Here is a 54,298-nt window from a genome sequence, read left to right as displayed (position 1 = left end):
GTTTGGTTGGCACCGTCGAATCTACGAGGAAGAGCCCCTTGGTCACCGAGGGTTGAGCGGGTCGGGGCCCGCCTCACGGCGGGCGAGGGCGAAGCGTCCCGGCGCGTCCTCGGTCAGCCAGCCCCGCTCCACCAGCCGCTTGAGCTTGGCCCGTGTGCCCTCGATCTTCCCGGCGGTCGGGGACAGTCCAATCCGCGGCACGATCTGCTTGGCCTGCAACGGGCCCGGCGCGTCCGCCAGCACTTCCATGATGTCCCGGTACACATCCGGCAACATTGTCGCCGCGAGGCCCTCCCGCCACGGCGGGACCATCACCACACCCGTCCCGTGCGGGTGGGGCTTCGGATCCGGCTCCACCGGCACATCCGCATCGCTGTCCGGCTCCGCGGCCGACAGCTCGGCCAGCACCTTCGTGGCCGTCTCTCGCGTGATCTCCCACCGCGACAGATCCTTCTGAGCCGCCTCCAGCCTCTGCGTCAACTCCACGACCTGGGCGCGTAGTTCCTCCACACGGCGCCGCGCCGCGGCCTCCCGCGCCTCGAGCTCCTCCGGCAAAGACACCATGGCGCCCCACCTCCACCCCAACACGGTAGAAGCAAGCCCCCCGCCCCGACACCACCGATCAGCGTCTTCCCAGGTCAGTCATCCCCCGAGAGGATCCACGCCCAAGGACTTTTACGTAGGACCGCTCGGGCCCGCCTCAGGCTCGGCTTCCTCGTCCTGCGCGGATTGTTCGTTCGGCTCTTCCGTCGGCACGAGCCGGTCTGTGTCCGAGAGCTCCAGTGCTCGGTGGATGCCGTCGATGGGCGGGGAGTCGTTGTCGGTGACGATGATCTGTAGACGGTCGACGCGCTCGGTGGCGGTTGCCAGCAGGGTCGTGTACATCTTGCGCAGCCGCTCCAGATCGGTGCCCTCGTGACCGACGTTGCTGCTGATGCCGTCGATGATCAGAAGGTTGGGCAGAGGCACGGCGTCGTCGTGGAGCGCAACGAGCTGGTGCGCGAGGACGTGAGCCACGTTAACGAGAACCTCGACGCCCTGGGATTGCAGGTCGGCGAAGGAGCGTCCATCGACGACGGGCATGTAGGTCTCGCGGTTGATGCGGGAGCCGGGCTGGTTGTCGAAGCGAGGCGCGTCGAAGCTGCGCAGGGCGTTCTCGAAGGCGTGGTCGAGTTGGTCCAGGCGGGCGTGGACATCAGGATTGCTGTGCCAGGAGGCAGCGATGCGGTTGTTGAGGTCTTCTTGTTCCCGTTCCAGCTCCGCGATCCGTTCGCTCTGCCCTCGAAGCCGGTCGTGCAGGGCGAGGGCGTCGTCGATGCGGGCCAGGTGTTCTTCCAGCCGGGCCTGTTCCGCGGCGATGGCGCGGATGCGGTCGGTGTGGTCCGTGACGTAGGTGGCCGTGGCGCGGTCGAGCTTGTCGCCGAGGTCGGTGCGGCGGCGCGTTTGAGCGGATCGGGCGGTCTCGAGTTCGTCCAGGCGGCCTTGGCTGCGCTTGATGAGTTCCTCGGTCTCGGTGACCTGCTCGATGACGCGGTCCTGCTCGGCGGCGAGCGTGGAGGGGGCCGGATCCTGCGGTGGGACCTGCAGGCAGAGCCGGCAGGTGTCTTCATCGCCCCGTTCGGGAACGCCGGCACCGCAGCGCGGGCAGGTGTGGAATTCGAAGTCGTTCAGCAGTCGCTCCGCGACCAGGGCGCGGGTGAGACGGCGGCTTTGAGCGATGAGCTGGTCGCGTAACTCTTGGAGCCGGGATACGGAAACGGCTTCGGCGGCGGCCGCGTCCGAGATGCGGGCGAGTTCCGCCTCCGCTTCCGCGATCTGCTCACGCAGCGAGACAGTGACGGGATGGGTGAGCTGGCGGGCCAGGACCTGGTCGGTCTGACGGGCCTGGGCCAGCTGTTGCTCGGTCTCCTGCCGCTGGACTTCGAGCTGCGCCCGGGAGGCGAACGCGGTGGTCCCCAGGATGCGTTCCAGGGTCGTCGCATCTGCCGTCAGGGCGTTGAGCTCGGTGGTGACGGCGCGAAGACGCTCGCGCAATCCTGCCGCTTCGGGGTCGTAGAGGCCGTAGAGGATCTCGAAGACGTACTTGCGCTTGATGTTCTTCTGCGCATTGTCCGGCGTGCCGAAGACGGAGGTGTCAATCTCCTTCTGCCGAAGGACGCAGTACATCAGGTAGTCGCTGATGGTGACCGGGATGAGCGGGCTGGTCTCGTCCGTGGGGGCCCGGGGGACGCGTATACGCGGCAGGCCGAGCATGGTCAGCCACCAGTCGCGGAAGGTCTGGTCGTAGCCAGCCTGCACCTGGCTGGCGGGCAGGCGCCACACCTCCCGCTCGCCGCCGATCTCGGCGATGTCGACCTTGGCGGTGGAGGTGCTGACCAGCTGGCGCACGATGCGGAAGCGTCGCGCGCCGATCAGCACGGTCCCGGAGATGGTCCGCCCTCGCAGCTCGGGCACGACGTTCACCTCGGCGCCCAGCAGGGCTCGCAGGCAGCTGACGGTGGCGGTCTTCCCGCCGCTCATGGAGCCCACGATGGCGTTCATGCCGGGCTCGAAGCGTACGGTGCGGCTGGTGCCGGCCAGGGTCAGCTCTTCGATGCGCAGTCTCATAGGTGAGTCCCCCAGTCCGCCTCGACGATGTCGGGGAACGTCTCGTAGATGAGGTCCTTCAACGTGGTGCCGCTCAGGTTGAAGTGGCGGCGCAGCAGCAGGGCCCGCTCCCGTACGGGGCGCCAGCTCTCGGTCTCGGCGAGGGCGCGCGCGACGCCGTGCCCGGCCGGGGTGGTGCGATAGGTGGCGACGGCGTCCTGATGCTTGGGCTCGATCAAGCCCTTGCCCGTGAGGGCGCCGAGCAGGGCGTAGTAGGCGGGGTCCCACGGCCCGTACCGGTACCGGATCATGCTCTGTTCAATGGCACCGGTCAGCCAGGGGTCCTCGCCGGTGTCGGCACCGGGCCGCCGGACGGCCATGAGCTTGCGAAAGTGCCCGGGGTAGCGCAGCAGGAAGTCCAGTTTGGCGAGCTTCATCCGCCCTTCGACACCCTTGGCTGCCTTGGTCTCGGAGAAGACGTCGATGAGCAGCAGCAGGCGCGCCTGGGCGTCGGCGGAGGGCGGCCGGCCGTCGGCGGGGCGATCCGCCGGGGTGGGGGTGGTGAGGTCAGGAGGCGTCACGTGCGTCCCCCCAGTCGAAACGGCATTCGTCGGACACGGCACACGCCCGGCCCATGAGTAGCACGCCGTCCTGTGCGTACAGCGGCGCGCGGTCGTAGGCGCCCGGGTTGTTCTGCAGTTCGACCTGCAGGGCATCGAAGATGGCGTTCGCCGGCCGGGAGTCTTCTTCGTGGGTACGTCCAACGCGGCGTGCGAGGAACAGCAGCCGCTGGTCGAGATCTGCCTCCACGGCCGGGTCCCCGGGCCAGGTACCGAGCGCCACTTCGCGGAACCGGTGGTAGTCGGCGTTGGCCCGCATCAACTGCGCGTCCTCGATGACCCCCTTGGACGCGGCTCCCTTCTGCAGTTTGCGCACCAGGCTGGTCTCGGAGCCGGTCAGCTGCTGAGAAAGGTCTTGCAGCAGCACATGGCCGGGCCGCGTGAGCCGCTGCCGCACGTCGGCGATGACCGCCGCGGACACGCGCTTGCTCAGCACGGCGGCCGGTGGGTCGTCGACGGCCAGCAGCTCGGTCCAGCGCGCCACTGGACGCCCCATCATGGCTTCCCGGGTGCGGCGCAGCAGCTCCGTGTAGAGGGCGTCGATGGTGGCCATCGGCAGCCCTGGCCCCAAGTCGGCGAGCACCCGGGTGCTGTGAGCTTCGACGCTCTCGCGGCGGACGAAGGGCCGTACCCGGACGAGGCCCAGGAACTCGCTCAGCTGATCGTCGTCGGGGACTTTCAGATGGGCGGCGACCCGCTTCCGGCACGGTTCATGGCCACCGCCCTGTCCGCGCGACAACGCGGTCACAAGCGCGTCGGCCGGATCGAGGTGCCCTTCGACGCCAGCGGTCAGCTGATAGACCTGCCCAGTCCCCCGTACCGTCGTATGGGTCCGCCACAGGCTCTTCAACGGCTTCTTCGAGATCACATCTGTCAGCGTCCAAGGCTCCACCGCGTCGCGGGTCTTGATCTGCTGGTAGTCCCAGAACAGCTCACCGTCGGCGCACCGGGGATGGCCCCGGCGTGCGACGACGATGTCCTCGATGTGCTCGCACGTGACGTGCGCGACCGCGTCGCCCGCCAACATCTCCAGAACCGCTTGCACAGCGATGTGGACCTGATACTCATACCTGCGCAAAGTGGGTGAACCCGTATCGTCCGGTGCTTCCACCTCAATCGGATCGGTCATTCGCCCCCCAGCTCGTTCCTCCCCGAGCACGCAGCGTAAAGCCCATGCGATCTTTAGTCGACGGGAAGGGAGAAACGAGCCGAGATCGCGTGCTGCACTGTGGGAAGTGCTTGGGGCGGCGGCCGCGGTGCCGGTGTACGACCACCTGGTCGACGAAGTTCACCACGTGAAGGGTGATGCGAGGGCTGGGCGTCTTGTCGCCTTCACACCACCATTCCGGACCTTACCCACCTTCCGCGGTGGGGGGGCGACGGCCAGACAGATTTCCGCTAGTCGGTCTCGACGTGCCGGGTAGGGCTGTCCTGGACGACTGTGGCCTCGACAAGGTGCAAATCGACTCGATACTCCTCCATTAGGTCCCGCCCGGACTCGACGGTGGCGCCGAAGCGGCAAGCAGCTGTGCCGTCAGCGCCCACACGGCAAGATCGTCGTGACCGTTGACACGCGAGGATACGGGCACGGCTGAGCGCAGACAGGGGCGGTGCCGGGGCCGCTCCCCGTGCTACTGACGAGGCAACGTCATCTCCATGTCGTTCCCAAACAGTCTGTGGGGTGGTGCCATGCCTCAATGAGTAATGACGGCCTCGACAGCGCGCCCGCATTCGAGCTCCGCTGCGGCGGATTACGTGTGACTATCCAGCGCATTCCCGGATGGCTAGTAGCAGCTTTTAGTACCGCTACGGGAAGCGGACTCGCAGCGTGGCTTGCGGCGCGGTGAGCCGAAACAGACGTCACAGCTCCCGCTGCGCATAAGGGGCGTGAAGGAACGTGTCGTGCCTGACGGCTCTGCCCGCAGTGGCGGCGCGGCGGCGTACCGGCGGCGGTGCCAGCGCCCAGCACGTCCCGGCGCGTCGGCCAGACTGTCGCCGCCTCCCAGCCGGTCGGCGCCGCGCGAGAGCCGGTCGTCGCGTGTACGTCGGCCGCACGGGCACAAGACTCAACGGATCAGATGACCTCTTGCTGTCCTTGATGGGGCTGCTCGAGTTGTTGCTCGCGCTTGCGTTGTTCGACGCGGAGTGTCTCGATGTTCTCGGCCAACCGCTCGAGGTTGGCCGCCTCGTCCGCTTGGTTGTACGGGGGGATGGCGAGGTCGTAGGCGGTGACGTGCTGTTCGATGGCGTCGGCGGTCTGCTGGAGGTTGAAGGCCCGCTCGCGGTACTTGAAGTAGCCGGTGACCGCGGTGGTGAAGGAAACGAAGGCGCCCAGGGCGATCAGGAGCGCCTTACCGGGCTGCGGCGGATCGTAGAGCGCTGCCGTCACCGACATCGTCACGGACGCGACGAACAGGGACCACTGAAAGAAGTTGTGCACGGTGCGATAGCGCCGTGTCTCCCGGCGGAGACGGTCGATCTCCTGCGGGATGGTTTCCCGGTAGGAATGTTGGCGGTCGCGTGACGAGCGGGCACCGGCCGAGGCCTCCAGGATGCGCCGCTCCTCCAGCAGTTCCAGTTCCAATTGCAGCGCAGAAAGCGACTTCGGTTCGGTCCCCTCGGGCTGCCCCGTCTTCATGCGGCGTCCCGCTCGGCGCGCGAGCAGCAGCAGGAGCAGGAGCGCGACGCAGGACGCGTTGTAGGAAAGCAGGACCTCTGGGCGCCGGACGATCGCGTTCACTGTGGCCGTTGCGCAGAGCAGAAGAAAAGCCGTCAGCGACGAACCCGCGACGAGGAGGCGGGACTGACGGGCCAGGCGTATCTGATCGATGAGAGCGGCGGCCCGGCGGCGGTGATCCAAGGTGCGTTCCACATAGTCGCTCCTGCCGTCACCGCTCCCGACCGGTCTTCCACCCGATCCTTGTCCTTCTCCTTCCTCATTTAAGGAAGAAGTGGGCTGCACGCTGCTGAGAGGGCCGTTGGCGCCTTCGCACACGGCTTCTTCGGCCAGGACCTCCTGGGGCGGCTGCGGAGCGGGCTCACCCGCGGGCTGGTATTCCACCTCCGCCGTCGTCCGCAACTCCTCCAGCCCGCTCATGCAGGCTTCAATGGCCTGCCCCCACGTCATCGGGTGCCCGCTGTCCGGGACGACCCCGGGCGCCAAGAGGTCGGCCACGGCGACGGCGGGCCACAATGCTCCGGATCCGCTGTAGTCACGGCGCCAGACGAGAGCCTGGGTGGGCTCGTTGTGGGAGGGGAAGACGGTCCATGTCAGCAGATGCGCCACGTCGGCTTCGGACGCGGCGTCCAGGAAGGCCTTGACGTGTGTCCAGTCGAGGCTGCCGGGGAAGGGCAGCTCTGCGTCGTCCGCCTTGAGCCCGTGCCCGGCATGCTCAAGGCACACCAGGATCTCGTACACCCACGTGGGGTGGGCGGAGTCCAGCTCCGCCAAAGCGTAGGGCTCACTGCTGCTGCGGGCTATCACCCGCAGGGCGACCGGCTCTCCACATACGTTGGGCCGGTTGGTTTGCGGGTCCAACGCGTTGCTCTCCTCGGTCTCCATGGCGTCCGTGCCTACGACGGGGGCGGGCTCGGGGACCGCTACGGGGCCACGGGGTGATCGGCGCATATCGGGAACCGTGCGATAGAGCGCTGACAGGCGTGCCAGCACATGGAAGACGACATCCCCCCAGGTCGAGCCAGGAGCCAGGGGATTCATCTCCCGAATATGCACGGCCTTCCAGACGCTCTCTCCCCCGTCATTGTGCTCGTATCGCACCAGGGCCCTGGTCGAATCCCGTCCGTCAGGCTGCACGAGCCATGCAGCCAGCGGCTCCAGGCCGACAGCGGTTGCAGCAGTGACGAGCGGCTCAATATCCGCCCACTGCAGAGCAGGTGCTGGAAAGCGCTCGTAGGCATCCTGACGGTCGGACCGCTGCCCCTGCCGCCCAACATCGCGCAGCAGATCGAACACCCAAGGCGCGTATGCCTCCCCGCCCTGTGGCCGCCGACCCGCGGGCGGGGTGGGATCAGACATTGCGACGCGTCTCCCTTCGCTTCAGCGTCAGCAGTACCCGGCATGGCTTGGCAGGCTGCCCATGGGACCTATTCCGTCTCTGGCGGCACAACGCCTGTGTGGAGATCATAAGTTGGCCACTGGCTGCCTGTCCGGGCTGCGACGGAGGCCTGGCGGACGACGGTCGGGCACGGGACCGGCGCACCCGACGATCCCTGGTAGTGAGTCGGTGATCGCATCACGCTGTCCGCTCCCGTCCGGCTCGACAGTGCCGGTGCTGGTCCGTCGAATGCTCAGGAGCAGCGCGTGCGGTTTCGCCGCACGTGCGGGTGGTCGCCGGATGCCCGGAAAGAGGCTTGGCCATGGTGCGGGATGGGTGGGACGCTGCGGTGATCGAGGTAGGGAAAGGGGCGGCTGGCGGGCCTACCGCAGCGCCCGCAAGCAATCACACAATTGAGATGCGAGGGACCCTTAGCGTCAGCGAGCAGCGTCAATGCCCGCCGACTCCGCTTCGCGAATACGGGATGTTTCCAACTCCGGGTGAAGTCGTTGAGGCAATGACGCGTTCGCACACAAGGAGCCCATATGCCTCAATCATCTCCGTCAGCAACCACCGTCCGAGTCCCGAATGATGCTTCTGCGGTCCGCCTGCGGACCGCGCACCGTGGTGATGGATGCGAGGTTAGGCGTCTCGCCGACATCTCCACGGGCGGACCGGTCGAGTTGCGTGAGAACAGAGTGCCGGTAGATCACGCAGTCAATGCCTTTGGCGGGCAGTTTCCGGTAGAGCCCGTCGGCATGGCTCGCATCGTGGTGGCCGAGCGCCAGACGGAGGGGACGGTGTGCGGCCTTGTGTCGATCGTGCCGCCCATGCGCCTCATGGAGCAGTACAAAACGGAAGGCAAACGGGCCGTACACGAACTCGCTGCCACCATGGCGGAGATCGACAGCCTCGCAGTCGATGCGGATGTACGCGGTCAAGGTGTGGGGGCAGCCCTGCTCGCCGAGGCCGAGCAGTGGCTAGCGGACCGCGGCGTCCGTATCGCCACAGCAAAGGTCGCCCGCGGGAACCTGCCACTCATGCGCTGGTATCGCCGCCGCGGCTACCTCATCGCACTCCAGCAGGAACCGATCTGGCTTCCTCTGCGCACGTTCGAACTCTCCTGCAACGATGGCGACGACGGCTACCAGCTTGCTGTAAAGGGGCTGGGCGGCGTCGAAATGTGCCGCGTGCGAGACGGGCAGGAGTCCGTCGTGACCGCCCGACACCTGCACTCGCGATGATCGGAAGCTGCGCGGTTCTGCCGTTCGGCTCCGTCAGCTGTTCACCTGCTCCGCGATGCCAACCCTGAGGTTCAGCCCCTCCAGCCACTGCCTGTGTGTACGTAACCCTTCTGAGCTGCGGCGATAAGTGAGGGGCTGACGGCTGGCTACGCGCCTGCGGACGCTATAGCCCGCCCCTGGGAGCGCTCGGTCTTCTCGCCGACCTGGCAGATGTCGACGGTCTGCGGGTCGACGGCCTCGCCGGGTGAACCGGTGCGGTAGTCGCCGTCGGGCTCGCTGTCGCGGTCGTGCGGGACGAGGTAGAAGACGCGGCGGTGGAAGAGGCTGGTCTGGGGGTCGCGTTCCACGGAGGGCGCGAGTTCTGCGTAGCCGACCAGGCGGCCCAGGCCGTCGAAGTTGGGCTTGCCCTTGCGGTAGGGGGTGCCGTGGACGGCCTGGCGCACGTACTCCAACCCGGCGATGTCCTCGAGCCAGACGATTCTGGCTTCCCCGATGACGTCGGTGTCGGCGAGTAGCGAGCTCATGGTGGCCGCTCCCCTTCCTTTCATGGTTCTGAGGACTTGTCCGGTGCGGCGGTGGTGTGCTCGCGCCGGTCTGTCTTCTTTTTGAGTCTAGAGCGGTGGGTGGGTGCTGCGCAGTGGTGCCGCCGGCCGCTCTTGGTGGTGTCTGTGGCTGTCTGTACCCGGGTTACTCGTCGTCGAGCAGTCCGAGGCCGGGGTAGTAGCGGGTGCCGTTGGATTTGATCATTTCGTCGGGGGACTTGAGGCCGAGCTCGTTACGGATGCGGGTGGCGAAGCTGCGCGAGCCGGTGGGGCGGACGCCTTCGTCCTGGCACCAGCGGCCGTAGACCTGGTAGAGGGCGGTCTGCTGGACCTTCATGCCGTCCTGGCGCTGGCACATGTCGGTGAGGAAGCGGCCGACGTGGTCTTCGGTGGCGGCGTAGTTGGTGGTGGCCATGCGGACGCGGGCGGGGCCGGCGAGGTTGTCGCGGTTGCTGCTGGGGTCGCGGGTGGCGAGGAAGCGGCGGGCGCCTTCGATCAGCCAGGCGAGGATGCCGGGGCCTTCCTCGGCGACCAGGATGCGTGCCAGGTTGTCGATCTTCCTGGCGTCGGGGATCTTCCGTTCGAAGGGGATCAGGCGCAGGCGGCGCCAGAAGGCGTGGCCGCCGGTGGCGACTTCGGGGTGGTGGTTGCCCAGCAGCCACAGGTGGTGGGTGGGGGCGAAGCTGAAGAAGTCCTGCCGCATTCTTCGGGCGGTGACCTTGTCGCCGCCGGTGAGGAGTTTGACGCGGACCTCGTCGAACTTGTCGGTGGGCTTGAGCTCGCTGCACACCACCAGCCGGCGCCCGTACAGCTCGGTGAGTTCGGTGGAGTGCTCGGTGTAGCCGCCGCGGTCCATGAGGAAGCCGGGCGGGGCGGCGTGGGCGTAGTCGCCGAGGATCTGGACGGTGGTGTCGAGCAGGACGCTCTTGCCGTTGGCGCCGTCGCCGTAGCAGAAGGGGAGGATCTGCGCGCCGACGTCGCCGGTGATGGAGTAGCCGAGCAGGAGGTGGAGGTACTCGATCATCTCCTTGCCGTCGCCGTCGTCGCCGAAGGTGTCGGTGAGGAAGCGGAAGAAGCGCGGGGTGGGCATGGCCTGCGGGCTGATGCTGGTGCAGCAGGAGTTGAAGTCGCGCAGCGGGTCGGCCGCGCGGACGTCGCCGGTGCGCAGGTCGACGATCCCGTCCGGGGTGCACAGGGTGTAGGGGTCACCGTCGAGTTCTTCGGCGTCGAGGGAGAGGGCGGGGGCGGCCTTGGCTTGGTGCAGCATCGCCTTCACTCCGGCCGTGGAGGAGGAGTAGCGGCGGTGGCGGGTGAGGTCTGGCTGGGAGAAGGTGCCGGTGGGGTCCTGAGTGGGCATCTGGTCGGCCATGTCGCCGGCGGCCCAGGTGGCGGCGGCTTCTCCGCCGCGCAGTTTCCACCGGCCGGAGTCCCAGGTGTACCAGCCGTTGCCTTCGACGTAGCGGAACTTGCCTCCGTACAGGGAGGCGAAGAGTTCGGCGTTGGCGCGGTCGGTGAGGTCGCGGGGAAGACGCCCGGCCAGCGGGGCACTTGGGGCCCCGGGCGCGGGCTCGCTGTTCTGCGGGGCGGCCTTCTGGGCGGGCAAGGTGGTCTCGGACGCATCGAGGGACGGCTCGGCGTTGAAGGCGAGCATCTGCTGCGCCGCGCGGTGGGGGTCAAAGGCCGCGGCGGGGCGGTCGGAGGTGCTCATGAGCGTCCTTTGAAGTGGAGCGGGCGGCGGGCTCCCGCACTACGTGCGTCGCGAAGGGTCCGGAGATCCGGGGTGGTTCGGCAAGGGCGGGCCGGTTGTGCTGCCCAGGCCGGCCGGTCGAGAGGGCCGTAGCACCGCCGACGGTTGGCAGCTGGTGTTCTCGAGCCGTGGGCCGCACGGTGCCTCGGCCAGCCCCTGTGTGCGCCCTGGGGCGCCGCAGCCGCCGCGGCGAGCGGCCAGGATGCGGGGCGGGGTGCAAAGGGGCGGGACACGCTGCGGGGTCCTTGGTCAGGGTGCGGGCGATGCGCACCTGAAGGTGGAAGTGCGCAGGTCACGGGCGGGCTGCTCGACATTCAGGGGCTGTAGGGGCTGGAGTTCCCCGTTGGACGAAGCGAGCCTAGCGCAGGGTGGGGGCATGCCACGCGCGCCGGGCGCGTGTTCGTACGCGTGCTTGGTTTTCAGCCCCTTGCCGTCGTGGGAACGGCCGGGTGGTGGCCCTGCCTGCCGCGCCTCTCGCGTGCTGTGCAGTTCGGAGTGGCCTCATTAAGCGTTTGCTGGCCTGCCGGACGGGTGCCCTTTGCGTCGATGCAGGCGGTCTCGCGCTCTCATCGGCCTGCTCGGCGTTGTGTCGTCCCTGCGCTTGAGCCCCTCCTGCCCCTGCCGTAGGTGCCCCGCCCTCGCGGGGCTCTGTCTCCGGTGCCTGCAAGGCGCCACGGCAGTCCCGGCGCGCGGTGGAGTGGCTGGAGAGGGGCGGAAGGGCTGGGGCGGGGGCGGGGGCGCCGTGCCGCACTGCACTGGATAACGCGTTTTCCCAGGTCAAAGGCGGTCGACGGTGCAGGTACAGGGGCGGGAGGGGCTGAAGTTCCCAGTTATCGCTGTGCGGAGAAGTTTTGTATAAGGTTCTACTGATAGTGGTTCTCACGCGCGCCCGCATACCCCCGCACGCAACGCAGTTGGTAAGTCGAGATCTCAGCCCCTCCCGCCCCTGCCTGAGCCAGAAAGCCGCTCTGACCTGGTAGTTCTCTGAGGGGCTGACGGGGCGGGCCGATCCCTCTCCCGGCCCTCCCCGCCCCGGGTCCTGGTAGTCCACGGGGTGTTGGCTACGCCCACTACTCCCCGGGAGGCCCATCCTGGGCTTGTACAGCGTCTATCTGCGGGGCGATGGAGCCCGCCGCCGTGCCGACGGCCGACTCCTTTCCGTCAGGCGTCGCTGCCCCCGCGCCCGATGACCAGGACGAGGGCCAGGACGGCGACGAGTGCGCTGAACGTCGCGATGCCGACCGTGACCGGGTCGCTGAGCGAGGGGTGGCTGTAGACCGTGTAGGCCACCGCGCCGACGGTGAGGGCGACGACTACGGCGAGCAGCACGATGATCAGCAGTTTGAGCGTCGACACGCGTTTTCCCTTTCAGATCAGAGCACTTGGACGGCCCGGGTGCGGTGGGGCGGCGGAGAGTGGGCTCTCCATGCCCTTGCGTCTTGGAGATCTCCCGGACAGGGCGCAGGGTGCCTCGCGCGGGGGTAAGCCGAGCAACTCCTCGCTGACCAGTCCGTTTACCGGAGAATGCCGGGACGTTCGTCCCCTCGGGAGGGAGGCGTACTGGGGGGACGTGTTCTGCGTTCTGATCGGTGCGCTGTGCTCCGCGCCTCAGGGAGTGCCAGAGGAACTGCCCTGTCCAGCGGATGTCGGCACCGGTGCGGACGACGGCGCGGGCAGTGTGGGCAGTTGCCCGGTCCGCCGGTACTCCTTGACAGCGCAGTCCATCTGCGCGCGCACAGCGCGAGGGTAGCTCCACAGCGGCTTCAGATATCCGAACTGCTTTGCCATGGTCTGGGCGAAAGCTCGCACAATGCCCTCCGTCAGGAGGAGAGCGATAGCACCGGTGACCATGTAGAAGGACGTGCGCGCAAGGTGCGGGTCGGGGTCGTCCCCGGCCGCCGCGGTCCACTTCAGGATCCGCACTTGCTGAATCCCGAGGATGATCACAACCGTGGTCCACACCAGACCTGCGATGTAGGGAGCGATCCCTCTGCGGAACATCAGGAGGGGTGTCCAGGACGTACGGCCCGCTACCCGCAAATCCTCCTCCGTCGGCTGCGTACCGTGGTGAAGGGCATCGGTGACGCGGACGCGGGCCTCCGCGAGCTCGCGTATCTGCTCCGACTGAGCGTCACCCCAGCGCTTCATCAACGAGTAGGTCTGGATCGTGCCGACGGCGAAAACGGCCACGATCAGCGTCGTCAGCAACGACGCATAGTCGTCGCTCATGGCCCACTTCATGATCCCCCCACGGCGGGTCTTGTCTAAGCGATCGGAATGTACTGCGTCGCCGCTCACCCTCGCCATCCCTGAAGGGACTGCTGAGCCGCGTCGAACATGGCCACCGCCCGCAGCGAGGCCTGCTCAGCGAATCACTGAGGCGTTGTCACCGATCACCCGGTCCGGCGATGATGGTGCTGCCGCTTCGCGCGGCCGGGCCGACTCCGCCTGCAACGTATCCCCGTGAAGGCGGAGCCGGGCCCCCGTCGATTCCCAGCCATACACGCGCAGTTGACCCGTGATCGGACCTGTTCGCATGACGCGTGTAGAGCGGCGCGGTTACCGTCGGTTCATGGACGGGCAGCAGTGGCTGGCCGCTTGCCACCCCGACCCACGGCAGGCGCAGCAGGAGTGGGAACAGCCGCCGTATCTGGCGGTGTTTCCGTGTGGGTCGCATTTCGATGTCGTCTGCCTGCCACAGCCGCTTGCCCTGAATCTGCTGTGGGAGCTGGGTGACGAGGCGTTGTCGGTGCCGGTGCTGGAGTACCACCTGGCGCGGCGCCCCGTCTTCTACCTGCTGGCCGAGGTCGGAATCACCGCATACCTGCAGCCGCTGGACGAGGAAGCCGCCGTGCTCACGGCCGGAGACGTCCTTCCCGCGCCTTCCCCCCAGGCACAGACCAGCGGCGTGCAGCATCACTCCCGGATGTGGCGCACCGCCCCCGACGGCAGCGGGCGCCTCGCCACTGCCGGCAGCCTGCACAGCGCCTACCGGCGTGCGTGCGACAAGGAGCGGCAAGCGGCACGCGTCCGCTCCGCCCGCACCGTGTTCTGGGGCGCCCGCCACACCCGCCCCGGACGCGGCGGCTGAGCACCGGTGGTGGTCCGGCCGTGACTGGAGGAGGCCGGACCACGACCGATTTGCCGTGACGGTGCGAGGGTGAGTCGGCTGCCACGACGCATCCAAGGCTGCTGCACACGCGGAGTCCGCCTGGGCAGGCACGCCGATGCGTCGAAGGCGCCACACTCGAACGGTGCCCGGTGCGGCCCGTGCGCTGCGCTCAGAGGAGCGTGAAGGTGTGCACGGCGCCGATGCTGGAGACGGCTCCGCCGAGCAAGGTGCAGTTGGTGATCTGCAGTGACGGTGCGGTCATCGTCTCGATGAAGCTGTGGCCGGCCAGGTAGCCGCTGGTGACGGTGCCGGTGAAGTCGTTGGTGAAGACCGCTCCGGCAAGGTTGGAGACACGCTGTGCGGTGACGGTGCTGCTCTGTCCGTTGCTCCAAGTGATGGTCCAGGACACGGTGGCCGTGGACAGCAGTTGCAGGCAGGAGCGACTGGTGGTGTTGGAGGAGGTGTGCGTGCCGCCGGTGATGCCCGCGGCGGCGCCGGTGCCGACGCAGGGCCCGTAGGTCTGGCTGATCGTGCGGGTGCTGGTGGCCGGGGTGGTGGTGATCGGCGGGTCGTAGGTGGTGGTGGAGGTGCTGGAGCACGTGAGGGTGTCCAGGGTGTCGTCCGCGCTGGCTGGAGCGGCGGGCAGGGTGAGCGCGAGGGTGGATATCGCGGCGGTGAGGAGAGCGGCGGCGATGCTCCTGGCTGATCTGCGCATGGGTGCGATCCTCTCGTCTCGTTCCAGGAGTTCCCGGAACGCTGCGACGGGCCGGCCTCCGGCAGCCCACACTACGTGTGATGGCGGTGGAGCCCCTGGGGCGGCAGGGTCCTCAGAGTGCCCGCTTGCCGTAGCGCGCGCTATGACCCGTTCGGGGCCATGTGATGCGCAAAGCGGGTCAGCGTGCGCTGTCGCGATCCCGTGTGCGCTATCGCGATCCCGTGTGCGCTGCGGGTGGAGCAAGTGGTTACGGCCACGAATGACCCGCACAGCGCGCAGATACCGGATCTGGTCACGGAGTGGCGTGAAGTTCACTAAACGGGAAATACGTGCCGCACGGCCCACCGGTCCCTTCGGACAAGCAGGGGACTGTCGGCCCGGGCCGGGCCCGTTGCCCTTGGCCGGCCCGGGCGGCGGATTCCTGCCTGACCGGCACCTCACACGGACAGGAACCCGCCGCCCACCAGAGCGCCAGCGCGGCTTCCGATCAGGCCGCACCCGGTCACATCCGACACCCGCTTCCCTGGTTCAGCTTCGGACGGCGGCAGCGGTGCGGAGCGTGTCGTGGAAGGTGAAGACCGAGGCAGTACCAGTGGCCTTCAGCAACCGCCGCGTCTGCGGCGTGACCCCCACCAGCAGCACAGGACGCTCACGGCGCGCGTGCAGGAGACAGTTCAGCAGCGAGGAGTCGCAGAATGACACCCGGCTCAGGTCGAAGGCGAGCGGCCCCGTCGTGCAGCGGAGCGCCTCGGCGACGGTGTCGGTGAGCTCGTTGGTCTCCGTGCAGTCGACCTCCCCGCTCACCTCGATCACCCACAGACCTCCCGCACATCCCAAAGACGCCACCCCAGCCACAACCGCCTCCACACCATCGCCTGAACCGTCCCTGCACCGTCTCCCCCACGCTCCGCCAGGAACACGCCCTCTCACCCGCCACACCCCGATACCGGTCAAAGATTCGAGGGAAACCGCCGTGCGCCCCACCCAACCGGTGACACAACACCCGCCGCCACGGCCTGGATCCCACACACATGACCGGTGCTTCACCTAGACGTGTAGCCACAAAGTGCTGTGACGGGGGCATGCGTAGATCACCTGAAGATGCGGCGTGACGATGAGAATCGACCCGCTCATCGTCAGCCGGTCGGGCGACGCCACTGGAGAAGGCACAGGGGAAGCCGGAGGGAACGGCGCCGCCCGACCAACCACCCCAAGAGAAGTGATCGACGCTACAAGCGGCCCCTGGAACACAGCCTGTGATGCGCTTTCCTGCCGCATGCACTGCGAGTGGAAGTCCTGCTGTCGACCACTGACGTGGCCCCGGCTCTGGTGACAGAACAGGCAGCGGTCGCCGGGGCGCCGCACGCCGGGCCCAACCAGAGCTGCGTACAGCACCCGGCGCCTGCCAGGCGAGCGGTTCAACGCGACGGTCGGCCCCTGTCCGCACCACGGGGTCTGCAGCAGGTCTCCTGGTCCAGCTCCCCAGGCCGCTGCGCCGCCCTGCCGCGGGCCCGGCCCGAGCCCGGCAGTGTGGGCCGGGGGCCCGGCCGGGGTACAGCAACGGCGCACAGCGGCGCCTGTCAGCAGCTTGGTGTCCGGACTCCAGCAGGCCGTTCCCCTGTCCTCAAGGTATTGGCGGATGCCGGACTCGACGAGTTCGTTGGCTGGACAGCGTCGCGCAGCGCTGTTCGCGGTCGGTGCTGCCCCGGCCGCGTGTATGCCCGATCCTGAAGCGACGACAAGCGTGCTCTGCGGGCCCAGAAGGAATCCGTCGTGGCCCGTGGCACGGTGAAGTGGTTCAACTCCGAGCGGGGGTGCGGCTTCATCGTCCTGGAGAGCAACGACACCGACGTCTTCGCCGCCGCTGAAGCCGTCCCGGACAGGTTGCCCCTCATAGAGGGCGAAGCGGTCACCTTCAATATCGCTGACGGGGGCCGGTGGGCGAGGACGTCATGCGCCTGGATCAGGAAGCCGGGCCAGCGCCCGGGCAGTGAGCAGCATCGTCTCGTGGCCCCGGGGCGCTGTTCTGGTGTGCTCGGAGGTCAGGCTCCGCGGGGGTGACGCATGGCTTGGCGGGCAACCCATTCGATGTTGCTGGTCAGCGCTTCATCCGGGGTTTGCAGTGGAAGCGTTTCCGAGATGGTGGCGAGGAGTTGGGCCACGGCTGCCAGGACGTCGGTGTCGATGTCCAGGTTGTGTGTGTCAGCTGCTGCAGTGAGGAGGCCAGGCAGCGCCGTCAGAGAGTCGGCAAGCGCCGGCTTGCGGATCACCTGCGGTGGATCTTGTGGCAGCGTGCCACGGGCATCGTCGTACGCTCCTACGAGGTCGACCACGATGTTGGCGCTGGCAGCAACTCGGCCCAGCGGGAAGGCCGGGGCATCGGCGTTCTTCCAGAAAATGAGGTCGAAGATGCCGACGGCGACGAGGAGGGGTCCGAGTTCGGCAAGCTGGTCGCTGCCGGCCAGAAGTACGGAGCTTTGTCCGGCCGGGCGTTCTGTCCTGCGCAGTGCGTTCAGGACTTGCGCTGCCACAGTGACCGCTCGCAGGTTGTCGTCGGTGACGACCAGCAGATTCTCGTCGTGCAGGACCTGGCGCAGGGCTTCAGGGCAGCCTGGGCTGGTGTGCAGGAGGAGGCAGGCGAGCGGACCGCGTGGTGCGGCGGCCCGCACCGCCGCGGGCGCTTCAGCGAGGTTGCCGGGGCTCAGGGATACAGCAACGGCGTCGATCCCGGCGATGTCTCGCAGCCAATGCACGCAGTCCTTGAGTGGCTCAGCTGCTTCGTTGTGGTCGTCGTTGCTGATCACGGCGACTGTGCCCGCGAACGGGGAGCCGGTCGCGTCAGCCGCCGGATCGGTCATGAGTTACTCCGTGAAGAAAAGGGGGTGTGCGGCTGCAGTCCGGCGGTCTAGTCGAGGAGTCCCTGGCTGGCAACCCGGTTGACGGTGCCTTCGGTGAGTCGGTAGGAGAGGCCCACGACGGCGCAGCGCCCCTCTGCCACTTGCCGGGCCAGCGGTACGGAGCGTTGCACGAGACCGTCGACGGAGCGGCGGATGTGCTCGTCGACGAACTGGTCGACCTCGGTGGCTCCTGTGGCACGAGCCGCGAGGACGCTGGGCATGACGCGCTCGACCACGTCGCCCACGTAGCCGGACGGCTCGACGCCGTTGCGCTGCGCTTCGGCGGCGGCGGTGACGGCGCCGCAGGAGTCGTGGCCGAGGACCACGACGAGGGGGGCGCCGAGAACGGTGACGCCGTACTCGATGCTTCCCAGGACCTCGGGGCCCGCCACGTGACCGGCCGTGCGCACTACGAACAGGTCACCGAGACCGCGGTCGAAGATGATCTCTGCGGCCAGCCGGGAGTCCGAGCAGCCGAACAGCACCGCGAAGGGGCGCTGCTGGGCGTATTCGGAACGCCGTTCCGCGCCCTGGTTGGGGTGCAGGAGGTCTCCCCGGACGAACCGATCATTTCCCTCCAGCAGAGCGGCGAACGCTTCAGCAGGCGATGACGATGCGACGTTAGGCATGTTTGACAACCTACCGGACCTGCAGAAAGGAGCGGTTGACGCCCCGTGACGGGCGACGTGCGGCACGTCACTGAAGGACGGCATGCTCGACACTCTGCTGGCCTTGATCGAGTCCGGCGCGGTCAGCCACGCCCAGACCAGGGACGCGCTCCTGCACGCAGTCTCGGCGATCCTCGACGCAGGCCGCAGATCAGGAGACCTTCGGCCCGACGTCACCGCCGAAGAAGTTGCAGCCGGCTTGATCGGAATCTTCACCGTCGCGCACCAGTCCGGTAACGCGGTCCCGGCAGACCGCCTCCTGGACATCCTCCTGGACGGACTTCGCCCTCAGACGCGGACGTGAGGCCGGTGAGGTGCGGAGCCGTTGGAACACAGTGTGCTGCCGTGTCTTGCTTGGAAAGGAGCCGGCGGTCTCCCTGGCAGGACACGAAGCAAGTCCGATGCTTATGCATGCGGCCTGTGGCCGGCCGGGAGTTCCGGAAGCGGCCGATGGTTTGCATGCCCTGGCGCCGTAACCGAATGCGGCAGGGGGATACGGATGGCGAGGAGGGCGACGTCGTCGTCATTGTCACGGGGCCGGGCGCGCTCCAGGAGCGTGTCGGTGAAGGACTCCAGCGGCCGGTGAGCGAGGGAAGCGGCATGCCGGCGCAGCTGCTCGAGTCCCGCATCGAAACTGTGGCGGCGTGATTCGATCAGTCCGTCGGTGTAAAAGACGAGGGTGGATCCCTGTGGCAGCGTGATCCGGGCGTCGGGGCGTGGCCGGGTGGAGGCTGTCCCCAGCAGGATGCCGCTGCCCTCCTGGAGGTAGCGGGTCTGGCCGTCGTGGTCTACGAGCAGAGGTGGCGGGTGGCCTGCGTTGGTCCAGCGCAGGCTCCACTGTCCGTCTGCTTCGTGCTTGAGCTGGGCGAGGATGAGGGTGGCCATTCGCACGTCGGTGACGTGGCCCATGGCCTGGTCCACGAGCTGCACGGTGTGGTGGGGCGGCTGGTTGTGGGACCAGGCGTAGGCGCGGAGCAGGTTGCGCAGCTGGGCCATGCCGGCGGCGGCCTTCAGGTCGTGTCCGGCCACGTCGCCGATGGCCAGGAGGGTGTCCTGGTTGGGCAGGGTGAGCGCGTCGTACCAGTCGCCGCCCACGTGTGAGGCGTCGGAGGCGGGAAGGTAGCGCGTGGTCATCTGTGCGCCCGTCAACGCGGGCAGTTGCGGCAGCAGATAACGCTGCATGGTTTCGGTGACCTGAGCTTGGCGCTGGTAGCGGCGCGCGTTTTCCAGGGCGATACCGATGCGCCGGGCGATGTCTTCCACCATTGCCAGGTCGCAGGGCGTGAAAGGCTCTTCGCGGCTGGTACGGCCCAGAGTCAGGGCGCCGAGGATCTCGTGGGGCCCACGGATGGGGGCGATGGCCGCGGTCTGGATGCCGGCCGCTTTGAAGAGCTTCGCCTGTTCAGCAGCGAGCCCGGTGCCGGGCGGGTTCGCATACGTCTCCGGTCCGGTCAGCGAGGCGGCCACGCCGCGCAAGGCCCTCGCCAACGGCATGGGCGAGGTGGCGGGGATCGGCGGCATCGGGCCTTGCAGGCCCTCATGGGTGCACAAGACACCGTCCTTGGCGGAGACCACCACAGAGCGGACGACTTCGTCACCCTCGGAGATCAGATCGATGACGGCCCAGTCCGCGACGCGCGGCAGCAGGAGAGCCACGACCCGCCGCAAAGACCCGTGGACATCGAGGTTGTAGATCAGCTGAGCGGTGGTGTCGGCAAGCAACTCCAAGCGCTCCCCCTCGGAGAGGCCTCGGGCCGTGGAAGCAGGTCGTTCACCACCATGCCGCGAAGTCTGGGCCCGCTGGAACACGATCAGGGCGGCTACGGCCGGCGCTTGCGGCGGGCACGGCAGCGTGAACCACTGGACGGCCATCAGCGTGCCGTCCGCATGAGGAAACCAGGCATGTCGGGAGATCAGGGCATCCGGCCTGGACAGTTTCCGGCTGCGCTCACACAGCTCACGGGGAATGGGCTGCCCGCCGACATCACAGTGCAGCAGGTCGTGGGCGCTATGGCCGACCATCTGCTCTGTCGTGCGGCCCAACAACTCCAACGCCCGGTCACTGACCCACGCGATGTGCCCGCGCTCGTCAACTGCGTAGATGCCGACATCGGCGCACTCCAGCATCTCCTCCACGCCGGCCGCACTGACAGGCGGTATCTCCGGACGGTCCATGATCGGGCTCCTCAGTCGGCAGGAACGTCACCCGCGCCAAGAGCCCGGACGGCGGTGAGCACCATGCGGCGCTCGATATATGGCTGCCCTGCAAGCTCGATGCAGGGCCGGCGGCCAGATCGGCAGTCAGGGATTCCGGCCCGGCGACCCCAGCCAGGCAGGCGAGCGCCGCCAGGGTGGCCGGGCGGCGCTGGGTGACCGCACAGCGCGCCGTCGACGCCGGGACGGTAGTTCAGGGACGTGGGCGGGAGGCGGTTTCCAGGTAGAAGGTGTCGATGCTCTGCACGGCCTGCTCGAATTCGCCCAGGTTGACGGGCTTGGTCACATAAGCGTTGGCGTGGCTGTTGTAGGCGCCGTTGACGTCGTCGGGGGCGTTGGAGGTGGTGAGGACGACCACCGGAATGGTCTGCAGTTCGTCGTCGGTCTTGAGAATCTTCAACAGCTCGCGGCCGTTCATGCGTGGCATGTTGAGGTCCAGCACGATCAGGTCAGGCCTCGGAGTGCCCGGGGTGCGCAGGTGTTCCAGTGCGGCGAGCCCGTCGGTGACCTGGACGAGGTTGCGGGCACCGCGCGCGGTGAGGGCTTCCTCGATCAGCATCGCGTCTGCCACGTCGTCTTCGACCAGGAGGACGTCGAAGGGGCGGGTGGGGGTGGTCATCACTGGGTTCTCCGTGGGTCTTTCAGCTGAGTGGTTGAAGAGTCCGGGCCAGCGCCGGCGGGCGCCCTGGCGGGTCATGTCGCAGGCTGCACCGAGCTGCGGGTATCCGGCACCCGCCCGGGCCGCCTCCGCGGCCGCCTCCTGCTGCAGCCTTTCGGCGGCCAGCTGGATCCGGTGCAGCACGCGGAGCCTGTTCAGCGGCCGTCCGGCTGCGCTGCCGTCCGCCGGCGAGGGGACGTGTGGATCTTCGTGCGTCAGCCGCAGGGCCAGCCGGGCCACCGCGTCTTCAATGACGGAATCCGTCTCCTGCTCCGCAGCCTGCAACCCTCGCCCGTCCAACATGCCCAGACTGTAGATCCCAAGAGGCCAATTCGACAACATTTGTTGTCACAGGTGCTCTCCGAGACGGACCACGCCTCCGCCCACCCTCTGCCCGAAAGCCGGAGTGCTGGTACGAACGCCGTCGCCCAGGCGCTGGTCCTGATGGAACGCTTCGGTTCACCGGCCCAGATCCGCGAGCCGCAAAGCGGCGAGAGTTGGCCCCTGTCAAAGGTCGCCGGGCCTCGGGTGATAGGGGTCGCAGTCCGTCGAGATTGAGATCGATGAGGCGTCAGGCCGGATCGCGCTGTCGGGTTCGGCCGAGGTGCGGGCGATGCCGGTGAGTGCGGCGACCATGTCGGCCGGGCTGACGTCGGAACGGATCGCGCCGGTCGCCGTACCGGCCTGTATGAGGGAGGCAAGAGCGGTCTGGATCATGTGGTGGCTCTCGTTGTACGGGTTGGTGCCGGTGGCGACGACGGCTTGCAGGGCGCCGGCCATGCCGGACTTTGGGAGCCTCGTAAGCGGGCGCGAGCAGAGCGGGAGCCTGAGCGGCCGTCGTCTAGTCGAGCAGGGTGCGGGCGAGGTTGTGGGCGTGCTGGAGCATGGGGATGTCCTGCTTGTCCCAGGTGTTGGCCACGTAGTTGAGCAGGTCCGCTACCGCACGCTCCTGGGCGCTGGCCGTGCCGTGCAGGAGGCGGCCGGCGGCGAGGGCGATCTCCTCGCGCGGCTCGGAGTGGAAGTCCTCGGCATCGGCGTCCGGTGCGGGCTCGATCTCCAGCCGGTAGATGGCGCCGCCCGTCGCTTGCACGGTGAGGGCGCACGCGGCCGTGTCAGGGGTGGCGGCCCGGAAGCCGGGGTGGTTGAGGATCGCGGCGGCAAGAGTCTCCGGCAGCGTCGGCCTGTCGGGCCCTTCCTCAAGGACGGGGGCCCGCAGGGTCAGGGCGAAGCCGCTCCCTGCCGGGGTGGTGAACAGGACCGCGGGGTCCAGGTTCGCGGCATCGTGGCGGACATCGGCAATGTGCGGGCTGTGACGCAGCGCGTCCGCGATGGAGAGGGTGTGCCCGTGCGCGTCGTAGTCGCTTCCGGCAGTCATGCATCCATACCTGTTTCCGGATTGAGGAGCTTCCTCATGCAATGGGCTGAACGCCCGCCGAGACAATCCCGCACGGTGTTCAACATGACAGAAAAATGGGTTGCATCTAATTCTTTGGCGAGTATGCGGCACTTTACGCAGACGGTGAGATGGACGTTGAGACGTGTGCGGAGCCCGCCCGGCGCCTTCGAGTGCCCGCTGCCGCAGCACCGCTACCTGGCGGCGCAGATCAGGACCGGCCTGCCGGTGTCGCACGCCGGCGGCAGCCGTCAATCGCCCATCACCTTGGGGGCTGTGGGATGCCGGCCACCGCTCCAGGAGGAGCGGGACGGAGTCCGTCAGGACCACCAGCCTGGCGCCTGGGCCGTACGGCGTACCGCAGCGGCGCGTCTGCTCGCCGTCAAAGGGGGTCCTGCCGGAATGTTGGAGCCGTCGCGGCAGCCTTTCCACGCTCGGGCTCGTCGCTTCCACCCGGCGGGCCGGGCCGGAGACATACCATGCCCGGCCCGCCCTCCGCACGCGAGCTGGCCTGGGGCCTGTTGCCCGGCCGGCCCCGGGGTTCGAGGACCGGGGCCGGCCGGAGTCGGCGTGCACCCGCCGTTCATCACATCAACGACGCATACGCTGCCCGGTCACGATGCAAGCAGCATGCGGTTGGTGTTTCGGGAACGCTCTTTGCCAGGGCCGGATGGGGTCTGCTTCCTGGCCTGCGTGCCCCGGGTGCGTGCCCCGGTCAGTGGGCGGCTTGCCCGGCGCGGACGATGTTGTCGGCCTGGGGGCCCTTCTGGCCCTGCGTGATGTCGAAGGTGACCTTCTCTCCCTCGAGGAGCTCGCGGTAGCCGTTGCCGGAGATGGCGGAGTAGTGGGCGAAGACGTCCGGGCCTCCCCCGTCCTGCTCGATGAAGCCGAAGCCCTTCTCACTGTTGAACCACTTCACGGTGCCGCTGGCCATACCTGCATCCTTCACATCAGCCGGAGCTGCCCACATCCGGGCAGCGGGAACCCAGCATCCAAAGAGGGCTCCGGACGGAGCACTTCGCCGCCATCCTGCCCCAACCGGTCCGCCCCTGCTTCGTCCGACGGCCCGGTTCGACAGCTTGGTCATGTCACGGACGGAGGCTTGGGAGCTCGTCGTTGCTGCCGGGGTACGGAGCGGGTGCGGTGACGCGAGCGGGTCTGGCGCGGGGGGCGGCTCAGGGTGATCTGGCGCATGAGCTGCTGGAAACAGGCCAGGGCCGCAACGGCGGGCAGGGCGGCGGTGGCGGCGTCCAGCGGATGGGGTGCGGCCTGGGTGATGCACAGCGCCATCGCGACGAGTGAGAACAGCAGCACCACTGCCCAGGAGTGGGCTGCGCGGCGCCGGTGCAGGCCGGCTCTCAGCACGGACAGGGAGGCGACGGTCCAGGGCCCGTAGACCAGCAGCGGCCAGGCGTCGGTCGAGAACGGGTCCGTGTGATGCACGGCCACTTCGCGCAGAGGCTGGTAGCTGACGACGCCACTGAAGATGCACACCCCGCAGACAAGAGCGGCTGCGGCTGCGGCGATCAGCAAGCTGGTCAGCCGCAGCAGCCCTCCCGGCAGGCGGTAGCGCGGGCGACGGCGCCGCGGACGAGTCCGGCGAGGTAACCCAACCTGCCGCACGGGGCTGAGGTCAGCGGCGTTGACGCCTCCGGCCGCGGCTTCTTCGCCGTCGGCGCCACTGCCAGCATGGTCCGCGAGTTCGGGGGATGTGTTTGCGGCATCCGGAATGGGCTCGACCTGCTCTGGCGGGTCCAAGAGCGCGTGGGTCTCCTCGATGGCCTCGCCCAGCAGGTGGGCCAGTTCCTCGGTCGGATCCCAGTACACGGCCGGCGGTTCCAGAGCGGACACCGCCTGGCCCCATGGCGTGGACGGCCGGGCCGGTTCCGCCCTGGTACTGGCGGGGCTGGGGATGAAGGACCGGCGGTGGCGGCCAGGCAGGTCATGCACGCCGTGCCCACGCCGCCGGCACAGCAGCAGGGCGCTCGTACCGTTCGCCGTAGGCACTCTCCAAGTCAGTGAGCCGGGCCAGGAGTTCGAGCAGCGGGCCGGCAGAGTGCCGCACGTCAACAACGCGTCCGCCAGGTTGCGACATCACCGGCGCGGCATCGGGGCTTGGCGGTGTAAAAAACCAGACACCCATGCGAATCGGAGCAGTCCGACTGAAGAATGCATCCACGGCGACACCTTCCGCAGAATCACTCTTTTGCGCAGTTTTCATGCTGCACCCAACCGGACCCCGGGGCAGAAAGGTGCGCGGCATTCGAGTGGCTGTCAATACATACAGGCAGCCCTTCACTTCAATGGCGTGGGGCTGCAGGCGGGCTCCGCGTCGATTCCCGGCCATATACAGCAAGTTGAGGGGTGGCTTGTCACGTTCGTATGACGCGTGTAGAGCGGCGGGGTTAGCGTCGGTCCATGGACGGGCAGCAATGGCTGGCCGCCTGCCACCCCAGCCCCCGGCAGGCGCAGGAACAGTGGGAACATCCGCCGTATCTAACGGTGTTCCCGTGCGGGGCGCGCTTCGATGTCGTGTGCCTGACCCAGCCGCTCGCGCTGAACCTGCTGTGGGAGCTGGGCGATGAAGCCCGGGCAGTGCCGGTTGTGGAGTTCACCTGGTGCCACGCCCGGTCTTCTACCTGCTGGCCGAGGTAGGGATCACCGCGTATCTGCAGCCCCTGGAGGAAGCCGCTGTGCTCACGGCGGGAGACGTCTTCCCCGCGCCCTCCCCCGCGGCAGGATCCAGCGGCCTGCACCATCATTCCCGGATCTGGCGCACCACCCCCGACGGCAGCGGTCGCCTGGCCACGGCGGACAGTCTGCAGGCCGCCTACCAGCACGCCTGTGACAAGGAACGCCAGGAAGCACGCGTCCGCTCCGCCCGCACCGTGTTCTGGGGCACCCGCCAGGCGCGTCCCAAGCGCTGACCGCCTGACCCGCTGAGACCTGCGTGAAGGACCCACAGCCCGTCACGAGAGTCGCTCTTGATGCCAAGGCGCCCCTTGGGAATGACCGACACCCTCTGCAACACCCACGGGGACGTCACATGACGCCGAATTCATGAGGGGGCCGGCCACGCCACTGCACCCACTCCGGATCATCCAGAACAGCCTCGGGATCCGCGACGCCTGCACCCTCGAGAAAGACGACCAGGTCGTGATCGCTGTAGGCGGTGCCAAGGACCTGGTCCCACCCGTCGCTGCGCACCGTGACCCGCCGGCCGCCCGAGGAGGACGGCCAGTGCACGACGAACAGCGATTCCCTCACATCCCCAGCTTCACCCGGTCTGCTGCGGCACGCGAGCCGCAGCAGACCGGGGCGAGGGCCGCGGCACCGCTGCCTGGCGGCGAAGATCAGGGCTGGCCCAGACTGCCGGTGTCGCACACCAGGCGGGCGACCTCTCGGAGTTTGATGTTCTTCTCCTGCGAGTAGCGGCGCAGGACGTCGAAGGCCTGGTCCTCGGTGACGTGGTGGCGGGCCATGAGGATCCCCATGGCTTCGCCGATGTGGTGGCGGGTGGTGATGGCCTGTTCCATCTGGGCGTGGGTGCGGGCGCTGGCGAGGGCGACCGCGGCGTGAGAGGCCAGGAGCCAGCCGGCGGCCTCGCCGACGTCGGTGAAGGCGCCGGGCCGGCGGGAGTAGAAGTTGAGGGCGCCGTAGTCCTCGTCGTCGGTGTACAGCAGGAAGCCCATCATGCTGCCGATCCCCAGGCGGGAGGCCTGAGGGACGAAGTGGGGCCAGCACGGCTCTTCACCGAGGTCGCGGATGCGGTAGACGCGCTCGCCATCGGTTCGCCGGGCCGCGTCGAAGCAGGGGCCCTCGCCGAGCTGGGCCTGGAGCCGGTCGCACTCCACCACGCGCGCTTCGGTGGGGGCCAGGGTGCGGGCCTGCTTGTTCTCCAGAAGGAGGATGCCGGCCGCATCGCAGCCTCCGACCAGGTCGTGGGCGGACTCGGTGATCTGTTTCAGGGTGGCATCCACCGTCGGCTGAGCCAGCAGCGTGCGGGCCATCGACGCCATCTGCTCGGCAAACCCCTGCCAGTCCATCTCGCTCCTCCCAGCAGCACCCCTTGCTACTGGTCAGCTACGGGCGGACCAGACGGGGCAGTCCCCCGCGTGCAGGGTGGTGACCACGACGGTACTGCCGAAGAATCCGTGAACCTGCTCGACGGTGCAGCACGTGTGCGGCCGCGGCAGCGCGGGGCGCGACCGCACCACCTCAGGCACCACCTCGGCAACGGTGAAGGACGGCTCCGCGGGATGCGGCCGGCGCCCGCGGCGCCGCCGCCGCGCCCGGCCGACCGCCACTCTCGTGTACTGAGCCACATCCACAAGGCCTCCCCACTCGCCGAGGACCACGTGCGGGTCCACACAGCAGAGCCCACACCATGGCACACCAGCTATCCCCAAAGGTGACAACCGCGTGGTTCCGGGTAGTTTTCGATTGTGGATCGCATCCGGCGCCGACACTGGAGCGGTCCACCCGCTCCCAGGGCACCCGCCGTCCTCCCGCTGGCCGGGCGCTCGTGGTCGAGGCGGGCAGGCCGCGCCATCTCGGGGATAACGGACGGCGCGGCCAGCCTGCCCTCAAGTGGGAGTTCGAGGGATTGTTGGGCCTGGCGTGGACTTGGAGCGCCGGCTCACGCGCAGATCAGGACCAGGCGCAGGGTGGGGATCTGGTCCCATCCCTGGCTGGCGCACCGTTCAGCGAGGGCGAGGTCCGGTGCGGCCTTGAGGTACAGAGTTTGTGGCGGGCGGAGGCCGCCGGCCAGGGCGACGAGGGTGTGCAGGATGCCGTCGGAGAGAGAGGCGAGGCGGCGGCAGTCGATGGTGACCTCGTCGGCGGCGCGCATGCAGGCGTTCACCGCCTCAGTGAGCGGTTCGTGGTGAGCGAGGCGTGGCTCACCCTCCAGGCGCAGACGTACCCCGTCGGTGTCGCGGAGCGGGGTGATCGTTAAGTGGTCGTCGATGAAGAAGCCGGGCAGCACAACAGCCTCCAAGCAGAGCCGGAACGGTGCGGTGCACCGTCGCATGCCAAGTGGGTGCGGGAGGCGGAGGGTGGGGCGGGGGTTCCTGCTGCCTCCCGCGACAGCAGGAACCCCCGCCAGGTCACGCCTCGTGCAGGCGCAGGGAGGGCAGTTGGTCCCAGCCGCGCTCCCGCAGGCGCTCGGGCAGACGCAGTTCGGGTCCGGCCTGCAGGCACAGGAATTGGGGCGGGCGCAGGGCGCGGGCCAGACCGACCAGGGTGGCCAGAGCACTGTTGGACAGGTAAGTCACCTGGACGAGGTCGACCGTGACCTCCGCGGCCTGCTTCGCGCAGTCGGCCACCGCGGTGGCCAGCGGCACTTGGTGCGCCCCGACCACCTCACCGAACAGGCGCACCCCCTGCTCGTGCCGCAGGGGTGTGATCAGGCACAGGTCGTCGACGAAGAAGGTGGCGCGCACGGCCGGATCCCCGCTCTCGCGGACAGGGCACCACTGCGCGGGCGAGTGACGGGAGGCCTGCAGACACGCGGGAAGGGCGACTGCGGGTTCACGGCAGACGGGCGATGCGGTGCGTATGAAGCGGGCGACAGGGTCCCGCACGGCAGCCGCTGGCGCAGGGGACCCGTCCACGGGCCCGAGAGATCGCCGAAAAAGCCTGCGCCGCGCTAACGGCGAGGCATATTCACGGACTGCTCAGCACGCTACTCCCCCACGCGTACGGCCCGAAAGGCCGCCCGGGGGTGCAGAACCAGCCCTTCGCCAAGCACCAGACGGCACCGCTGCCGCTAGCCCCTGCAACGAGCACGGCACCGTGGACGAGCCGAAAAACGACCGCGTTTTCCGGATAAGGCGCCCTGGTGATCTCCGGACCGTTTTAGGTAGAAAGAACGCTGCAACACCGCAGAGACCACACAACCCTGCACGTTGTCCACGCCGCCCCACCCGCACCGGTGCCGCGGAAGGGACGCCGAGCCCAGCCCCCGCCCCGGCGTGCCGCCCACACCCGCGTCCCTCCCGCCGTTCGAGCACGTCCAGGAGGCCGCGCGCCGCTCGGCATACGAGCAATCGCGCAGGTCCCTGCCGGCAATGCCGGAGCCTCGAACGCGGCATACGAGGTGGGGTAGCGGCGCATCAAGTCGGCCAGGCGCCGACCGCGGGCCGCAGCGCGCGCACTCACCGTGCCGAAGTCAGTCGCACCGTCACGCCATGACCAGTTCGCCATCGAGGACACTGTCAGACGGGAGCTCCACCGCGGCCGGTCAGCTTCGCACGCGTGCGCTGCGCCTCGGCCAGGGGTGGCGCAGAAGAACCATGCCCTTCCTGGCCGAAGCCGTCCCTCTCCCAGGACCGCGTGGGCTCACTTGCCCTTGGCGGCCTCCTTGAGCTTTGAGCCGGCGGAGACCTTGACGCTGTAACCGGCCGGGATCGTCATGGCCTCGCCCGAAGCAGGGTTGCGGCCTTCCCGGGCGGCGCGGTGCGTGCGCTCGAAGGACAAGAAACCGGGGATGGTCACCTTCTCCTCCCCCTTGCCGACAACCTCACCCACCGTTTCGGCGAAGGCCGCCAGAACAGCATCGGCATCCTTACGGCTCACCTGGGCTCGCTCAGCCAGAGCAGCAACCAATTCAGTACGGGTCATCTCAAAACTCCACAGGACTCAAGGGAAGAAGCCCCGGCCCCTGGACGGGGGCGGGATCAAAGTCCCTATACTGCCAGCCGCCACCGACGAACCCGCTCCTGACCGGCTCACCTGCCACGCATCGCGTCAGCCCACGCCGATAGCAACTCGATGTACTCCCGGCGCTGCTCCTCACTGAGAGGGCCGCCTCTGTGCATCATCAGCGCGCGGATGCGCGCGTTTAAATCTCCCGCCGACCGGTCCCCCGCCGGTTCCTGCTGTGTCACCGACATCCGCTGACAATAGCGCCCCGCAGGGAAGCTTTGGGCAAAGCTCCACCTGCAATTAGATCGGCCCCACGGAGGTTCCCATGGGTCCCAACCGCCCCTTTCGACACAGCGGTAGCGTCCGGGGAGACAACGGTGAGAGCGCGGTTCCTTGTGCTTCCCCGCCCGGGAATGCTCGCTAGAGGGCGCGCAGGACGGTGACGACTTTGCCGACGATCTGCGCATCGTCTCCGGCCAGGGGCCTGTAATTTCGGTTCCGGGGGACAAGCCAGGCGTGGCCCGCCGCGTCCCGCTGGAACTGCTTCACCGTGGCCTCGCCGTCCAGCAAGGCAGCGACGATGTCGCCGGGCTCAGCCGTCTGCTGACGGCGGACCACGACCGTGTCACCGTCACAGATGGCTGCTTCCACCATGCTCTGACCGAGCACCTTCAGCGCGATGAGGTCGCCCTCGCCGACGAGGAGCCGGGGCAACGGGTAGGTGTCCTCGACCATCTCCTCGGCGAGGATCGGCACGCCGGCCGCGATCCGGCCGACCACCGGCACCGCCACCGTCTCAGCAACGGAATCGACCAACTCGCGAGCGGGGCCGTGCTCGGGAGCGGCTTCCTGGCCAGCGAGGCAGTACGCGCGGGGCCGGTAGGGATCCTTCCGCAGCACCCCCTTGAGCTCCAGCGCACGGAGCTGGTGCGCGACGCTGGACGTACTGGACAGGCCGACCTCCAGCCCGATCTCCCGCATCGACGGGGGATATCCCCGGCGCTCCACCGATTCGGCGATGCAGGCGACCACGGCCCGCTGGCGGCCGGTCAGCCCGTCAGAACCCGTGCGGACGCCGGGAGGCCGTCCCGGCAGGGCGTGGGTGGTGCTCATCGTGTCCCCCTTGCGATCTTGCGTAAAGGGACCGTAACCCCACCAACCACCAAACGGAACACCATTTCGACTCACGGTCGGCCAAAGGTGCTCACACCGCTTTACCGCCAGCGTTCACGCAAGCGGTGGGGCCCCTGCACGTGCGGGCCCTTCTCGAAGGCTTGTCTCGGCGCTGTCAGCCTGCCTCTGAAGTCTTACGTGGTGACTGGGACTTCTGCCGCTGTCGGACCGTGCTGCCGGCGCGGGCGATTCCCCCGATCCACTTGCGGTCATAGGGGGTGTGAGCGGACAGCTCCTCCGGGCTCACGCCCGCTGCGTAGTGCCTGATGATCTCCGCGTGGATGAGCGGGCGCGTTTCGTCGATCGCGGCGCTGGCCCTCTGCAAGTCCCGTGTGAGCCGGTCGAGTTCGGCGAGGGCTGCTGCCTGCTCGGCCGGCTTGTAGATGGGTGCCGGTCCGATTCCCGCCCGTCCCCCGGCGCCGCGCGAAGGCGCCCGGGGCGTTCCGCCTACCATTCCGCCATGGCCGCTGCACCCGACTTCCCCGCCGACCTCGTTGCCGATCAGCGCGAGCTCCACCAGGTACAGGCCGAGCTGCACGCCCTGCAGCAGCGCCTCAGCTGGTCTTGCGAACCGAGCGGCGCAGTGAAGATCGACGGGTGGCGGCCCTTCGAGCGGCCCGCCACCGACGGCTGGACTGCGGACGAGGCTGCCGCCTACGACGAGCTGCAGAAGCGAGAACGCGACCTGGCCACCCGGATCGTCTGCCACCCGCACTGGGAGCAGTACGAAGGCCCAGAACTCGTACGAAAGCGCAGCGAACTCAAGCATCTTCCTGACACTCAGCCCGCTGTCCCGTTTCCCGGTGAGACCAGGGGCGACGTAACCGAAGCGGCCTGACCGGAGCGCTGAACCCGCACTCTGCGGTCAGTTCTCCGAGGGGATGCGTGCGGTGATCTCGCGGGCGAACCACTCGGCCTCCCTCGACAGCTCCTCCTCGCCCTCAGCGGCGATCAGCTGCAGAAGCCGCAGCAGATCATGGGCCTCTTCGAGGGTCAGCAGCTCCAACCGGTGCGTGAGGGAGTCCTGTGCAGGAATCAGCGAAGTGACAGCAGTGGGCTCATATGCATCCATGGCCGCTACAACGCTCCGGAGCCGAATGGGGTGCGCCTGATACGGCTGAACGTGCGTGAACCAGGATCCCCGGACTGACCTTGCCCTCCGTTTCCTGGCAAGGCGACGCGGCGCACGAACGCCCTTCGGCCGGCCGCGCACATTCAATGCTGCGCACATCTCCTTGAGAAGCTGTGCGAGAACCTGAGACTCGAAGGTCCAAGTCAGCTGTCCCAGACGACTCCCTGGGCTTTCATCTCGGTGATCGCGGCGGCGACAGCCGCCTGGGCAATATGGTGTCGATCCTTCTCAACGCCGAGGCGGAAGCCCTGGTCTGAAGCCTCCTGAAGGAGATCTGCGACCGTCGCAATGACGTTGAGGAGGGCGCGGCGCTCCAGCGAAACCGCCGCGGCATCAACCGGCTCGGTGCCGTCCCTACGAGGGTCGAACGGGTCCATTAGCAGCTCTGTCATGGAGCCATGCTCCACACAATCGATGGTGTGCGAGCAGGCTTTACCGATATCCCGAGGTTCTCGCACAGCTTCTGAAAGAAGGGCAGGCGCTGGGCGCTGCTGCGCCCCGCTCCTCCCCCGCCCCTGCTCACCGGTCGCGGAGGCCCCGCCGACGCGGCCGGGAACGGCACCGCACCCCGACCCCGGGCGCGCGCCGCCGTCCCTGCCTGCTGCCTGCTTCCTTCTCTTCTTCCAGGTGCTCAGGGCGGTCGGGGGTGCGTATACGGGGTTGTCAGGGTCGCACCGGTCCCGAAAAGGGTGTCTGACCTGCGGTAATGGACGCTTCGCGGGAGCTGGGCACTGACAGATAGTGGTACAGATCTTTGTACTGATCTCTGTACAGATAGCAGTACGGATAGCGTGACGGATCTTGTGCTGGGTGCGGAAGGCGCTGTAGCGCGTCCAGACGGCGCCATGGCCGCGCGCCTGGCCGTCTCCCGACCTGGCAGTGCCCGGCCCGCTCCGCCGGGCCGCGTCGGGCGCGGAGGCGGCGCCGACGCGCAACAGAGAACCGCCCCCGCGGCCTGGTTCGCACCCCGAGCGCGCGCCCGCCGGCCACCTGCCCAGTCCTGCCCTGCCCTTCCTCCTCCCGCCTGCCTGCCGTTGGCCGGTGGGGGCGCACGAGGGGTTATCGGGGCCACTGGTACGCCCACCAAATGCGCACCGGTAGGCCGTGACCTGCGCATTCACTGGGGTACCGGGACGTTCCCAAAACCGGTGACGGTAGTGGGTTTGGTACCCCCTGTGGCACCCCCGATTGCACCCCCTGTGGCTCCCCCTGTGGCAGGGGGTTGGTGCGGCGACGACGCCTGACGAAGGCGTGAGGCAGGGCGCGAGACCACATCACGGATGGTTGGGGGCGACCTGCGGGTGTCCTGGTGCGCCGCGAGAAACCGCGCACCAGTGTGCGCACCAAAAGGCGCACCACTGCGCGCACCAGTCGGGTGTGACCTGCGCTTTTACTGTGGGTCGGGGTGGGGTCGCGCTGCGCATGGTCCAGGCGGTGAAGGGCGCGGACCGCCGAGGGACGCGCGGGCCACCGAGGGGCGGGGTCCGGGTCCCTCGGGTGCACGAGGTTCCGCGTTCCGCGTGCTGGCCGCCGCGCCGGGTCGGAGCGCGACGGAGGCGAGTCTCCTCGCCCCACCCGGCATATGCCAGAGCGTGAGCCGGGAACGGCCTGAAGCCGCCCGTGCGGGTGAATCCGGGCCTTGTGTACGCGAGCGGGTACTTAGCTACAAATGCCCAACTAGCCCTGCAAACACAGGTCTTGACAGGTTTTATGGTGGTCTGTCACGGTCTCGTCTCGTCACGCCGAACCGGCCCGGTTCGGCGGATCAGGAGAGGAGCACCGCCATGCCGGAATCGCCGCTCAGCCGGGCCCAGGACGCCAAGCGCCGCCGCGACCTTGCGGGGGAGATCGCTGCCGTGACGGGCGGGCACAACCGGCTGACCCGGGCGCCCTGGTATCCCGCGCAGGCCGGGGACCAACTCGCCATCACGATGGAAGCGACAAAGACGCTGCCGCAGTGGACCGAGGTCTACGAAGTCACCGACGACGGGCGCGAGCTGCGGCTGCTCAGCGCGGACGCGCCCGAGGGAATCGGGGGTGGCTGGTACGCGGGAGCGCCCGAGCTGTATGACGCGGACCCGTTCGAGACGCCGTGGATGGAGGCCGGCCCCGACCGCATCGCCATCACGCGGCGCGGGTCCGTCGTCCACCAGGGCCGCCACGCCGCCGTACCCGACGCCACGCCCGACAAGCCACCGCTCGTCCAGGGCCTCGCGTTCACCTCCTGCCAGTTCCTCCCCCTTAACGAACACGGCCAGCAGCAGCGCGAGGCGGCCCTGAACCTGTCCGTGCACGGCAGGGTGCTCTACCTGCCCGAACCTGCCGCACCGAGCGGTGAGCGCTTCGAGCTCCGCCTCGATGTCGACGGCGCCCTGGTTCTGCCCGCCACCAGCAGCCACGGCCACGACGTACTGCTGTGGACCCATACGCCCGTCTTCCCGGGCCGCACGGAAGTGTGGCTGCACCGGATGCACTTCGAGGCGGCACAACGCGGCACCCAGGGCGGGGAAGGGTGGGCGGAGATCAGTGGCACGGGCCGCGGGCGGTCTCTGCACCGCGTCGCTGAGACCGACGTTCCTGTCGCCGCCGCGGCGTTGCCCGTTCCGGTCTGGTGTGAGGGGAGCAGGCGATGAGCGTCAGCGACGCTCACACAGGCGGGGCCTGCGCTGAGGGCGCCTCCGTAAGTCATTTAAGGCGGGTCACGGTCACTACCGGATGTCGTGTGGTGCCCGATGCGACTTCGACGAGCGAGCCGTGTGCCACGGTGGTGTAGCTGTCGCCCGACGCGGTGCGTGCGTGCAGGGTCGGGCCGTCGGGGGCAGGCAGGTAGGCACCGACCTGCGAGGCGAGCGCCGGGGGCAGAGTCTGTGTGAGGGCGCATCGGCCGTCAGGCAGGCGTACAGCCAGGTTCGTGGGGCGTCTTCGGGGGCCGGTGTAGCCGATGACAACGGCGTCGACCGGCTCACTGTGCCGTACTTTTCGCCAAGATCAGTCCGGCCTGTAGGGGGTTGTCGCGCGCTTGGCGACGACGCCCTCCACGCCCTGCTCGGGCAGCACGTCGAACCACACGCGCGCGACCTCGATGTCATCGGTCGCGGGGACGGCCTGCAAGGGCGGCCCGAGCGGTTCCAGGACGTCCAGGAGTGCTGCGCGTCTTTCCCGGTAGGAGCGGCCGCGAAGGTCGCGGCCCGCGATCATGAGGCAGTCGAACGCGGCGTAGGAGGCGGGGTAGCGGCGCATCAGGTCGGCCAGGCGCCGGCCGCGAGCCGCAGCGCGCGAGCGGACCGCGCCGAAGTCGGTTTTCCCATCGCGCCAGATGACCAGTTCGCCATCGAGGACAGTATCGGGCGGGAGCTCCATCGCGGCCGTGGCGACGTCGAGCCATTGCGCGGTGGCGTCCCGGCCTGAGCGGGTCTGAACGCGGACGGTCTCCCGCCGCCAGATCACTCCACGGTCGCCGTCCAGCTTCGGCTCGTACCACCACCCCGGCCCTTGGGGCAGGGCGGGAACCTGCTGGGCCAGCGCCACGTCGACCGGGTACTCCACACGCCCCACCCTCTCCCCCGCCCCGCATGACCGCGCGCGGGGCTACTCCGCCACCAGTGGTTCCTCCCGATACCATGTTCGAACAAAGGTTCGGTTCAGTCCAGAGGGAAGGAGGTGCCAGGTGACCAGCACTGATGCCGAAGCAGCCACGGGTTCTGCGCAAGTTTCCGACCGGCTCGAGTTGCTGCTGTTCCTCGAGCGCGTCCAGGAGCAGGACCTGGCCCGCACACGGCGCTGGATCGAGGACGAAAAGCGCCGCCGTGCCGAGCACGCGCGCGGCCTGGCCGCCCGGCCCGAGCCGCCCGACTGGCTGCTGGAGGTGGGGCTGACCGGGCGCTCTGCCGTCTACGTCCACGCGGGTACCTGTCACATGGCAGGCAAGCGCTCCCGGCCCATCAACGCCGACCAAGCGCGTGACGCGCTGCATCATGGGCCGGTGCCGCCCTGCCCGCACTGCCGCCCCGACACCGCCCTGGGTCTGACGTGACCTCCGCCCACCACCTGTCAGCGCCTGGTGCACCCTCCCCGGATCGCTACCACGTGGTGCTGTGCGTCGGCGGCCGCGAGGTCCTGACCGGCTGGTGGGCCGACCCCGATGTCGCCGAGGCCAAGTACGACAGCTACGTCGAGGAGTTCAGGGACCAACCCGGCACGACCGTGCGTCTGACGGAGGCGGACGAGCAGGGCCGGGAATGGGAGCTCGGCCGCTGGCCCGATGCGTCGCGTTCTCGGTCCGGTCAGCTGCGGTCCTCGCGGGGTTCGAGCAGCGCGAAGTAGGTTGCGCGCTGCTGCTCGGTCAGCTTGCCGTCCAGCGCGAGGGCCCGGCGCAGCGCGCGGAGAGAGTCGGCGGCGGACATGCCCCACCGCTTGTGGGCGGCGCGTTGGATGTCGCCGATGCAGGCGGAGGCCTCGCTGGGGAAGCAACGCACGTACCAGTCGAGCATCTTGCCGACGGGGACCGTCAGAGTGAGGTGGTAGTCCTTGACCTCCGGTTCGTCGGCGAACAGCTCGGCCGACTCGATCCAGTCGAAGAGCACCGCGGCCCGTACCACCCGGTGCAGGTGGTCGGTGGGCACGATGCGGTCCAGGCTGGCGGCCACGGTCCAGGCGAGTTCGTCGGCGACCTCACCGACAGCCTCCGGATTGCGTTGGCGCAGGACCCACCGCTTGCGGACGTCGGGGCGGTCCCACAGGGTGTTGCGGAAATTGGCGGCGAAGCGGTCGCGGACTTCGGCCGCGCCCGGGGAGAGGTGGTGGCGGTCGCCGGCCGACATCGCTTCGCCGATGCTGGTGTAGGAGCGCTCGCGGGATTCCACCCAGTCCTCGGCCACCGCGCGGGCCCACCGGTCGCGGCCGCTCACGGTGGCCTGCGGCAACGGGACATCGCTGTTGTCGCGAGAGATGTATGCGCGGAGCGTGGAGGCGGTGATGCCGCCGAGCTCGGCCATCTCCGGGACACCGATCAGCTGGTTCGCGGTGAGTTCGGGGCTGGAGAGGTCGACGATGCACTGCTGAAGCGGCAGCGCGTTGTCCTGTGTGGTGCGGAGCTCGGCCCACAGCGCGAGGTGGTCGAGCCAGTTGTCCGGCTTGGGGGCGTCGGGGTCGAAGGTGGCGACTTTGCCGACGTGGGCTCGGGACGGGTCGGCGCGGCCGTCGAGCATGTCGGCGGCGGTGACGGTGACGGCCAGGCGCGCCTTGCGGTGCTCGTAGTCCTGGGTGATGGGGTCCCAGACCTGGCCGGGTCGGTACCAGGTGGTGCCGTCGAACCAGTAGTCGCCGGCGCGGAACAACAGGGCCTCGTAGGCCCACTTCAGGTGCCACGAGGACATGTCCCCGTCACGCATGAGCAGGACGCTGCGGCCGTGCTCGGGGTGCCAGCGCACCGACCAGCCCAGGGTGTGCTGCCTGGGGTCGGTGGTGAAGGCATACCAGCTGTCGGTCGTGCGGTTGCGGTCGAAGCGGCCCCACATACCGCTGGCCTCGTGGCGGCCGACGGCCTCGATGGCCTCAGGGCCCTCATCGAGCGGGATGTGGGAGTCGTCGACGAAGGGCAGGCCCGGTACCGGGTGATCGGTGCGCAGACCGTTGGCGAGCGGAAGAACGTGACTTAAGGCTGATTCCTCGTTTCACTTTCAGTGCTGCACCCTTATGCAGCACTCCATGTCTTCTCTTATACAGCGAACCCAAACACCTTCGTGCAGCGCCTTTCGGCCAACCTTCTGGACACGCGGCGCTGTCTTCAGTGCTCGCTGATGCTGAGGACCCGTCGGACGCCCAGCTGAGGGCGGGACAACGCCGGCGGCTCGCCGGACAGCCGCGGCCTCTGCACGCCTGGTGGAGCGCCGTCACGGGAGCGGCGACAAGCGAAACCGCTGCCACGTCGCCCACAGCAGGAAGGAAAGTTGCCCACCGGAAAGTTCGGGAGTCGGGGCCATCCCGACCGGCCTGTCCCCTCCAGCCAAGGCACACCCAGGAACCTCACACCGCTACGGACCTGCCTCGACACCGGCCCGCGACCTCAGCCGACGAACGGAACCCCCGATACGGGCAACTGTCAGGACGGCGGGCGGAGGTAGGTGAGCTGGTCGGCCCCCAGGGCCGGACAGCGGAGCCACCCGCCCGCCTCAGCCACGCCTGCTGATGCTTGTCCGTCACGGCCTGCACCGCCCGAGACTCAGAGCCGCTGGTGCCGCCCACGACCCGCGGTCTTCGACGAAAGCCGCGCGCGAAGCCGCCTCAGCCATCCCCGGGACCACGGGACAGCCGGGAACGGTGTTATGTGAGCGTACAGAGGGGCTGAGGATCCCTGCAGGTCAGACGGTTTTGCAATGGCGAAAAGCGTCATTGCGATGGCGGAAACAGCCACTGCTATTGCCTATAGGCAACAGTCACAGCGGGACACACAGGCGGTTCGCGGCCAGGATGCTTTGCCTCTGGGCAACTGCTGGGTACCGTCATGACGTCTCTGTTGCCTATAGGCAAAGGTGGACGAGAGCATGGGCTACGCGGGCGGTGAGCCGCGCAAGCAGCTCGCCGTGGACGAGGAGACCGGCGAGGTCTTCCAGCTCACGATCATGGGTGAGGAAGAGCCGCTGGCCCCGAGGCGGCCGAAGAAGAGGGCGCGGTTCGACTGGCGTCCCTATCCGGGGCGGCACGCGAACGTCGGCAAGGAACTGATGGCCCTGGTCTGGCAGAAGGGCTCGGGATACGACCAGAACGACCGTGACGTGTACGCGTTCTTCATCGCGCACTCGCCCGAGGGCGATGATCCTCTGCGGATGACGTCGAAGGAGATCGGCACCGAGCTGGGGATCCGTCCGCAGACGGTCGGGAAGTCGATCACCAAGCTGAACCAGGGCGGTCTGCTGCTGAAGGCCGAGACGGTAGGCAGAATGAACTTCTACCGGGTGAACCCCCGGGCCGCCTACGACGGCTCGGCCGTCGACCAACTCGAGGCGACCAAGACCGCACGGCATCCGATGGTGCCTGCCTCGGGAACACGGGCAGAGAAGGCAGAGACGAAGACAGCGGCCGGCGCGCCGCGCACTCGAAGGAGGACAGCGTGAGCACTCCCGCGCACGACCAGGGTCACCCTGAGCTGACGGCCGGGCTGCTGCACGAGGTCCTGCTGCGTACGGCCGGCGCCCAGGGCGCCGACTTCCGCGTCCTGTCGTTCTACATGACCGCGGCCCCGCTCGGGCAGATCGTGCGGGTGCCCGCGAAGGACGTCGCCGCGGCCCTGAAGCTGACCGGGCCGAGCGTCTCCAAGAGCGTCAAGCGCCTGCGCGAGGCCGGCTGGCTCAAGACCGCGTACCGAATCGGGAACGTCTCCTTCTACCGCGTCGGCCCCAAGGTCCTCTCCCTCGCTGCAGCCGAGCACGACCCGGCCGAACAGGAACAGCCGCTGGCCACGGTCACCGCCCTGCCGACCGCCTCCCCCTACACCGACTGATCTGGGGCCGGTGGCCCCGAACGGTGGGTTACCAGCCACACGGGGCGGCGCCCCCGGACCGTGGGGTTCGGGGGCGCCGCCCCGTGTGCTGCTCTACGGCGACTGAGGCGGATCGGGCATAACTTGCATAAGGTTGGAAAAGTCGGGAGGCTCGGCGATGCTCAGTCCGACGGGCAACGGCTCGAAGAGTCCGCGAGTAATCTGGACGGTGTCTGCCTCGAGAGTGATTTGCCCCCCGTCGAGGAGCACGTCCTTCAGGTTGACGCGTCCGGCCACGCGCCCATGACGGTCCTCGCTAGGGAAGCGGATGTGAACCTGGCCATCGGTGAACGCGGCCGTCTCAAAGGTCACGACGCCACCGTCGTCCAAATCGCCATCAAAGACAGCGTAAGATCCGCCGAAGTCGGCCTCCCGGAACGACATAGAGGCGTCAGCCAGGGAAGCGCCTCGAAAGTCGAGCATGCCGCCGGAAAAGCGGGCGCTGGTGAAATCCAATGCTGAGAGCTCTCGCAGCGTGATGTGCTCAAAGTCGGCTCCATCGGGGAAGACTGCGTTCTCGAAGTCGAAGACGGTGCCGTTATCCAGATCGATCCCGCTGAGGGATGGGTTGTGAAGCGTCGCGCCCTTGAGGTTGAAGTAGAGACCGTGCCAGCTGCTGGCCGAGGCGGTCAGGTAGTCGAGCGGGCTGCGTAAATGGCTGCGAATCTGGTCCAGGATGGTGTCGCGCACCTGTCGCTCAGCCGTTCCTTCAGAGGATTGGTCAGGCATGCGGAGGTAGGCGCACAGAACGTCAACGCATGTCTGCCGCAGAGGAATTGTGGGCGCGTCGTCTGCGAGAGCGCTCAGCGCGTGGACGCCGCCCAGACGTACCGCAGCCGAGCTGTCCCCGAGTTGCCCTACCGCACTCCCGAATCGCTCCGTGTGAAGGCGCGTCGCATCGCGTGTTGCGGCGTCCTCATCGACACGCTGACGCCGGTAGGCGACAACCAGAGCGACAAGGGCGCCAGCGCCGGCAACGACTCCGAAGGAGAGTTTCACCAGCTCGAAGAGGGTCTTGGAGTCGATGGTGGTCTCAGACTTCACGGTGCGGGCGCCGATGATGTCCCACCCTGCGTAGAAGGCTCCGCCAGCGACGCTGATGGCGACGAAGAAGATCAGGGGAAGGACAATCCAGACATGCCACATGCGTGGTCCGGAACGCCCAACTCGGAACTTGCGTAACGGCCTTGAGGTCACCGAGCAACTAGAACACAGTGCCGCTGTCGGTGCTCTGGTGAACGCGCTCGCCTTCGCGCCTGGTGCAGCTGTCGCGTGGCCACCCCCGGGCAAGCCTGCCCGGTTCACCGAGCGAGGATGACGCCGACCAGCGCGGCCATGACGGTCACGGCGCCGAACGCGGCGGTGAGCGGCTGGGCCCATGATGGGTGGCGGCGGACGAGGTAGGCGGCGGCGCCCGCGACCAGCGTCACGACGGCGACCAGGAGCAGCAGGACAAGCAGAGCGAGCGTGGACATGGGTTCCCCTCGAGTTCGGCACGGCCGGGACGACAGCGTGCGTTTTCGGGCGGCGGGAAGATGCCGCCCCTATGGCTCTTGGCGTGCCGACGTCATGCCCTCGCCGGCGCGGCTCAGAGTCGCTGACGCCGGGGCAAGCCGCGCAACCCCCTCCAACTAGCCCGCCGCAGCGCCTACGTCGCTGATCAGTCCGGATACTGGGGGGTGGAATGGCGGCCAGCCGCCAGGCGAGCTCGAAGGCGGTGGGGGTCGCCCCCTGTGCGGCACCGGAGACATACGAGGCGAGTGCGAACACACGCCCGGTTCGCTATGCACCATGGCCAGGAAGGCGCTGTTGCAGACGGCCGCTTGCGGGAAGTTGGCTCAGCTCCGCTTCCCGCAGCCGGTACGGTGCCCCGGGACAGCGACTGGCAGGAACGGGGGGAACGTGACGGCAGACTCCGTTCGACGGCGGCGCCCAGAGGTGCTCGGCTTCGGCCTCGCGGCGGTGCTCTATCTCCCCGGGGTCGCCTACCTCGGGATCACCAACGGCCACCGCTTCATCCCCAACAGCTTCTTCGCCTCCATGTACTGCCTGGCCGGCGTCGGCTTCGCGGCCGTCCCGCTGCTGACCTGGCGCCCGGGCAGCGGCCGGTACACGGAGCCACAGCTCCTACGCTCCGCCTGGTTCCCGTGGGCATACACGACCCTGCAGGGCGTCGCCTACAGCTCCCTGCGCAGCGACGCGAACGTCTTCACGCTGTTTCTCGGCTGGGGCATGTTCATCTTCCCGGGAACCATCGCGTTGTACTTCCTCGGCTCCGCGCTGTGGGGCAGCGACGGCCTTCGCGCTGTCGGCAACGTCGGCGGCGCAGAGCCCGCGGCTTCCTTGGGTGGCCTCCTGCCACCGCAGTCGGCTGACACCTTCGCCGCCGACGCGCGGACCGCGGCCCCGGTCCGCGTACCATCCGCGCACAGCACCGGGCCTTCCCTGCCCCCGCCCAACACGGCACCCGCCTGCTACGAAGCCTGGCGTCAGCAGATCATCGACAATCTTGATCAAGCGGTCCCCGACCGGGGGGAGCAGAAGGCGTGGCAGCTGCCCTGGCCGACGAAGTACGGGCCGCCTACCCAGGGGTACACCTCAGCCTCTCGATGAGCGGTGAGTTTCTCCTGCTGTACCTGATGATCATCCCGGCGGACCAGCGCGGCACCGGACTGGGCACACGCGTCATGCAGCACCTCGTGTTGGCCGCCGACCAGCGCGGCGTAGGCATGACCCTCAGCCCGTCCGACGCGCTCGGCGCGGACCTGGACCGGCTGCAGGACTTCTACCGCCGCTTCGGCTTCATCACCAACACGTGGCATGGCGTGTTCTGCGGCTCCGCGGAAGGCATGGTCCGCGTACCGCGCAACTCCGTGACCGCCACCGCCGACCCGGCCTGCACCGGCAACTGCTGCAACGACGACCAGGCCGTACCCGCCACCAGCGAGGACACGGCGCGACCGGAGATCAGCTCCTGACCCTGCCCCATTCGCACCCTGGCTGCACGTACAGCCAGCACAGGCAGCTAGCGGCGCCAGCACTCGGGAGCGCCCGCCGTGCTAGCCGAGCCACGTGATGGTCAGCACGGACAGGCGGCGCAGCGGCCGGTTGATCCAGTAGGTGAGGGAGAGCTCGCCGACGGAGGCGTGGCGCACGTCCTCACCGTCGGGATCCTCGGTGTTCCACTGCCGAAAGCCCCACGGATCGGCCGCGGCGGCGTCCAGGACGTCCCAGACGGTGTCCTCGGCATGCTCGGGCAGAGAGTCCAGGACCTTGGCGGCCGCGGCGGAGAAACGGACCGCGTACGGCTGCGAGTTGCTCACCCGCGCCTGCCGCGGAGCGCCGTCGCGTCGACGAAGTCGCTGTCGTCGTAGCCGGAGGCGACGAACGCGTCGACGGCCGGGGCGGCGGCGATGCGGCCCTGCCATTCCTGCACGACCTCATACAGGGCGGTCAGGGAGAAGGTGCGCCGGGATTCCTCGAGGGCGGCCGCGTACGCGCGCTCGAACGCCGGCACCCACGTGTTCGCGCGCTGGTCGGCGCGCAGCTGGGCAAGGAGTTCGGCCGGCGCCCCTGGCGCGGGGGCGTAGTGGGGTTGCGCGCTCATCGTGTCCTCCCGGCAGGTCTCCCTCTCACCGTACGCGCGCGAGCAGGCCGCATGCATGGGTCCGGACAGGTTCTGTGCCTTCGGGCCCGTCCATCGCCCTGGTGGATCGCTCCGGTGGTGCGGCTTATCCGGAGCGGCGCCGAACCGTCGGGAGCGCCTTGAGGGCGGCAAAATCCGGCCCTTCAGTTCCTCGGCCAACCTCGTGTTATCTCGGCCAGTCTCACTCATCCTCACTGATGCTCACTAACCCTGACTGGCCTGAAGCGGGACAGAGGAGAAGCAAGGCATACGACAGTACGTTCACCAGCTGGGAACGCAGCATTGAGGCGTAAGCGCTGTGCTTGCCGAGAAAAGTGACGAGCGTCACTCGATTTGAATTCTGACGTGCATCTTTGTGGTCTACAGGGGTGCACGACGTATGGAGAAGGGGGGCTTGTAGGCGACCCGATACCTCGTCAAGCGCTGTGCACCGGACGTGAGTTACAACGCCGTGGCCGCGTCTCTATAGAATCGAAGAACGAGAAAGGAGCCCTGCTTCCCAACGGGTTTCCAGGCCACTGAGTTGGGAGGGCTCCTTCACGTGGTGCCGCAACGCAAAGAACGCAACTACACCGACATGGAGCCTACCGTGAATCCACAAAATAAACATCCACGACCGGCAGCCAGATGGCTTTCGTCCACGCGCACTTACCTGCGTAGATGGAGCGGAGTCGGCGAAGACAGTCTTCATCACCACTTTCTGCAGGGCGTCGCCTACAAAGCGGGCAGTGGCGCCGTCTCGGTGTTGATTCTGTGGTGGGAGACGTTCCGCTGAATTTCCTGGTGGGAAGGGGCCGCATCTGCTGCCCTCCTCCCCACAGCATGTGTGAACCCCCGCGCAGTTCCCGGCGGGATCCGCCTCCACTACGGCGGAAGGGTTGACGCTGGCTACTGAGGTTGAACTCGTGGTGTCGTTGCCCTGTCGCGAGAAGGCGGAGGAGCGTTCTCGCCGAAGATTGACTGCTGCGGTGCGGTCACAACGAAGCTTGATCGAGATGTCCGGCTGGGAGTCTGGTGCCGTGGAAGACTTCACAGAGCAAGAGCTTCGCCACTCGATTGCCGAAGCCGACTCTCCGGCCTGGCGCGTCAGGGCAGCTGCAGGGCGACGGCTGGCGGCGGCGCCTCGGATCGAGAGCGTTGCCGGTGTCCTGCACCGTCTCCTCCTGGATGCTCAGGACACCGGAGTGACCTCCGAGACTGCTGCGGCTCTGTTGGCTCGGAGGGATCTGGCCGGCCTGCGTGCCGTGCTCGCGGCCCGTGCGGTGGCGTCTGACGAAGGGACGGCTGATCAGCTCGCTGCGGAACTCGACTGTGACCCACGCTGGGCGACCGGAGAGGGTGGCTTCGAGCTGATCACGCAACTGCGAACGTTGACGTCGGATTCAGACCCAGAGGTCCGCAAAGAGGCCCTGTTGCGACTTTCGCGCCTGCGCTGATCAGGCGGGTGGCCAGTGGCCCATCTTGGTCGTTCAGATGGACAGGACCGTCGTGTCGTTGCTCATCTGGGTCGGATGGTCAGGCCCGTCTCTGCGAGGCAGCCGTCTATGAGGTCGCTGCGGTACTGGATGTGCCGTAAGCCGCGTCGAATGCGCTGGACGAGGTGTTCGGGGGTGCTGAAGGCGACGTTGGAGAGCCAGCCGCGTCGCAGGAGGGACCAGATCCCTTCGACGGGGTTGAGGTCGGGTGCGTAGGGTGGCAGATAGTAGATCGTCAGCCAGTCCCGGGAGGCGGCGAACTCCCGCAGGCCGGCGGCTTTGTGGACGTTCAGGTTGTCCCAGACGAGCACGATAGGGCCGCCAAGCTGCTGGTGGGCGGCGATCAGCAGGTCCCGGTAGTCGTGCCAGGAGCAGCTCTTGCGTCCGTCGCGCCGGCGGTTGGCCGCTCGATCGAGACGCTCGGGGATCATGACGGCGATGCCGCGGCGCCACAGCAGGCGCCGGATCGCCCGGCTGGAGTAGGCCTTGTCGCCCAGGACTCGGGTCGGTGTTCTGCGCGGGCGGCCAGTGCCCACTCTCGGAACGCGGATCCCGTCGAGGACCTGACCGAAGGCGGTGGCGTCGTTGACGTTCCCGGGCGTGAGCACGATGGACAGGGGCAGGCCACGTCCGTCGACGGCGAGGTGGACCTTGGTGGTCAGCCCGCCTCGGGACCGGCCGAGAGCCTGGTGCGTCTGCGAGCGGCCCGGATCTTCCAGTTCGTCCTCGTCTGCGGCCCCTTTTTGCGAGCGCCGGCGGAGTGCTGATGGGCACGGTTGACCGTGGAGTCGACTGCGACGGTCCACTCCACCCGGCCCACCGCGTCGTCGCGGACCTGGACATATTCCAGCAGCTTCGCCCAGGTCTCATTCGCTTCCCAGCGGGCGAACCGCTCGTAGACGGTCTGCCAGGGTCCATACCGCTCGGGCAGATCGCGCCACGGTGCCCCGGTCCGCAGCCGCCACAGCACCCCGTTGACCACCTGCCGGCGATCACGCCAAGGACGACCACGCCCATCCACCCGCGGCAGCAGGGGCTCTATTCGTTCCCACGCCGCATCCGTCAACTCACCTCGACCAGCCACAAGATCAATGATCAGAGTGCCCGTGCTCGGACTCACGCACGGGGTCCGTCACGAAACGGCTCAGACGGTAGGTGGTCGGCAGCCCCAGGCGCCCGCACAGCGTGTCGATTCGGATCATCTCCCGGCTGACTCCGGTCTCCCGAAGACGGCGCAACCTCGTACGCATCTCCGCCCGGTCCGGAGTCTCAACGACCACTTCCCACTGTCCCGCGTCCGGCGCGGGGCGAGCAGCAAGCCGCTGCCTCGCGTCCTCTTGCCGCCGCCTTCTTTTCCCCTGCCCTGGCACCTGCCCAGAATCACTGGTCGGCGTCAGGACGGCAAGGCAATTGGACCGAACACGCACACGCTCGGTGATCATTTGTCAAACACCCCCTAGGACCGGGGCTGGTACGCGAGGTAGACGCGATCCGAGTGTCCCGGCCACGACAAAGAAAGGCGCCAGCAACCGGCCTGAGGAAGGTCCACCACGGAGGAGCCGAGCGATACGACGCGAGTGACCCGCGCGGCCGTGCTGTCGAGGGTGGCCCTGATGGTCAGTTGGGCGCTGCCTGGAGAGTCGTCACGGGGCACCCATCGGATCTTGTTGGCCTTGGCGCCACCGGAGGGAGCGTGGTACGGGTATCCGAACAGCGCCGCAACTATCTGATTGTGCTCACCGAGCAGGTATTGCGGCATGCTCCGGGGGCCGAAACGGTCCTCGGTCCACTCCGGCAGTTTCCCCGATCTGAGCTGCCGACTGCATGACGTTCCTGCACGGCTGGTGGGTGTCGATGACTTCGGTCCGGCCTCGTCGGGCCCCTTCGATGCAGTGCCCGCCGGTGTACACGCCGCCACCGAGAGAGCAAGCAGCAAGCTCAGCACCTGGATGCGTCCGGGCGCAGGCTGTTTGCCGTCGCTGCGGGCAAGGGTGATCAAGTTCTACCCCCAAACCTTCGTGATCCGTCAACGTCGCACGATAGCGCCCCTAGGCGCGCACCGGCAGACGCTTCGGGCGCAGTCATCGCGCCCGGCACCAGCAGTCAGAGGGCCCGGCCCGTCCATAGAGAACGCACGAGGGCGCGCCCCGACTGCACCGGCACAGGTGAAGGGACATCCGCTGGAACAATGACTCGCCTTGACGTCTGGGCCGTCTTAGCCTGCTCCTCTCGCGTTCTCGGGGCTGACCACGTGGAGGTTCGTCATGCCCCGCCCCGTGTGGACCGGCGCCATCTCGTTCGGTCTCGTCACCATCCCGATCCGGGTGGTGACGGCCACCGAGGACCACAGCATCCGCTTCCACCAGTACCACCTGGAGGACCTGGGCCGGGTCCGCACCCGTAAGGTGTGCGAGCTGGAGGACCGTGAGGTCACCCAGGACGAGATCGGCAAGGGCTACGAGCTCAGCAAGGACCAGGTGGTGCCGGTCTCGGACGAGGAGCTGCGCGAGATCCCGTTGCCCACCGCGAAGGCGATCGAGATCGTTGCGTTCGTGCCGTACGAGTCCATCGACCCGATCCAGATCGGCGAGGGCTACTACCTGGAGACCGAAGGCCAGATTGCCGCCAAGCCCTACGAGCTGCTGCGCAGGGCGCTGGAGCGCAACGAGCGGGCCGCCATCGCCAAGTTCGCCTGGCACGGCCGCGAGCGCCTCGGCCTGCTGCGGGTCAAGGACTCCGTGATCGCGCTGCACGCCCTGAAGTAGCCGGACGAGGTGCGCTCGCCCAGCGAGCTGGCACCCGAGCCCGTCGATCTGGCCGACTCCGAGATCGAGGAGGCTCTGCTGCTCATCGAGTCGATGACGCGCCAGGAACCCATCGAGGACGCGGAGTGGGCCAGCGACCGCTACACCGCCGCCCTTGAGGACGTCATCTGCGCGAAGGCCGCCGGGAGGCGGCCGCCCAAGGCAGAAGAGGCCGAAGCACCCATAGCACGGGTCGTTGACCTGATAGCCGCGCTCGAACAGTCGGTGGCACAGGCGCGCAAGTCTCGCGGCGACGGCGGCGACGCCACGGTGCACGAGATGCCGAAGAAGGCGTCCGCGAAGAAGACCGCAGCGAAGAAGACGAACACGAAGAAAACCGCTGCGAAGAAAGCGACCGCGAAAAAGACCCGTAAGTCCGCTTAGCCGCGGAGGCGGATCAGCGTCACGGCCGCATGCCGCGTGGTGCCGGAGGCGACCTCGGCGACCGGGCCGTCTGTGACGGCCGCGTAGGCCTCCCCCGCATCGGTGCGTGCGGGCCCGCCGAAGCCGCCCACGAGCAGGTACGGCGCCACCTGGGCAGCCAGGGGCGCGGGGAGTGCCTGGGTCACCGCGGCGCGGCCGTCGGGCAGCCTGACCACCGCTTGCCGCGGGTGGGAAGGAGTCCCGGTGTAACCGATGATCTCTGCGTCGGTGACTTCGGAGTGTCTGATCTTGCGCCAGGCGGAGCGGTCCGGCCGGTACAGACTCCCGGCGCGTTTGGCCACGATCCCCTCGACTCCCTGCTCGGGCAGGACCTCGAACCAGGTACGGGCGACGTCGACGTCGTCGCTGCTCGGGACCGCCTGCAGGGGAGGCCCCAGCGGCTCCAGCACCTCCAGCAGGGCCGCGCGTCGCTCCGTGTAGGGGCGTCCACGAAGGTCACGGCCCTCGAGTACGAGGCAGTCGAACGCCGCGTAGGAAGCGGGGTGGCGGGCGACGAGGTCGGCGAGCCGGCGGCCACGAGCCGAAGCGCGTGAGCGCACAGCTCCGAAACTGGTCCGGCCCTCACGCCAGATCACCGCCTCGCCATCCAGCACCGTGTTGGTCGGCAGGTCCATGGCGGCCGTGGCGAGATCGATCCACTGGGCGGTCGTGTCGCGGCCGGAGCGGGACTGGATCCGCACCGTCTCGCGCCGCCAGATGACGGCCCGGTCCCCGTCCAGTTTGGGCTCGTACCACCAGTCCGGGCCTTCGGGCAGGGAGGGAACCTGCTGGGCCAGCGCTACCTGCACCGGATACTCCATTCGCTCAGCCTCTCCCCCGCCGTGCCCAACCGCGCGCGGTGCTGCTCCGTCACGTGGTTCCTGCTCATATGGCATGTTCGAATACATGTTCGGTAATGTCCAGGGCTAGGAGGTGGCAGGGTGAAGATCACGACTGACGCCGCCGTGGTCGAACTGCGCGGGGCGCTGCGCTATCACGGGGTACCCGCGCTGCGGCTCGCCGAGCGGGTCCGGGTCCGTGCCCTGGCCCGGCTCTCGGTCGACCTGCGGATCGGGCTCGCCCTGCTGCCTGTGCACGCGCTGCATGGGTATCGATCTCGTCCAGGCCACGGCGCTCACCGACTACGGCATCCGCACCGCCGGCATGCTCGCCGCGCTCCCCCTCGCCACCATCCAGCGGGGGCTGGGCGGGCCGGCCGGACGCCTCGCCCATGACCGCGCCCGGGTCCTCGCCCCTGTCCCGACACCCCGAGGGTGCTCCCGATGTCGGCCGCGGTGCGCCACCGCTTCGAGCGCCAGGAGCTCGACGGCACCGCCGGCCGCGCCCGCCTACTGAACTGGGTCGTCCAGCTGGCCGCCGCCCTGCGCAGCCGGAATCAGGTGGCGCGCGGCCTCACCTTGCAGCTCGACTTCGCCGCCGGTGCCCGCTGGGCGAAGACTTTGCGGCTGCCCGAGGCCTCTGCCCACGATGAGGACCTGCGCACACCCGCCTACCGGCTCATGGACCGCGCGGGTCTCCAGCGTGGCCGCCTCACCGGGGTGCTCCTCCGGCTGAAGACCTGCGAGGCGCTCGAGAAGCGTCTACGCAGATGACCTTTGACCGCGCCCGCGAGATGCGTCTGCGCACCTAACATGCCGTCGACCGTTCCACCGCCCGCTTCGGCCGCTGCTCGGTGGCCCCGGCTGCCCTGCTGCACCGGGCGGCCTGACGGTCGTGAGCTCGGAGCAGCTCCCACTCGACCGGCTCGCGCAGCTGACCTTCCTCCAGCGTGCCCAGGAACGGGCACGGATGCAGCGCTCGATCGAGGACGAACAGCGGCGCCGCGCAGAGCGTGCCTGCGGCCTGGTGACGCGGCCCGAGCCGCCGGACTGGCTCCTGAAGGCACGCCGCCTCCCCTCAGTGGGCAGTGACAGCGTCGTGCTGGTCGCCCGGGCCGGCGCCGGGTCATAGACGCCAGGTACGGATCCGGTCTGCGGCCGCGAAGGCATCCGTCTAAAGCCTCGGTCTGCGTCGCGGGCCTCTTCCGTCCCGAACGGCCCGGGCTACCCTGTCGGGCGACATTCCATGAGCAGGTGGCGCCCTTCTCGCGCCAGGGGGGAAGCCGGTTTTCTCCCATGCCCGGACAGCCCGCAGGTTGCTCGCCACGGGATCAACGGTCACGCGCCGCCATCCCCGCTCCGAGCACAGGTACGTGACCAGTGCATGAGCCGCGTCAGATCCCAGGCCCTGTCCCTGTGCGTCAGGGGTGAGCACCATGTCGATGCCACCCTCGGTCGCATTTGCGTGCCAGTACTGGGCGTAGCCCACCGCCGTGCCGTGTGCGAGCACCAGGTAGGACCCCACGTGCGGGCGGCGCCGCCCCAGGTACTTCTCGGCGACCTGCTGGCTGGACAGGGGCATCCCGCCCCAGTTCTCCACGAAGTCGGGATCGGCGAACCATGACGCCAGCAACTCGAGGTCGTCCTCGGTGGTCGGGACGAGCTGGGTCAGCACACCGTCGAGAGCAACGTCACCGGTCATTGGACAGCCTGCCGCGCGGGTTTCAACCGAACCATCGCTGCGCTGCGGTGGCGAGGTCAGCGCGTGGGCGTTCGATCACACTGTCAGTGCTGTGTTGGGTGGCGGTGCGGATGGCGGATTTACCTTGCGGCCTCAAGGGCAGGGGGGTGGCGGTGCGGTCGGGCGGCGGTGTGGTCGGGCGTGTGAGCCGGGTGTGGCGGCAGCTGAGGGCGTGGATGTGGGAGGTGAAGGTGGTTTCGGGCAGGGGCAGTTCGAGGTCGTCGTCGACGTAGGACACCGCGTGGGTGATGTAGTCGATGGTGTCCTGTTCGAGCGGGGGTGGGGGCGGGGTGTGGCGGGAGCGGTGGAGTTTGAGCTGGCGCAGGATGCGCAGGGTGGTGGGCAGGCTGGTGTCGTCAGGTGTGGGCGTAGGGGGGGCCTCGCGCGGGGCTGCGCTGGGGGTCTGGGCTTGCCACCAGGCGGCGGGGGCGGTTTCTTCCATGGATAGGTGTTGGAGGTAGAGGCAGTAGGCGGCGGTATGGTCGCCGGCTCCGGCGGCGAACTGCCACCAGAAGCGGGCTCCGTCGTGGGCGTGGCCGAGGTGGAGGTAACAGCCGAGGGTGCGGGCGCTGTCGGGTTCGGGGACGAGGCTGGGGTTGAGGAATGCGGTGAGGTGGTCGAGGCCGGCCTGGGTGATGGCGGTTTCGCACAGGGTGGTCAGGTCGCGGCGGGCGCTGGTTGCCACTGCGCGGCGGGAGCGGCGCTCGGGGTCGGCAGGGGCGGGGGCGGGGGTGGCCGGGGGCGGGCCGGCCACCGGGTCCGGGTCCGGTGAGGGCGCGGGGGTGGGCAGGTAGTGGTAGGCGAAGTCGTCGTCGCGCAGGCGTGCGCGCGCAAGGACCTCGTCAATCAGTGAGGTCATCAAGGTGTCCTTCCTCGGTGGAGGGGTCGGGGAAGTGCTCGGCGAGGGTGCGGCGGGCGTGCATGACGGCTGAGCGGATGTCTGGCAGGGACAGTCCCATGAGGTCCTGAACGGTGTCCTCGTCCAGGTCGTGGATGAAGCGCAGAACCATGACGTCGAGCTGTTTGGGTGGGAGGCGGCGGATGCCGTCGTACAGGCGCAGTGTCTCTTTGAGCTGGTGGACGCGGTCGGCGTGGGTGCTGTGCAGGCGCAGGGCCTGGCTGGCGTAGGCGGTTTCGTCCAGGGCGGGGTGGCCGTCGTGGTGGGGGGCGCGTTCAAGGACGGTGCCGCGCAGTATCTGCCAGGTGAATGCGGGGGCGTTGGCGCTGGCGAGGGCCTCGTCCCAGACGATGAGGAGGAGGTTGAGGACGTCCTGGACGGCGCGGCGGGCCTGGGCGGGGCGGCGCAGGAAGGTGGCGGCGTAGGCGTGGTAGTGGCCCTGCTGGCGGTCCTGGAAGACGGTGTATTCCAGGGGTGGCGGGCTCAGGTCGTTGGTGGAGATGCAGCGGCTGATCCAGCCGGGGCGTTTGCGGGCTTCCTGGGCTGCGCGGATCCAGAGGTTGCGCAGTTGCAGGATGGCGCTGTTGGGCCAGCCCAGCGCGGTGAGCAGGGCGTGGATGGGTTCCCAGCGGGGGTAGCGGCCGGCGGCGCGTAGCAGTTCGCTGATCTTGGATCGTGGCCAGGTGGTGGCCCGTTCGAGCTCGAGGAGGGTTTTTCCGCTGGCTTCGTAGGCGTCGCGGACCTGCTGCAGCCAGGCGCGGTGGGTGGGCCCGGCTGTGGGGGCGATGGGGCCGAGCCGGCGTCCGGGCCTGCCGATGCCGGAGGGGGACGCGGGTGGGGGGTTCACCGCTCGGGCTCCTGCTCGGTCGGTGCGGGCGGGGGCGGCTGGCGGGAGTTGGGGTGGTAGGCGGCCAGGATCTGCTGCACGCACAGTCCGATGGACGAGATGAGAGCGATCACGGCCGCGGTCGTCTGTCCGAGTGCGGTGAGTGCGATACACAGGCCGGTCAGCGCTATCAGCGCGGACACGGCCACCACGGTCTTGCTGGACATCAGGATGGTTTGTTCCTTATCTGACGGGCTGTCAACAGGCTTCTACTGTCCGCGCGTTGTGCACCTGTGGACGTTTGCCGCGTCCAGGGTCAGGGCTCGCACCAGCATGAATACAGCGCTGCTCGCCCAGGCGTGAAATCACCGATCCGGGAACAAAAACCGCGCCCCACGGCACACCAGTTCCAGCAGTACGCCCCACCAGCACAGTTGCCCGGCAACCGGGTGAAGTTCCCGGTTTCGGTTGCATCCGGTGCCGGGCGCTGAGCGAAATAGACGACAGGACCTCGCGTCCTGCTGCGGACCTGTCCGCAGGCTTCCCTGTCCGGGATACCCGCCCCCTCGCTTTGCCACGAGGGGGCACTCCCGTGCAACGCGGGGTGCTTTCGGTCCCTTGCCGGGCCCTACCCCGGCGCCGTTCAGCACCAGGTAGGCGAGGGGTCAGGCATCGGCGGGCGGCCCCGCGCCGGGCCGTGGGCTCTTCCCGTCGGCAACCGGCTGGATCGCGCCCCTCGTCGTCGAGCCGTGCCCCGCGTGATCTTTCAGGCAAATACTCATCCCGGCCGACGGTGGCGGATGCTGCGTGCTGGGCCACCTGTTGCGCGTTCACGCCGTGCGGCACTCTGGTACTCGAGGGGGTACCTGCCGTGCGCGTGTCCTACCGCATCAGCTTCACCGACTTCATCGCCGATCCCGACGACGAGGACTGTCGGCGCCGAGCCGTCACCATCCCGGCCGACCGCATCACGTTCGCAGACGGCCAACTGTTCTGCTGGACCGGCGCCACCGAGCGCGTTCGCTTCCCCCTGGAGGCGATCACCTCTGTAGAGGTTGTACAGGCCCCGGGCATCAAGCAGCACGAGGATCCGGACCAACTGCGCGCCCGCTATCCGCACATGGGCAAGCCCTGGAGCACAGCCGACGACGACAAGCTCCTCGCGCTCTACCGGGCCGGTCAGAAGGACCACGAGATTCTCGCTGGTGAACTTGGCCGGCAGCCCGGGGCCATCCGCTCCCGCCTCGCCAAGCTCGGACTGGAACGCTTGTGACCGGGGTGCAGCACCAGGCCACGGTCCGCGCCCTGGTGCAGGCCACTGACCAGGTGCACTGGGTGCGGGAGTGGCCGAAGACACCGACGTGGCGGGATCATCTCCATCGACTGCTTGCCCCTGATGCCTACCTTTTCGACCAGGATGCCGCTCCCCCGCTCCCGTGGGTGGACCGGCCGGCCGGCGCCTTCGAGAGAAGCGGGTGGCGCATCCGGGCCGCCTACCTGCAGCGCGACGTGGCCTTCGAGGTCGAGTACACGGTGTGCCAGGCATGCTCGCTCGGCTGGGTGGAGTGGCCCTACTCCCGACCCGGCTATGAGCGGCACGGCCTCGCCTCCAGCGCCCTCGAGGCCCTACGCCGCACCTACCCGGGGCTCGCCTGGCACACGGCCGGAGGTCACATCAACAACTCCGAACCGTTCTGGACCCGAGCAGGACAAGGCGTTCCCGGCGGCTACGCCCAACAAGACACATGCGAACACGCAGATCCCTGAAGCTGCTCGCAGCGCTGCCCTCGGTTACAGCGGGAGGGTTATGCCGAGTTCTTCCATGGCGGTGGAGGGCGGTCCGCCTTCGGAGCGTTCAGTCTTGTAGCCCTTGATGCGGGGTTCGAGGCTGCGGGGGTCGACGGCTTCGGCGGGGGCGCCGGTGGCGTACAGCCCGTCGGGCTGGCTGTCGCGGTCATGCGGAAGCAGCCAGAAGACGCGGCGGCGAAAAGTCCCAGACGCGCGGGAAGCCTTGGCGGTGGGGCCGAGGACCGCGTAGCCGATCATGCGTCCGTCGCGGTGGTAGGCGGGTTTGGCTTTGCGGGTGGGCAGCCGGTCCAGGCTCTGGCGGACGTAGTCGAGGTCGGAGATGTCCTCGAGCCAGACCAGGTCGGTTTCGTGGCTGATCTCGTCCTCAGTGATCAGGGAGCTCATTTGGTGGGATCCCCTTCCTGGTCAGTGAGCAGTCCGATGCCGGGGTAGTGCTTGCGCTGGTTGGACAGGATCATCTCCTTGGGCGAGGCCAGGCCGACGAGTTCGCGGGTGCGGGCGGCGAAGGCTCGTGAGGACATGGCCGGTGCGCCCTCATTTTGGCACCAGCTCTTGTAGGTGGCGTAGAGGGAGGTCTGCTCGGCGCGCAGTTCGGGGGCGAGGACGCATGTTTCCTCGTAGAAGCGGCCGGTGTGGTCTTCGGTTTCGGCGTAGGCGGAGGTGGCGATGCGGACGCGTTGGGGGCCGGTGAGGTCGCGGTCGCCGGCGAGGTAGCGGCGGGCGCCGTCGATGAGCCAGCCGAGGATGCCGGGGCCTTCTTCGGTGGCGAGGATGTCGGCGAGGTTGTCGATCTTGCGGTCGTCGGAGACGACGCGTTCGAAGGGGATCAGGCGCATGCGGCGCCAGAAGGCGAAGCCGCCGGTGCCGACTTCGGGGCGGTGGTTGCCGAGCAGCCA

General features: G+C 68.4%; 59 protein-coding genes and 4 pseudogenes (1 of these 63 cut by a window edge). 20 read left to right on the top strand and 43 right to left on the bottom strand.

Going from position 1 to position 54,298, the window contains the following annotated elements:
* Window positions 1–42 precede the first annotated feature (42 nt).
* The 5 genes from C1N81_RS05615 to C1N81_RS05595 form a co-directional block, all read right to left on the bottom strand.
* Window positions 43–564 (bottom strand): hypothetical protein, encoded by a 522-nt coding sequence (locus C1N81_RS05615; RefSeq protein WP_394427394.1) that lies wholly within the window; start codon window positions 562–564, stop codon window positions 43–45.
* 111 nt (window positions 565–675) lie between these two features.
* Window positions 676–2,607: a hypothetical protein gene (locus C1N81_RS05610; RefSeq protein ID WP_394427391.1), complete on the bottom strand. Its 1,932-nt coding sequence runs from the start codon at window positions 2,605–2,607 to the stop codon at window positions 676–678.
* The gene (locus C1N81_RS05605) at window positions 2,604–3,167 is read right to left on the bottom strand and encodes a hypothetical protein (protein WP_394427389.1); all 564 of its coding nucleotides are present in this window, start codon (window positions 3,165–3,167) and stop codon (window positions 2,604–2,606) included. Before C1N81_RS05605 ends, C1N81_RS05610 begins: the two co-directional genes overlap by 4 nt.
* Window positions 3,154–4,335, bottom strand: coding sequence for a dsDNA nuclease domain-containing protein (locus tag C1N81_RS05600; RefSeq protein ID WP_394427387.1), 1,182 nt, complete (start codon window positions 4,333–4,335; stop codon window positions 3,154–3,156). The genes C1N81_RS05605 and C1N81_RS05600 overlap by 14 nt, the downstream gene beginning before the upstream one ends.
* A 945-nt stretch (window positions 4,336–5,280) precedes the next feature.
* Entirely contained in the window at window positions 5,281–7,179 is a 1,899-nt protein-coding gene (locus C1N81_RS05595) for a DUF4231 domain-containing protein (RefSeq protein WP_394427386.1), read from the bottom strand.
* Window positions 7,180–8,019: 840 nt separating this feature from the next.
* Between C1N81_RS05595 and C1N81_RS05590 the strand changes: the two genes are divergently transcribed.
* Complete coding sequence (locus C1N81_RS05590) at window positions 8,020–8,505, top strand: GNAT family N-acetyltransferase (protein WP_394427383.1); 486 nt, start codon at window positions 8,020–8,022, stop codon at window positions 8,503–8,505.
* A gap of 146 nt (window positions 8,506–8,651) precedes the next feature.
* On the opposite strand, the gene C1N81_RS05585 is transcribed toward C1N81_RS05590, so the two are convergent.
* The 4 genes from C1N81_RS05585 to C1N81_RS05570 all read right to left on the bottom strand — a co-directional run bounded on the left by C1N81_RS05585 (window position 8,652) and on the right by C1N81_RS05570 (window position 13,023).
* A complete protein-coding gene (locus C1N81_RS05585) occupies window positions 8,652–9,029 on the bottom strand; it encodes a DUF6009 family protein (protein WP_394427381.1) in 378 nt (125 codons plus the stop codon).
* Window positions 9,030–9,192: 163 nt separating this feature from the next.
* Window positions 9,193–10,755: a DNA primase family protein gene (locus C1N81_RS05580; protein WP_394427379.1), complete on the bottom strand. Its 1,563-nt coding sequence runs from the start codon at window positions 10,753–10,755 to the stop codon at window positions 9,193–9,195.
* A 1,200-nt stretch (window positions 10,756–11,955) separates the two neighbouring features.
* On the bottom strand, window positions 11,956–12,150 hold the full coding sequence (locus C1N81_RS05575) for a hypothetical protein (RefSeq protein WP_394427378.1): 195 nt from the start codon (window positions 12,148–12,150) through the stop codon (window positions 11,956–11,958).
* 252 nt (window positions 12,151–12,402) lie between these two features.
* Window positions 12,403–13,023, bottom strand: a complete 621-nt coding sequence (locus C1N81_RS05570; protein WP_394427375.1) for a hypothetical protein — start codon at window positions 13,021–13,023, stop codon at window positions 12,403–12,405.
* A 343-nt stretch (window positions 13,024–13,366) separates the two neighbouring features.
* On the opposite strand from C1N81_RS05570, the gene C1N81_RS05565 reads away from it, so the two are divergent.
* Window positions 13,367–13,885 (top strand): hypothetical protein, encoded by a 519-nt coding sequence (locus C1N81_RS05565; RefSeq protein WP_394427373.1) that lies wholly within the window; start codon window positions 13,367–13,369, stop codon window positions 13,883–13,885.
* Between the two features lie 190 nt (window positions 13,886–14,075).
* Here the strand turns inward: C1N81_RS05565 and C1N81_RS05560 are convergent, their stop codons facing one another.
* Window positions 14,076–14,621 (bottom strand): hypothetical protein, encoded by a 546-nt coding sequence (locus tag C1N81_RS05560; protein WP_394427371.1) that lies wholly within the window; start codon window positions 14,619–14,621, stop codon window positions 14,076–14,078.
* 528 nt (window positions 14,622–15,149) lie between these two features.
* Window positions 15,150–15,434: an STAS domain-containing protein gene (locus tag C1N81_RS05555; protein WP_394427368.1), complete on the bottom strand. Its 285-nt coding sequence runs from the start codon at window positions 15,432–15,434 to the stop codon at window positions 15,150–15,152.
* Window positions 15,435–16,394: 960 nt separating this feature from the next.
* On the opposite strand from C1N81_RS05555, the gene C1N81_RS05550 reads away from it, so the two are divergent.
* Window positions 16,395–16,682: a cold-shock protein gene (locus C1N81_RS05550; protein WP_394427365.1), complete on the top strand. Its 288-nt coding sequence runs from the start codon at window positions 16,395–16,397 to the stop codon at window positions 16,680–16,682.
* On the opposite strand, the gene C1N81_RS05545 is transcribed toward C1N81_RS05550, so the two are convergent.
* Window positions 16,664–17,479: a hypothetical protein gene (locus C1N81_RS05545; RefSeq protein ID WP_394427362.1), complete on the bottom strand. Its 816-nt coding sequence runs from the start codon at window positions 17,477–17,479 to the stop codon at window positions 16,664–16,666. The genes C1N81_RS05550 and C1N81_RS05545 overlap by 19 nt on opposite strands.
* Before the next feature lie 47 nt (window positions 17,480–17,526).
* Window positions 17,527–18,147, bottom strand: coding sequence for a carbonic anhydrase (locus tag C1N81_RS05540; protein WP_394427360.1), 621 nt, complete (start codon window positions 18,145–18,147; stop codon window positions 17,527–17,529).
* Between the two features lie 73 nt (window positions 18,148–18,220).
* On the opposite strand from C1N81_RS05540, the pseudogene C1N81_RS05535 reads away from it, so the two are divergent.
* Window positions 18,221–18,490, top strand: a pseudogene (locus C1N81_RS05535) (TetR/AcrR family transcriptional regulator); the annotation flags it as partial.
* A gap of 101 nt (window positions 18,491–18,591) precedes the next feature.
* On the opposite strand, the gene C1N81_RS05530 reads toward C1N81_RS05535, so the two are convergent.
* The 6 genes from C1N81_RS05530 to C1N81_RS05505 form a co-directional block, all read right to left on the bottom strand.
* Window positions 18,592–20,361 carry a SpoIIE family protein phosphatase gene (locus C1N81_RS05530; protein ID WP_394427359.1) on the bottom strand — a complete coding sequence of 590 codons (1,770 nt, stop codon included), beginning with the start codon at window positions 20,359–20,361 and terminating at the stop codon, window positions 18,592–18,594.
* Window positions 20,362–20,593: 232 nt separating this feature from the next.
* Window positions 20,594–21,361, bottom strand: coding sequence for a response regulator (locus C1N81_RS05525; RefSeq protein WP_394427356.1), 768 nt, complete (start codon window positions 21,359–21,361; stop codon window positions 20,594–20,596).
* A gap of 204 nt (window positions 21,362–21,565) precedes the next feature.
* Window positions 21,566–21,838, bottom strand: coding sequence for an SbtR family transcriptional regulator (locus C1N81_RS05520; RefSeq protein WP_394427354.1), 273 nt, complete (start codon window positions 21,836–21,838; stop codon window positions 21,566–21,568).
* Window positions 21,839–21,899: 61 nt separating this feature from the next.
* On the bottom strand, window positions 21,900–22,433 hold the full coding sequence (locus tag C1N81_RS05515; protein ID WP_394427352.1) for a hypothetical protein: 534 nt from the start codon (window positions 22,431–22,433) through the stop codon (window positions 21,900–21,902).
* A 733-nt stretch (window positions 22,434–23,166) separates the two neighbouring features.
* Complete coding sequence (locus C1N81_RS05510; RefSeq protein ID WP_394425634.1) at window positions 23,167–23,385, bottom strand: cold-shock protein; 219 nt, start codon at window positions 23,383–23,385, stop codon at window positions 23,167–23,169.
* 149 nt (window positions 23,386–23,534) lie between these two features.
* A complete protein-coding gene (locus C1N81_RS05505; protein WP_394427351.1) occupies window positions 23,535–24,302 on the bottom strand; it encodes a DUF2637 domain-containing protein in 768 nt (255 codons plus the stop codon).
* Between the two features lie 567 nt (window positions 24,303–24,869).
* On the opposite strand from C1N81_RS05505, the gene C1N81_RS05500 reads away from it, so the two are divergent.
* Both C1N81_RS05500 and C1N81_RS05495 read left to right on the top strand, forming a co-directional pair.
* Window positions 24,870–25,106 (top strand): hypothetical protein, encoded by a 237-nt coding sequence (locus C1N81_RS05500; RefSeq protein WP_394425638.1) that lies wholly within the window; start codon window positions 24,870–24,872, stop codon window positions 25,104–25,106.
* Window positions 25,070–25,378 (top strand): hypothetical protein, encoded by a 309-nt coding sequence (locus C1N81_RS05495; protein WP_394425639.1) that lies wholly within the window; start codon window positions 25,070–25,072, stop codon window positions 25,376–25,378. Before C1N81_RS05500 ends, C1N81_RS05495 begins: the two co-directional genes overlap by 37 nt.
* 115 nt (window positions 25,379–25,493) lie before the next feature.
* On the opposite strand, the gene C1N81_RS05490 is transcribed toward C1N81_RS05495, so the two are convergent.
* The 6 genes from C1N81_RS05490 to lexA all read right to left on the bottom strand — a co-directional run bounded on the left by C1N81_RS05490 (window position 25,494) and on the right by lexA (window position 30,212).
* Window positions 25,494–25,718 (bottom strand): hypothetical protein, encoded by a 225-nt coding sequence (locus tag C1N81_RS05490; RefSeq protein WP_394425641.1) that lies wholly within the window; start codon window positions 25,716–25,718, stop codon window positions 25,494–25,496.
* 86 nt (window positions 25,719–25,804) lie between these two features.
* Window positions 25,805–26,497, bottom strand: coding sequence for a GAF and ANTAR domain-containing protein (locus tag C1N81_RS05485; protein ID WP_394427349.1), 693 nt, complete (start codon window positions 26,495–26,497; stop codon window positions 25,805–25,807).
* A 593-nt stretch (window positions 26,498–27,090) separates the two neighbouring features.
* Window positions 27,091–27,483, bottom strand: coding sequence for a hypothetical protein (locus C1N81_RS05480; RefSeq protein WP_394427346.1), 393 nt, complete (start codon window positions 27,481–27,483; stop codon window positions 27,091–27,093).
* Between the two features lie 76 nt (window positions 27,484–27,559).
* The gene (locus C1N81_RS05475) at window positions 27,560–27,895 is read right to left on the bottom strand and encodes a hypothetical protein (protein ID WP_394427125.1); all 336 of its coding nucleotides are present in this window, start codon (window positions 27,893–27,895) and stop codon (window positions 27,560–27,562) included.
* An 898-nt stretch (window positions 27,896–28,793) separates the two neighbouring features.
* The gene (locus C1N81_RS05470) at window positions 28,794–29,075 is read right to left on the bottom strand and encodes an HU family DNA-binding protein (protein ID WP_394427053.1); all 282 of its coding nucleotides are present in this window, start codon (window positions 29,073–29,075) and stop codon (window positions 28,794–28,796) included.
* Window positions 29,076–29,519: 444 nt separating this feature from the next.
* A complete protein-coding gene (lexA, locus tag C1N81_RS05465) occupies window positions 29,520–30,212 on the bottom strand; it encodes a transcriptional repressor LexA (protein ID WP_394427344.1) in 693 nt (230 codons plus the stop codon).
* Between the two features lie 520 nt (window positions 30,213–30,732).
* Between lexA and C1N81_RS05460 the strand changes: the two genes are divergently transcribed.
* The gene (locus C1N81_RS05460; protein ID WP_394427342.1) at window positions 30,733–31,110 is read left to right on the top strand and encodes a hypothetical protein; all 378 of its coding nucleotides are present in this window, start codon (window positions 30,733–30,735) and stop codon (window positions 31,108–31,110) included.
* Window positions 31,111–31,137: 27 nt separating this feature from the next.
* Here C1N81_RS05460 and C1N81_RS05455 read toward each other — a convergent pair whose 3' ends face one another.
* Entirely contained in the window at window positions 31,138–31,344 is a 207-nt protein-coding gene (locus C1N81_RS05455) for a DUF6417 family protein (protein ID WP_394427341.1), read from the bottom strand.
* A gap of 203 nt (window positions 31,345–31,547) precedes the next feature.
* A complete protein-coding gene (locus C1N81_RS05450; protein ID WP_394427339.1) occupies window positions 31,548–31,796 on the bottom strand; it encodes a hypothetical protein in 249 nt (82 codons plus the stop codon).
* A 1,392-nt stretch (window positions 31,797–33,188) separates the two neighbouring features.
* Between C1N81_RS05450 and C1N81_RS05445 the strand changes: the two genes are divergently transcribed.
* Complete coding sequence (locus tag C1N81_RS05445; RefSeq protein WP_394427337.1) at window positions 33,189–34,037, top strand: hypothetical protein; 849 nt, start codon at window positions 33,189–33,191, stop codon at window positions 34,035–34,037.
* 355 nt (window positions 34,038–34,392) lie between these two features.
* On the opposite strand, the gene C1N81_RS05440 is transcribed toward C1N81_RS05445, so the two are convergent.
* The gene (locus C1N81_RS05440; protein WP_394427335.1) at window positions 34,393–34,950 is read right to left on the bottom strand and encodes an ATP-dependent DNA ligase; all 558 of its coding nucleotides are present in this window, start codon (window positions 34,948–34,950) and stop codon (window positions 34,393–34,395) included.
* A 121-nt stretch (window positions 34,951–35,071) separates the two neighbouring features.
* Here C1N81_RS05440 and C1N81_RS05435 point away from each other — a divergent pair, with 121 nt between their 5' ends.
* Window positions 35,072–35,437, top strand: a complete 366-nt coding sequence (locus tag C1N81_RS05435) for a DUF6233 domain-containing protein (protein WP_394427334.1) — start codon at window positions 35,072–35,074, stop codon at window positions 35,435–35,437.
* 53 nt (window positions 35,438–35,490) lie between these two features.
* Window positions 35,491–35,727 (top strand): hypothetical protein, encoded by a 237-nt coding sequence (locus C1N81_RS05430; RefSeq protein WP_394427331.1) that lies wholly within the window; start codon window positions 35,491–35,493, stop codon window positions 35,725–35,727.
* Here the strand turns inward: C1N81_RS05430 and C1N81_RS05425 are convergent.
* Window positions 35,688–36,920 carry a hypothetical protein gene (locus C1N81_RS05425; protein WP_394427328.1) on the bottom strand — a complete coding sequence of 411 codons (1,233 nt, stop codon included), beginning with the start codon at window positions 36,918–36,920 and terminating at the stop codon, window positions 35,688–35,690. The genes C1N81_RS05430 and C1N81_RS05425 overlap by 40 nt on opposite strands.
* Before the next feature lie 1,014 nt (window positions 36,921–37,934).
* On the opposite strand from C1N81_RS05425, the gene C1N81_RS05420 reads away from it, so the two are divergent.
* Both C1N81_RS05420 and C1N81_RS05415 read left to right on the top strand, forming a co-directional pair.
* On the top strand, window positions 37,935–38,516 hold the full coding sequence (locus C1N81_RS05420) for a transcriptional regulator (protein ID WP_394427326.1): 582 nt from the start codon (window positions 37,935–37,937) through the stop codon (window positions 38,514–38,516).
* Complete coding sequence (locus C1N81_RS05415; RefSeq protein WP_394427323.1) at window positions 38,513–38,902, top strand: helix-turn-helix domain-containing protein; 390 nt, start codon at window positions 38,513–38,515, stop codon at window positions 38,900–38,902. The genes C1N81_RS05420 and C1N81_RS05415 overlap by 4 nt, the downstream gene beginning before the upstream one ends.
* 93 nt (window positions 38,903–38,995) lie before the next feature.
* On the opposite strand, the gene C1N81_RS05410 is transcribed toward C1N81_RS05415, so the two are convergent.
* The gene (locus C1N81_RS05410; RefSeq protein WP_394427321.1) at window positions 38,996–40,087 is read right to left on the bottom strand and encodes a pentapeptide repeat-containing protein; all 1,092 of its coding nucleotides are present in this window, start codon (window positions 40,085–40,087) and stop codon (window positions 38,996–38,998) included.
* A gap of 155 nt (window positions 40,088–40,242) precedes the next feature.
* On the bottom strand, window positions 40,243–40,416 hold the full coding sequence (locus tag C1N81_RS05405; RefSeq protein ID WP_394427318.1) for a hypothetical protein: 174 nt from the start codon (window positions 40,414–40,416) through the stop codon (window positions 40,243–40,245).
* A 427-nt stretch (window positions 40,417–40,843) separates the two neighbouring features.
* Here C1N81_RS05405 and C1N81_RS05400 point away from each other — a divergent pair, with 427 nt between their 5' ends.
* Window positions 40,844–41,554, top strand: a complete 711-nt coding sequence (locus tag C1N81_RS05400) for a hypothetical protein (protein ID WP_394427315.1) — start codon at window positions 40,844–40,846, stop codon at window positions 41,552–41,554.
* Window positions 41,551–41,919 carry a GNAT family N-acetyltransferase gene (locus C1N81_RS05395; protein ID WP_394427312.1) on the top strand — a complete coding sequence of 123 codons (369 nt, stop codon included), beginning with the start codon at window positions 41,551–41,553 and terminating at the stop codon, window positions 41,917–41,919. Before C1N81_RS05400 ends, C1N81_RS05395 begins: the two co-directional genes overlap by 4 nt.
* 81 nt (window positions 41,920–42,000) lie before the next feature.
* Here the strand turns inward: C1N81_RS05395 and C1N81_RS05390 are convergent, their stop codons facing one another.
* On the bottom strand, window positions 42,001–42,264 hold the full coding sequence (locus tag C1N81_RS05390; RefSeq protein WP_394427310.1) for a hypothetical protein: 264 nt from the start codon (window positions 42,262–42,264) through the stop codon (window positions 42,001–42,003).
* The gene (locus tag C1N81_RS05385; RefSeq protein ID WP_394427307.1) at window positions 42,261–42,548 is read right to left on the bottom strand and encodes a DUF6247 family protein; all 288 of its coding nucleotides are present in this window, start codon (window positions 42,546–42,548) and stop codon (window positions 42,261–42,263) included. The genes C1N81_RS05390 and C1N81_RS05385 overlap by 4 nt, the downstream gene beginning before the upstream one ends.
* A gap of 1,025 nt (window positions 42,549–43,573) precedes the next feature.
* On the opposite strand from C1N81_RS05385, the gene C1N81_RS05380 reads away from it, so the two are divergent.
* Window positions 43,574–44,023 carry a hypothetical protein gene (locus tag C1N81_RS05380; RefSeq protein WP_394427304.1) on the top strand — a complete coding sequence of 150 codons (450 nt, stop codon included), beginning with the start codon at window positions 43,574–43,576 and terminating at the stop codon, window positions 44,021–44,023.
* 62 nt (window positions 44,024–44,085) lie between these two features.
* Here C1N81_RS05380 and C1N81_RS05375 read toward each other — a convergent pair whose 3' ends face one another.
* Both C1N81_RS05375 and C1N81_RS05370 read right to left on the bottom strand, forming a co-directional pair.
* Entirely contained in the window at window positions 44,086–44,373 is a 288-nt protein-coding gene (locus tag C1N81_RS05375) for a transposase (protein ID WP_394427456.1), read from the bottom strand.
* A gap of 69 nt (window positions 44,374–44,442) precedes the next feature.
* A pseudogene (locus C1N81_RS05370) lies at window positions 44,443–45,146 on the bottom strand (IS5 family transposase); the annotation flags it as partial.
* 1,180 nt (window positions 45,147–46,326) lie between these two features.
* On the opposite strand from C1N81_RS05370, the pseudogene C1N81_RS05365 reads away from it, so the two are divergent.
* Window positions 46,327–47,250, top strand: a pseudogene (locus C1N81_RS05365) (Ku protein).
* Here C1N81_RS05365 and C1N81_RS05360 read toward each other — a convergent pair.
* Together C1N81_RS05360 and C1N81_RS05355 are read right to left on the bottom strand one after the other, a co-directional pair.
* Window positions 47,247–48,098, bottom strand: coding sequence for an ATP-dependent DNA ligase (locus tag C1N81_RS05360; RefSeq protein ID WP_394427302.1), 852 nt, complete (start codon window positions 48,096–48,098; stop codon window positions 47,247–47,249). The pseudogene C1N81_RS05365 and the gene C1N81_RS05360 overlap by 4 nt on opposite strands.
* Before the next feature lie 117 nt (window positions 48,099–48,215).
* Window positions 48,216–48,386 carry a hypothetical protein gene (locus tag C1N81_RS05355; protein ID WP_394427299.1) on the bottom strand — a complete coding sequence of 57 codons (171 nt, stop codon included), beginning with the start codon at window positions 48,384–48,386 and terminating at the stop codon, window positions 48,216–48,218.
* 186 nt (window positions 48,387–48,572) lie between these two features.
* Between C1N81_RS05355 and C1N81_RS05350 the strand changes: the two genes are divergently transcribed.
* Together C1N81_RS05350 and C1N81_RS05345 are read left to right on the top strand one after the other, a co-directional pair.
* The gene (locus C1N81_RS05350) at window positions 48,573–48,902 is read left to right on the top strand and encodes a DinB/UmuC family translesion DNA polymerase (RefSeq protein WP_394427296.1); all 330 of its coding nucleotides are present in this window, start codon (window positions 48,573–48,575) and stop codon (window positions 48,900–48,902) included.
* Window positions 48,903–49,023: 121 nt separating this feature from the next.
* Complete coding sequence (locus C1N81_RS05345; RefSeq protein ID WP_394427293.1) at window positions 49,024–49,260, top strand: hypothetical protein; 237 nt, start codon at window positions 49,024–49,026, stop codon at window positions 49,258–49,260.
* A 92-nt stretch (window positions 49,261–49,352) separates the two neighbouring features.
* On the opposite strand, the pseudogene C1N81_RS05340 reads toward C1N81_RS05345, so the two are convergent.
* The 4 genes and pseudogenes from C1N81_RS05340 to C1N81_RS05325 all read right to left on the bottom strand — a co-directional run bounded on the left by C1N81_RS05340 (window position 49,353) and on the right by C1N81_RS05325 (window position 51,820).
* Window positions 49,353–49,830 (bottom strand): annotated as a pseudogene (locus tag C1N81_RS05340) (GNAT family N-acetyltransferase).
* 22 nt (window positions 49,831–49,852) lie between these two features.
* Complete coding sequence (locus tag C1N81_RS05335; RefSeq protein WP_394427290.1) at window positions 49,853–50,728, bottom strand: hypothetical protein; 876 nt, start codon at window positions 50,726–50,728, stop codon at window positions 49,853–49,855.
* On the bottom strand, window positions 50,712–51,614 hold the full coding sequence (locus C1N81_RS05330) for a sigma-70 family RNA polymerase sigma factor (protein ID WP_394427288.1): 903 nt from the start codon (window positions 51,612–51,614) through the stop codon (window positions 50,712–50,714). The genes C1N81_RS05335 and C1N81_RS05330 overlap by 17 nt, the downstream gene beginning before the upstream one ends.
* Complete coding sequence (locus tag C1N81_RS05325) at window positions 51,611–51,820, bottom strand: hypothetical protein (RefSeq protein ID WP_394427286.1); 210 nt, start codon at window positions 51,818–51,820, stop codon at window positions 51,611–51,613. Before C1N81_RS05325 ends, C1N81_RS05330 begins: the two co-directional genes overlap by 4 nt.
* Before the next feature lie 644 nt (window positions 51,821–52,464).
* Here C1N81_RS05325 and C1N81_RS05320 point away from each other — a divergent pair.
* Together C1N81_RS05320 and C1N81_RS05315 are read left to right on the top strand one after the other, a co-directional pair.
* A complete protein-coding gene (locus C1N81_RS05320; protein ID WP_394427285.1) occupies window positions 52,465–52,866 on the top strand; it encodes a hypothetical protein in 402 nt (133 codons plus the stop codon).
* Complete coding sequence (locus tag C1N81_RS05315; RefSeq protein WP_394427283.1) at window positions 52,863–53,360, top strand: hypothetical protein; 498 nt, start codon at window positions 52,863–52,865, stop codon at window positions 53,358–53,360. The genes C1N81_RS05320 and C1N81_RS05315 overlap by 4 nt, the downstream gene beginning before the upstream one ends.
* Before the next feature lie 24 nt (window positions 53,361–53,384).
* Here the strand turns inward: C1N81_RS05315 and C1N81_RS05310 are convergent, their stop codons facing one another.
* Together C1N81_RS05310 and C1N81_RS05305 are read right to left on the bottom strand one after the other, a co-directional pair.
* Window positions 53,385–53,786, bottom strand: a complete 402-nt coding sequence (locus C1N81_RS05310) for a DUF6009 family protein (RefSeq protein WP_394427281.1) — start codon at window positions 53,784–53,786, stop codon at window positions 53,385–53,387.
* Window positions 53,783–54,298, bottom strand: partial view of a DNA primase family protein gene (locus C1N81_RS05305; protein WP_394427279.1) — the 3' portion only. The gene runs 1,011 nt beyond the window's last position; the window shows 516 of its 1,527 coding nt (coding positions 1,012–1,527); its start codon lies off the right edge, out of view; the stop codon is at window positions 53,783–53,785. Before C1N81_RS05305 ends, C1N81_RS05310 begins: the two co-directional genes overlap by 4 nt.

Source organism: Streptomyces sp. SGAir0957, assembly GCF_043523415.1.
This window is presented reverse-complemented; position numbering and strand designations above follow the sequence as displayed.

Bases quoted from the DNA above. Each gene is read 5' to 3' on its own strand.
- C1N81_RS05615 (WP_394427394.1), bottom strand. From the start codon at position 564: ATGGTGTCTTTGCCGGAGGAGCTCGAGGCGCGGGAGGCCGCGGCGCGG.
- C1N81_RS05610 (WP_394427391.1), bottom strand. From the start codon at position 2,607: ATGAGACTGCGCATCGAAGAGCTGACCCTGGCCGGCACCAGCCGCACC.
- C1N81_RS05600 (WP_394427387.1), bottom strand. From the start codon at position 4,335: ATGACCGATCCGATTGAGGTGGAAGCACCGGACGATACGGGTTCACCC.
- C1N81_RS05590 (WP_394427383.1), top strand. From the start codon at position 8,020: ATGGCTCGCATCGTGGTGGCCGAGCGCCAGACGGAGGGGACGGTGTGC.
- C1N81_RS05585 (WP_394427381.1), bottom strand. From the start codon at position 9,029: ATGAGCTCGCTACTCGCCGACACCGACGTCATCGGGGAAGCCAGAATC.
- C1N81_RS05580 (WP_394427379.1), bottom strand. From the start codon at position 10,755: ATGAGCACCTCCGACCGCCCCGCCGCGGCCTTTGACCCCCACCGCGCG.
- C1N81_RS05570 (WP_394427375.1), bottom strand. From the start codon at position 13,023: ATGAGCGACGACTATGCGTCGTTGCTGACGACGCTGATCGTGGCCGTT.
- C1N81_RS05565 (WP_394427373.1), top strand. From the start codon at position 13,367: ATGGACGGGCAGCAGTGGCTGGCCGCTTGCCACCCCGACCCACGGCAG.
- C1N81_RS05560 (WP_394427371.1), bottom strand. From the start codon at position 14,621: ATGCGCAGATCAGCCAGGAGCATCGCCGCCGCTCTCCTCACCGCCGCG.
- C1N81_RS05545 (WP_394427362.1), bottom strand. From the start codon at position 17,479: ATGACCGATCCGGCGGCTGACGCGACCGGCTCCCCGTTCGCGGGCACA.
- C1N81_RS05540 (WP_394427360.1), bottom strand. From the start codon at position 18,147: ATGCCTAACGTCGCATCGTCATCGCCTGCTGAAGCGTTCGCCGCTCTG.
- C1N81_RS05530 (WP_394427359.1), bottom strand. From the start codon at position 20,361: ATGGACCGTCCGGAGATACCGCCTGTCAGTGCGGCCGGCGTGGAGGAG.
- C1N81_RS05525 (WP_394427356.1), bottom strand. From the start codon at position 21,361: ATGTTGGACGGGCGAGGGTTGCAGGCTGCGGAGCAGGAGACGGATTCC.
- C1N81_RS05520 (WP_394427354.1), bottom strand. From the start codon at position 21,838: ATGGCCGGCGCCCTGCAAGCCGTCGTCGCCACCGGCACCAACCCGTAC.
- C1N81_RS05515 (WP_394427352.1), bottom strand. From the start codon at position 22,433: ATGACTGCCGGAAGCGACTACGACGCGCACGGGCACACCCTCTCCATC.
- C1N81_RS05510 (WP_394425634.1), bottom strand. From the start codon at position 23,385: ATGGCCAGCGGCACCGTGAAGTGGTTCAACAGTGAGAAGGGCTTCGGC.
- C1N81_RS05500 (WP_394425638.1), top strand. From the start codon at position 24,870: ATGGACGGGCAGCAATGGCTGGCCGCCTGCCACCCCAGCCCCCGGCAG.
- C1N81_RS05485 (WP_394427349.1), bottom strand. From the start codon at position 26,497: ATGGACTGGCAGGGGTTTGCCGAGCAGATGGCGTCGATGGCCCGCACG.
- C1N81_RS05480 (WP_394427346.1), bottom strand. From the start codon at position 27,483: ATGCGACGGTGCACCGCACCGTTCCGGCTCTGCTTGGAGGCTGTTGTG.
- C1N81_RS05470 (WP_394427053.1), bottom strand. From the start codon at position 29,075: ATGACCCGTACTGAATTGGTTGCTGCTCTGGCTGAGCGAGCCCAGGTG.
- lexA (WP_394427344.1), bottom strand. From the start codon at position 30,212: ATGAGCACCACCCACGCCCTGCCGGGACGGCCTCCCGGCGTCCGCACG.
- C1N81_RS05460 (WP_394427342.1), top strand. From the start codon at position 30,733: ATGGCCGCTGCACCCGACTTCCCCGCCGACCTCGTTGCCGATCAGCGC.
- C1N81_RS05455 (WP_394427341.1), bottom strand. From the start codon at position 31,344: ATGGATGCATATGAGCCCACTGCTGTCACTTCGCTGATTCCTGCACAG.
- C1N81_RS05450 (WP_394427339.1), bottom strand. From the start codon at position 31,796: ATGACAGAGCTGCTAATGGACCCGTTCGACCCTCGTAGGGACGGCACC.
- C1N81_RS05445 (WP_394427337.1), top strand. From the start codon at position 33,189: ATGCCGGAATCGCCGCTCAGCCGGGCCCAGGACGCCAAGCGCCGCCGC.
- C1N81_RS05425 (WP_394427328.1), bottom strand. From the start codon at position 36,920: ATGTGGGGCCGCTTCGACCGCAACCGCACGACCGACAGCTGGTATGCC.
- C1N81_RS05410 (WP_394427321.1), bottom strand. From the start codon at position 40,087: ATGTGGCATGTCTGGATTGTCCTTCCCCTGATCTTCTTCGTCGCCATC.
- C1N81_RS05405 (WP_394427318.1), bottom strand. From the start codon at position 40,416: ATGTCCACGCTCGCTCTGCTTGTCCTGCTGCTCCTGGTCGCCGTCGTG.
- C1N81_RS05395 (WP_394427312.1), top strand. From the start codon at position 41,551: ATGAGCGGTGAGTTTCTCCTGCTGTACCTGATGATCATCCCGGCGGAC.
- C1N81_RS05385 (WP_394427307.1), bottom strand. From the start codon at position 42,548: ATGAGCGCGCAACCCCACTACGCCCCCGCGCCAGGGGCGCCGGCCGAA.
- C1N81_RS05350 (WP_394427296.1), top strand. From the start codon at position 48,573: ATGTCGGCCGCGGTGCGCCACCGCTTCGAGCGCCAGGAGCTCGACGGC.
- C1N81_RS05335 (WP_394427290.1), bottom strand. From the start codon at position 50,728: ATGACCTCACTGATTGACGAGGTCCTTGCGCGCGCACGCCTGCGCGAC.
- C1N81_RS05325 (WP_394427286.1), bottom strand. From the start codon at position 51,820: ATGTCCAGCAAGACCGTGGTGGCCGTGTCCGCGCTGATAGCGCTGACC.
- C1N81_RS05310 (WP_394427281.1), bottom strand. From the start codon at position 53,786: ATGAGCTCCCTGATCACTGAGGACGAGATCAGCCACGAAACCGACCTG.